The 48,645-nt window shown below is 67.5% G+C and carries 45 protein-coding genes, 1 tRNA gene and 1 pseudogene; 26 read left to right on the forward strand and 21 right to left on the reverse strand.

The genetic code is table 11. The features are described 5' to 3' along the window. Window positions 1-169: 169 nt before the first annotated feature. Entirely contained in the window at window positions 170-610 is a 441-nt protein-coding gene (locus P0D62_RS17625; RefSeq protein WP_275703850.1) for a hypothetical protein, read from the forward strand. A gap of 86 nt (window positions 611-696) precedes the next feature. Here P0D62_RS17625 and P0D62_RS17630 read toward each other — a convergent pair whose 3' ends face one another. Continuing rightward, entirely contained in the window at window positions 697-1,461 is a 765-nt protein-coding gene (locus P0D62_RS17630) for an isoprenyl transferase (RefSeq protein WP_275703851.1), read from the reverse strand. A gap of 47 nt (window positions 1,462-1,508) precedes the next feature. Here P0D62_RS17630 and recO point away from each other — a divergent pair, with 47 nt between their 5' ends. Beyond that, the gene (gene recO / locus P0D62_RS17635; protein ID WP_275703852.1) at window positions 1,509-2,231 is read left to right on the forward strand and encodes a DNA repair protein RecO; all 723 of its coding nucleotides are present in this window, start codon (window positions 1,509-1,511) and stop codon (window positions 2,229-2,231) included. 374 nt (window positions 2,232-2,605) lie between these two features. On the opposite strand, the gene P0D62_RS17640 is transcribed toward recO, so the two are convergent. From P0D62_RS17640 to P0D62_RS17655, 4 genes are read right to left on the reverse strand one after another with little or no spacing between them, the layout of a single operon-like run. Continuing rightward, a complete protein-coding gene (locus tag P0D62_RS17640) occupies window positions 2,606-3,028 on the reverse strand; it encodes a Fur family transcriptional regulator (protein ID WP_275703853.1) in 423 nt (140 codons plus the stop codon). Then, window positions 3,015-4,001, reverse strand: a complete 987-nt coding sequence (locus P0D62_RS17645) for a metal ABC transporter permease (RefSeq protein WP_319947020.1) — start codon at window positions 3,999-4,001, stop codon at window positions 3,015-3,017. Before P0D62_RS17645 ends, P0D62_RS17640 begins: the two co-directional genes overlap by 14 nt. Further along, entirely contained in the window at window positions 3,998-4,768 is a 771-nt protein-coding gene (locus tag P0D62_RS17650; RefSeq protein WP_275703854.1) for a metal ABC transporter ATP-binding protein, read from the reverse strand. Before P0D62_RS17650 ends, P0D62_RS17645 begins: the two co-directional genes overlap by 4 nt. After that, the gene (locus tag P0D62_RS17655; protein WP_275703855.1) at window positions 4,755-5,684 is read right to left on the reverse strand and encodes a metal ABC transporter substrate-binding protein; all 930 of its coding nucleotides are present in this window, start codon (window positions 5,682-5,684) and stop codon (window positions 4,755-4,757) included. The genes P0D62_RS17650 and P0D62_RS17655 overlap by 14 nt, the downstream gene beginning before the upstream one ends. A 65-nt stretch (window positions 5,685-5,749) precedes the next feature. On the opposite strand from P0D62_RS17655, the gene P0D62_RS17660 reads away from it, so the two are divergent. After that, window positions 5,750-6,028, forward strand: coding sequence for an antibiotic biosynthesis monooxygenase (locus P0D62_RS17660; protein ID WP_275703856.1), 279 nt, complete (start codon window positions 5,750-5,752; stop codon window positions 6,026-6,028). Window positions 6,029-6,113: 85 nt separating this feature from the next. After that, window positions 6,114-8,261 carry an alpha-galactosidase gene (locus P0D62_RS17665; RefSeq protein ID WP_275703857.1) on the forward strand — a complete coding sequence of 716 codons (2,148 nt, stop codon included), beginning with the start codon at window positions 6,114-6,116 and terminating at the stop codon, window positions 8,259-8,261. Between the two features lie 12 nt (window positions 8,262-8,273). Here P0D62_RS17665 and P0D62_RS17670 read toward each other — a convergent pair whose 3' ends face one another. Continuing rightward, complete coding sequence (locus P0D62_RS17670) at window positions 8,274-9,287, reverse strand: LacI family DNA-binding transcriptional regulator (protein WP_275703858.1); 1,014 nt, start codon at window positions 9,285-9,287, stop codon at window positions 8,274-8,276. A 28-nt stretch (window positions 9,288-9,315) separates the two neighbouring features. After that, on the reverse strand, window positions 9,316-10,527 hold the full coding sequence (locus P0D62_RS17675) for a Gfo/Idh/MocA family protein (protein ID WP_275703859.1): 1,212 nt from the start codon (window positions 10,525-10,527) through the stop codon (window positions 9,316-9,318). A gap of 253 nt (window positions 10,528-10,780) precedes the next feature. On the opposite strand from P0D62_RS17675, the gene P0D62_RS17680 reads away from it, so the two are divergent. Genes P0D62_RS17680 through P0D62_RS17690 form a run of 3 tightly spaced genes read left to right on the forward strand, consistent with a single transcriptional unit; the run spans window position 10,781 to window position 14,023 of the window. Continuing rightward, entirely contained in the window at window positions 10,781-11,710 is a 930-nt protein-coding gene (locus P0D62_RS17680) for a carbohydrate ABC transporter permease (protein WP_275703860.1), read from the forward strand. Window positions 11,711-11,723: 13 nt separating this feature from the next. Further along, window positions 11,724-12,650, forward strand: a complete 927-nt coding sequence (locus P0D62_RS17685; RefSeq protein WP_275703861.1) for a carbohydrate ABC transporter permease — start codon at window positions 11,724-11,726, stop codon at window positions 12,648-12,650. 50 nt (window positions 12,651-12,700) lie between these two features. Further along, entirely contained in the window at window positions 12,701-14,023 is a 1,323-nt protein-coding gene (locus tag P0D62_RS17690) for an ABC transporter substrate-binding protein (protein ID WP_275703862.1), read from the forward strand. 83 nt (window positions 14,024-14,106) lie between these two features. On the opposite strand, the gene P0D62_RS17695 is transcribed toward P0D62_RS17690, so the two are convergent. From P0D62_RS17695 to P0D62_RS17705, 3 genes are read right to left on the reverse strand one after another with little or no spacing between them, the layout of a single operon-like run. After that, window positions 14,107-15,708, reverse strand: coding sequence for an alpha-amylase family protein (locus P0D62_RS17695; protein WP_275703863.1), 1,602 nt, complete (start codon window positions 15,706-15,708; stop codon window positions 14,107-14,109). Between the two features lie 16 nt (window positions 15,709-15,724). Continuing rightward, window positions 15,725-16,741 carry a LacI family DNA-binding transcriptional regulator gene (locus P0D62_RS17700; RefSeq protein WP_275703864.1) on the reverse strand — a complete coding sequence of 339 codons (1,017 nt, stop codon included), beginning with the start codon at window positions 16,739-16,741 and terminating at the stop codon, window positions 15,725-15,727. Between the two features lie 4 nt (window positions 16,742-16,745). Then, the gene (locus P0D62_RS17705) at window positions 16,746-18,827 is read right to left on the reverse strand and encodes a glycoside hydrolase family 36 protein (RefSeq protein WP_275703865.1); all 2,082 of its coding nucleotides are present in this window, start codon (window positions 18,825-18,827) and stop codon (window positions 16,746-16,748) included. A 199-nt stretch (window positions 18,828-19,026) separates the two neighbouring features. On the opposite strand from P0D62_RS17705, the gene dusB reads away from it, so the two are divergent. From dusB to dnaG, 5 genes and pseudogenes are all read left to right on the forward strand, one after another. Continuing rightward, window positions 19,027-20,172, forward strand: coding sequence for a tRNA dihydrouridine synthase DusB (dusB, locus tag P0D62_RS17710; RefSeq protein WP_275703866.1), 1,146 nt, complete (start codon window positions 19,027-19,029; stop codon window positions 20,170-20,172). Between the two features lies 1 nt (window position 20,173). Further along, window positions 20,174-20,422, forward strand: a complete 249-nt coding sequence (locus tag P0D62_RS17715) for a hypothetical protein (protein WP_275703867.1) — start codon at window positions 20,174-20,176, stop codon at window positions 20,420-20,422. Between the two features lie 103 nt (window positions 20,423-20,525). After that, a pseudogene (locus P0D62_RS17720) lies at window positions 20,526-21,809 on the forward strand (citrate synthase); the annotation flags it as partial. 97 nt (window positions 21,810-21,906) lie between these two features. Next, window positions 21,907-22,971 carry an HD domain-containing protein gene (locus P0D62_RS17725; protein WP_406708280.1) on the forward strand — a complete coding sequence of 355 codons (1,065 nt, stop codon included), beginning with the start codon at window positions 21,907-21,909 and terminating at the stop codon, window positions 22,969-22,971. Between the two features lie 250 nt (window positions 22,972-23,221). Further along, window positions 23,222-25,063 carry a DNA primase gene (gene dnaG / locus P0D62_RS17730; RefSeq protein ID WP_275703869.1) on the forward strand — a complete coding sequence of 614 codons (1,842 nt, stop codon included), beginning with the start codon at window positions 23,222-23,224 and terminating at the stop codon, window positions 25,061-25,063. Here the strand turns inward: dnaG and P0D62_RS17735 are convergent. Further along, window positions 25,014-25,652, reverse strand: a complete 639-nt coding sequence (locus tag P0D62_RS17735) for a sigma-70 family RNA polymerase sigma factor (protein WP_275703870.1) — start codon at window positions 25,650-25,652, stop codon at window positions 25,014-25,016. The two genes, dnaG and P0D62_RS17735, sit on opposite strands and share 50 nt — an antisense overlap. 123 nt (window positions 25,653-25,775) lie before the next feature. Here P0D62_RS17735 and P0D62_RS17740 point away from each other — a divergent pair, with 123 nt between their 5' ends. The 5 genes from P0D62_RS17740 (at window position 25,776) to P0D62_RS17760 (ending at window position 29,759) form a co-directional block, all read left to right on the forward strand. Next, window positions 25,776-26,270: a hypothetical protein gene (locus tag P0D62_RS17740; RefSeq protein WP_275703871.1), complete on the forward strand. Its 495-nt coding sequence runs from the start codon at window positions 25,776-25,778 to the stop codon at window positions 26,268-26,270. 58 nt (window positions 26,271-26,328) lie between these two features. After that, window positions 26,329-26,401, forward strand: a tRNA-Asn gene (locus P0D62_RS17745). A 246-nt stretch (window positions 26,402-26,647) separates the two neighbouring features. Beyond that, on the forward strand, window positions 26,648-27,952 hold the full coding sequence (locus tag P0D62_RS17750) for an ABC transporter substrate-binding protein (RefSeq protein WP_275703872.1): 1,305 nt from the start codon (window positions 26,648-26,650) through the stop codon (window positions 27,950-27,952). Window positions 27,953-27,966: 14 nt separating this feature from the next. Then, the gene (locus P0D62_RS17755; protein ID WP_275703873.1) at window positions 27,967-28,860 is read left to right on the forward strand and encodes a carbohydrate ABC transporter permease; all 894 of its coding nucleotides are present in this window, start codon (window positions 27,967-27,969) and stop codon (window positions 28,858-28,860) included. Next, window positions 28,860-29,759 carry a carbohydrate ABC transporter permease gene (locus tag P0D62_RS17760; protein WP_275703874.1) on the forward strand — a complete coding sequence of 300 codons (900 nt, stop codon included), beginning with the start codon at window positions 28,860-28,862 and terminating at the stop codon, window positions 29,757-29,759. The genes P0D62_RS17755 and P0D62_RS17760 overlap by 1 nt, the downstream gene beginning before the upstream one ends. A 77-nt stretch (window positions 29,760-29,836) precedes the next feature. Here P0D62_RS17760 and P0D62_RS17765 read toward each other — a convergent pair whose 3' ends face one another. Continuing rightward, window positions 29,837-30,916: an ROK family transcriptional regulator gene (locus tag P0D62_RS17765; protein WP_275703875.1), complete on the reverse strand. Its 1,080-nt coding sequence runs from the start codon at window positions 30,914-30,916 to the stop codon at window positions 29,837-29,839. 152 nt (window positions 30,917-31,068) lie between these two features. Between P0D62_RS17765 and P0D62_RS17770 the strand changes: the two genes are divergently transcribed. Together P0D62_RS17770 and P0D62_RS17775 are read left to right on the forward strand one after the other, a co-directional pair. Beyond that, window positions 31,069-33,270 carry an alpha-galactosidase gene (locus P0D62_RS17770; protein ID WP_275703876.1) on the forward strand — a complete coding sequence of 734 codons (2,202 nt, stop codon included), beginning with the start codon at window positions 31,069-31,071 and terminating at the stop codon, window positions 33,268-33,270. Between the two features lie 68 nt (window positions 33,271-33,338). Next, on the forward strand, window positions 33,339-34,277 hold the full coding sequence (locus P0D62_RS17775; protein WP_275703877.1) for an ROK family protein: 939 nt from the start codon (window positions 33,339-33,341) through the stop codon (window positions 34,275-34,277). Window positions 34,278-34,288: 11 nt separating this feature from the next. On the opposite strand, the gene P0D62_RS17780 is transcribed toward P0D62_RS17775, so the two are convergent. Then, window positions 34,289-35,548, reverse strand: coding sequence for a Gfo/Idh/MocA family protein (locus tag P0D62_RS17780; RefSeq protein WP_275703878.1), 1,260 nt, complete (start codon window positions 35,546-35,548; stop codon window positions 34,289-34,291). Window positions 35,549-35,611: 63 nt separating this feature from the next. Continuing rightward, on the reverse strand, window positions 35,612-37,036 hold the full coding sequence (locus tag P0D62_RS17785; protein ID WP_275703879.1) for an alpha,alpha-trehalose-phosphate synthase (UDP-forming): 1,425 nt from the start codon (window positions 37,034-37,036) through the stop codon (window positions 35,612-35,614). Between the two features lie 75 nt (window positions 37,037-37,111). On the opposite strand from P0D62_RS17785, the gene otsB reads away from it, so the two are divergent. Further along, window positions 37,112-37,948, forward strand: a complete 837-nt coding sequence (gene otsB, locus P0D62_RS17790; RefSeq protein WP_275703880.1) for a trehalose-phosphatase — start codon at window positions 37,112-37,114, stop codon at window positions 37,946-37,948. 33 nt (window positions 37,949-37,981) lie between these two features. On the opposite strand, the gene P0D62_RS17795 is transcribed toward otsB, so the two are convergent. The 3 genes from P0D62_RS17795 to P0D62_RS17805 are packed head-to-tail and all read right to left on the reverse strand — an operon-like array spanning window position 37,982 to window position 39,069. Next, window positions 37,982-38,503, reverse strand: coding sequence for an AAA family ATPase (locus P0D62_RS17795; protein ID WP_275703881.1), 522 nt, complete (start codon window positions 38,501-38,503; stop codon window positions 37,982-37,984). Between the two features lie 45 nt (window positions 38,504-38,548). Then, on the reverse strand, window positions 38,549-38,809 hold the full coding sequence (locus P0D62_RS17800) for a type II toxin-antitoxin system RelE family toxin (RefSeq protein WP_275703882.1): 261 nt from the start codon (window positions 38,807-38,809) through the stop codon (window positions 38,549-38,551). Then, entirely contained in the window at window positions 38,806-39,069 is a 264-nt protein-coding gene (locus P0D62_RS17805) for a type II toxin-antitoxin system Phd/YefM family antitoxin (RefSeq protein WP_275703883.1), read from the reverse strand. Before P0D62_RS17805 ends, P0D62_RS17800 begins: the two co-directional genes overlap by 4 nt. A 106-nt stretch (window positions 39,070-39,175) precedes the next feature. Between P0D62_RS17805 and P0D62_RS17810 the strand changes: the two genes are divergently transcribed. After that, window positions 39,176-39,547: a VOC family protein gene (locus tag P0D62_RS17810; protein WP_275703884.1), complete on the forward strand. Its 372-nt coding sequence runs from the start codon at window positions 39,176-39,178 to the stop codon at window positions 39,545-39,547. Between the two features lie 31 nt (window positions 39,548-39,578). Here the strand turns inward: P0D62_RS17810 and coaBC are convergent, their stop codons facing one another. Beyond that, a complete protein-coding gene (gene coaBC, locus P0D62_RS17815; protein ID WP_275703885.1) occupies window positions 39,579-40,796 on the reverse strand; it encodes a bifunctional phosphopantothenoylcysteine decarboxylase/phosphopantothenate--cysteine ligase CoaBC in 1,218 nt (405 codons plus the stop codon). Window positions 40,797-40,865: 69 nt separating this feature from the next. Between coaBC and P0D62_RS17820 the strand changes: the two genes are divergently transcribed. Next, complete coding sequence (locus P0D62_RS17820; RefSeq protein ID WP_275703886.1) at window positions 40,866-41,567, forward strand: NRDE family protein; 702 nt, start codon at window positions 40,866-40,868, stop codon at window positions 41,565-41,567. A gap of 73 nt (window positions 41,568-41,640) precedes the next feature. Here the strand turns inward: P0D62_RS17820 and P0D62_RS17825 are convergent, their stop codons facing one another. Genes P0D62_RS17825 through P0D62_RS17835 form a run of 3 tightly spaced genes read right to left on the reverse strand, consistent with a single transcriptional unit; the run spans window position 41,641 to window position 44,272 of the window. After that, window positions 41,641-42,555, reverse strand: a complete 915-nt coding sequence (locus P0D62_RS17825; RefSeq protein WP_275703887.1) for a polysaccharide deacetylase family protein — start codon at window positions 42,553-42,555, stop codon at window positions 41,641-41,643. 10 nt (window positions 42,556-42,565) lie between these two features. Beyond that, complete coding sequence (locus tag P0D62_RS17830; RefSeq protein WP_275703888.1) at window positions 42,566-43,288, reverse strand: sulfite exporter TauE/SafE family protein; 723 nt, start codon at window positions 43,286-43,288, stop codon at window positions 42,566-42,568. A gap of 21 nt (window positions 43,289-43,309) precedes the next feature. Continuing rightward, window positions 43,310-44,272 (reverse strand): hypothetical protein, encoded by a 963-nt coding sequence (locus tag P0D62_RS17835; protein WP_275703889.1) that lies wholly within the window; start codon window positions 44,270-44,272, stop codon window positions 43,310-43,312. A gap of 18 nt (window positions 44,273-44,290) precedes the next feature. On the opposite strand from P0D62_RS17835, the gene P0D62_RS17840 reads away from it, so the two are divergent. The 4 genes from P0D62_RS17840 (at window position 44,291) to P0D62_RS17855 (ending at window position 48,439) form a co-directional block, all read left to right on the forward strand. Next, on the forward strand, window positions 44,291-45,442 hold the full coding sequence (locus tag P0D62_RS17840; protein ID WP_275703890.1) for an AAA family ATPase: 1,152 nt from the start codon (window positions 44,291-44,293) through the stop codon (window positions 45,440-45,442). A 74-nt stretch (window positions 45,443-45,516) separates the two neighbouring features. Continuing rightward, a complete protein-coding gene (locus tag P0D62_RS17845) occupies window positions 45,517-46,515 on the forward strand; it encodes a DUF58 domain-containing protein (RefSeq protein WP_275703894.1) in 999 nt (332 codons plus the stop codon). Continuing rightward, window positions 46,512-47,477 (forward strand): VWA domain-containing protein, encoded by a 966-nt coding sequence (locus tag P0D62_RS17850; RefSeq protein ID WP_275703891.1) that lies wholly within the window; start codon window positions 46,512-46,514, stop codon window positions 47,475-47,477. The genes P0D62_RS17845 and P0D62_RS17850 overlap by 4 nt, the downstream gene beginning before the upstream one ends. Further along, window positions 47,474-48,439 carry a VWA domain-containing protein gene (locus P0D62_RS17855; RefSeq protein WP_275703892.1) on the forward strand — a complete coding sequence of 322 codons (966 nt, stop codon included), beginning with the start codon at window positions 47,474-47,476 and terminating at the stop codon, window positions 48,437-48,439. Before P0D62_RS17850 ends, P0D62_RS17855 begins: the two co-directional genes overlap by 4 nt. Window positions 48,440-48,645 lie beyond the last annotated feature (206 nt).

Below are 48,645 nucleotides of genomic sequence, written 5' to 3' on the forward strand. Positions count from 1 at the left end.
CATCAACGGCTTGATCGAGCTCCACCGCCGCATCGCCCGCGGCTTCCGCAACCGCGAGAACTACCGACTACGCATGCTCCTCATCGGCGGAGGACTCACCCTCGACCCACCGCAGGTATGAAGAGCCAGTTTGTCTCCCCCCGATGCTGAATAGAGGAGACCCCCAGACATGGCTACGGAGCAGAATTTCAATGTGCCGGCGTCCGGTATTGGTCGTCGTAGCGTCATCAAGGCGGCCACCTGGTCGGCGCCGGTAATAGTGATCGCGGCTGCAGCGCCGTTGGCTGCTGCGAGCACCTCCTCGGGCCTTTTGACCGGCGTTCAGGCAGTGGTCCAATACTTCGACTCGAAAGCGGCTTCGTTCGACGTCTCATGGGATTGGGATGGGGACTTTGGGTCACTGCCGAACGATATTACCGACGACATGATCACGTTCCATTTCGATGACCTCGAGGTGAAGATGGACGGCTACGAGATGTACTTCCTGGAGCCCGATGCCTTTCACGTCATTTTGACGCTGCGCGTTGATTTGACCGGCTTCACGGGCACCGGCACTGTGCAGGTCGCCTTCTCAGGAAGGGCGGGAGTAGGGCCGATCATCTTCGCGTAGCGGAGTGCGGGCAAGCACAAAAGGCAGCAGAGTACGCCGTTGACGGCGGTGTAGGCCAGGGTCGTATCACCCTGCTCGTCGCGTGGTCAGGCGGTGCCGAAGCGGCGTTCGCGCGTCGCGTATTGTTCGACGGCGGCCCAGAGATCGCGACGGTCGAAATCGGGCCAGAGCCGGTCCAGGAAGATGAACTCGGCGTAGGCCGACTGCCACAGCAGGAAGTTGGACGTGCGCTGCTCGCCGGAACTGCGCAGGAACAGGTCGACGTCGGGGATGTCTGGCTCGTCGAGGAAGCGTGCGAAGCGAGCCTCGGTGAGGCGTTCGGGGTCGAGCTTGCCCTGCTGTGCCAGGCGCGCGATCTCGCGGGCCGCGTCGACGATCTCCGCCCGCCCGCCGTAGTTCACGCAGAACTGGAGGGTGAGCGTGTCGTTGTGCTTGCTCATCTCCTCGGCCACCTCGAGCTCCTTGATCACGGAACCCCAGAGACGTGGGCGCCGGCCGGCCCAGCGGATCCGCACGCCCAGATCGTTGAGCTCGTCGCGGCGACGGTGGATCACGTCGCGATTGAAGCCCATCAGCCAGCGCACCTCGTCGGGGGAGCGCTTCCAGTTCTCGGTGGAGAACGCATAGGCCGACAGATACGGGATGCCCAGCTCGACCGCGCCGTGGATGACATCCAGCAGCGACGCCTCGCCCCGGGCGTGTCCCTCGGTGCGTTTGAGCCCGCGCTGCTTGGCCCAGCGACCGTTGCCATCCATCACGATGGCGACGTGCCGAGGCAGCGCTTTGGCCGGGATCTTCGGCGGCGTGGCGCCGCTGGGATGCGGGGTGGGTCGACGTCGTGGTTGAGGCACGGCCTCAGGCTACCCTGCGCGTGGGCGGGGGAGCTTAGACTGTTCGCGTGCCCACCTATCGCGATCACGCCGTCGTGCTGCGCACCCATCAGCTTGGCGAGGCGGACCGGATCATCACCCTGCTCACCAGGGAGAACGGTAAGATCCGCGCCGTCGCCAAGGGCGTGCGCCGGGCCACCAGCAAGTTCGGCAGCCGGGTGGAGCCGTTCAACCACATCGACGTGCAGCTGGCCACCGGGCGCGGCTCGCTCGAGGTGATCGCCCAGGTAGAGAGCCTGCACTCCAGTCGGCTGGGGGAGGACTACCGGGCCTTCACCGCCGCGGAGGTTCTCGTCGAGACGGCGGACCGGCTGGTGGTGGAGGAGCATACGCCCGCGCTGCAGCAGTATCGGTTGCTGCTGGGAGCATTGCTGGCGCTGCAGTCGCGTCGTCTGGAAGCGTCGCTGGTGGTGAACTCGTATCTGGTGCGGGCCTTGGCGATCGCCGGCTATGCGGTGTCCACGGGCGAGTGTGCGGGCTGTGGGAGCTATGACGTGCGCTGGTTCTCGCCGCAGGGGGGCGGCGGGGTGTGCCCGAACTGCCGAACCGCCGGCAGCGCGCAGCTGGGCTCGTCGGAGCGCGAACATCTCGGGGCGTTGCTGGCGGGGGACTGGCCGGTTGCGGTACAGGCCGAGCCAGGCGTGGCCGCCCGCGTCGACGGCATGGTGGTGGCTTACGCCACCTGGCACCTCGACCGAGCCCTGCGCTCGCTGCCGTACTTCGAGCGTTAAGCCATCGCGCTCTTCGAGGTGGGGAGCGCAGCGGAGCCTCGAGGAGAGTGCGACCGTGCGTCGGGATTGGTGGCCGGGTTCCTGCGGATTCTTACGTGGGGTCTTTTCGAGGCTCGGCCGCGAACGGCCTCGCACCTCAAAGAGCGTGGGGTGGGGTTCCGCCTCGGGGAGCGTGGGGTGGGGTTCCGCCTCGGGGAGCGGGGGTTGGGGTGGCCTCGCACCCCATTCACAACACGACGGACGTGACCGCCGGAACCTGACCACGAGTCCTCAGACACAGTCGCGCTCTTTTCGAGGCTCGGCCGCGGGCGGCCTCGCACCTCAAAGAGCGTGGTTGGGTTGGTCGTCCTTGCGGCTCGGAGAGCGTCGGAGGGTCAGGCGCAGTTGGCGCAGAGGCCGTATAGCTCCACCTCGTGGCCGACCTTTGTGAAGCCGTGTTGGCTTCCGACCTCGGAGGCCCAGCTCTCGACGACGGTGGCGGCGATCTCGACGGCGTAGCCGCACTCGGAGCACACCAGGTGGTGATGGTGGCCGGTGGAACAGGCGCGGTAGACCATCTCGCCGTCGTGGTTGCGCAGCGTGTCCACCTCGCCGGACTCGGCCATGGTCTGCAGCGCGCGATAGACGGTGGCCAGGCCGACGCGGGCGCCGTCCTTCGCCAGGGCCTCGTGCACCTGCTGGGCGGTGCGGAACTCCTGGGTGCTGTCCAGCTGCTCGCGAATGGCGGCCCGCTGCCAGGTCTTCCTGGTGGCAGGCCGCGGAGAGCGCGGCTCGGCGCTGGTGTCAGTGCTCGTCATAGTGGTCCCCGTGCTTGGCGTGGCGATGCCCGTGATGCACGTAGTCTAGGTGGTCGCCGTGCTGGATGACGCGCTGATGCTGGTGCTCATCGTCCTGGAGCGCGGGATGCGCCTCGACGTGGGCGTCGGCGTGACCGTGATCCGGCACGTACGGGATGAAACGATCCACCCGTCGAAGCTGCCTGCCGAAGGCCCAGGCCAACCCGAGCAGCAGGATCGAGACGACCACGATCGTCGCTCCGGTGGCGGTGTCCAGGTAGAAGGATCCGACGGTGCCGGTCAGCGCGGCGACGGCGCCGATCCCCATGGCGCCGAAGAAAGTGGCGCGGAATCCGACGAAGGCCTGCTGAGCCGTTGCCACAGGGATGACCATCAAGGCGCTGATCAGCAGCAACCCGACGGTGCGCATGGACACCGTCACGGTCACCGCCGCCAGCACCACCACCAGGATGTTCAGCGCGCGGACCCGGATTCCCTGCACCCGGGCGTGGTCCTCGTCGGCGGAGATCGCGAACAGCCGGGGCGCCAGGCCGATGGTGAGGGCGAGCACGACGATCGCCAGCCCCGCGATCAGCCAGAGATCCGACGTGCTGATCGACGTCAGCGAGCCGAACAGGAAGGCCGACAGTCCGGCCGCGCCCTGACCCGCGATGCCGGCCATCATGACGCCGGCCGCCAGGCCGCCGTAGAACAGGATCGCCAGGGCGAGGTCGCCGGAGGCCTTGCCGGTCTGGCGCAACAGCTCGACGCCCACCGCACCCACCACGCAGACCAGCACGGCCATCGGTAGGGGAGCGGTGTTGGTGAGCATCGCCAGGCCGACGCCCATGATGGCGACGTGACCCAGCCCGTCGCCGAGCAGGCTCATCCGGCGGTTGACGATGTGGACGCCGATGGCCGGCGCGATCAGCCCGCTGAGCAGCGCGGCGATCAGGGCGCGCTGCATGAACGGCAACGAGAGCACGTCGATCATCGGATCGCCTCCGCGATCGGATCCTCGAGCCCGATCTGGTGCGGTCGGGGAGGCGCGGGGTCGCAATCGGCGGTGCCGTGCTCTTCGTCGACCACCACTCGGCCGTCGCAGAGCGTGATGGAGCGGTCGAGCACGTCGCGCATGGGGCCCAGCTCGTGCAGTACGGCCAGCACGCCCAGGCCGTCGTCGACGAGGCCCTGCAGCAACGCGGCGAGCCCGGTCTGCGAATGCAGGTCGACGCCGGCCAGCGGCTCGTCCATCACCAGCAGCTCCGGTCCCGTGGCCAGGGCTCGTGCGATCAGCACGCGCTGCTTCTGGCCACCCGAGAGGGTTCCGAAGGGCCAGCCGGCCCGGTCGGAGAGGCCCACCAGCTCCAGCGCGTCGGCGACCTTCGCCCGATCGGCCTTGGTGGGCCACAGAAAGGGCTTGGTGTGTGCGAGGCGGCCGGCCGTCACGATCTCGCGTACTGTGGCGGACGGCACGCCGATCGCGGAGTACTGCGGCACATAGCCGATGCGCCAGTGGTCGCGGAACTGCGACTGCTCGGTGCCGAACAGCCGGATCGAACCGGCGGTGTGCGGCACCAGGCCGAGCAGCGAGCGGATGAGCGTCGTCTTCCCGGAACCGTTGCCCCCGAGAATGGCCACGGCCTCCCCGCGATACACGGAGAGGCTGATCCCGCGGAGCACGGGCATGCCGTCGAGCGAGACGTAGACGTCGTCGGCCTCGACGGCCGGCACCGTCGAGCCGAGGTCACTGACACCCATTGGCTGCCTTCAACGCGGCGAGGTTTGCTTCCATGATCGAAGGGTAGTCCTTCCCCGGTGACTGGTCGGAGAGGCCCTCGATGGGATCGAGCACGCCGGTCTTCAGGCCGAGGTCGCCGGCGATGGATTCGGCCAGCGCAGGGGAGGCGAGAACCTCGAAGAAGATCGTGGTGACGTCGTGTTCCGCGGCCAGGCGGTGCACGTCGGCGATCCGCGCGGGAGAGGCCTCGGCCTCGGGATTGATGCCGTTGATGCCGATCTCCTCGAGCCCATAGCGATCGGCGAGATAGCCGAAGGCCTTGTGCGACGTGATGAAGGCGGTGCGCTCGCAGTGGGCTAGGCCGTTCTCGTAGTCGCCGTCGATCTGGTCCATCTGGGTGGCGAGGTTCGCCGCATTGGCGTGGAAGTCGGCCTTCTCGGCCTCGGACCCCGGCAGATTGTCGGCGATCGCCTGGCCGACGGCGGCCACCCGGGTGGGGTCGAGCCAGAAATGCGGATCCAGCTCGCCGTGATCGTGGTCGTGATCGTCGCCGTCTTCGCCCTCTTCGTGAGCGTGGTCGCCATGCTCCTCGGCCGGGACGAGATGGGCGAACTCGGTGACATCCAGCACGTTGGTGGCGCCGGACTGGGTGATCGCCTCGTCGACCGCGGGCTGGAAGCCCTTCAGATAGATCACCAGATCGGCGTCGGCCAGCGACGCGATCTGCTGCGGGCTGAGCTCCAGGTCATGGGCATCCACGCCTGGAATGGTCAGCGACTCGACGGCGAGGTGGTCCCCGGCCACCTGGGTAGCGGCGTACTCCAGGGCATAGAACGCGGCGACCACGCGAGGACCGTCGTCGGCCTGCTCGGAGCAGGCCGTCGTCGCGAGTAGGGTGGGCAGGAGCAAGGTCGCCAGGGCACGCCGCAAAGTCATGAGAACCATTGTCAATAGTGCGGCGACGGGAGTCAAACCGACAATCGGGATATTCAGGAGGACGCGTGCTGGCCATCACGAGATTTCGGGATCCGGGGGCTGACTTCGAGCAACGTGCGGGCCGCGTCGTCGACTTCTGGAGGACCTGTTCGGGCAACCTCAGGGCGAATCTGGTGCAGAACCTCGATGATCCCGACCTCTGGGCGATCATCTCCGAATGGGACTGCGTTGGTTCCTATCGCCGTTCGTTTCAGGGCTACGAGGCCAAGATGATCCTGACCGAAGTGCTGCTGCTCGCCGTCGATGAGCCGAGTGCCTATCTCGCGCCCGACGATCTCCGCTAGGCTCGTAGTTACACGTGTAACCGCGGCCGCGGAAGGGCCCTTCTGCCCCCTGCGATAGCCGCCACGAGGGAGGAACGAAGAGCCGATGGATACCCGCATTTGTCTGCGTGCCGATGACGTTGCGCTGGTGCTGGTCACGGAGGACGGCGGTCTGCCGTGGGTGCTCCATTGGGGTGCCGATCTCGGAGCGCTGAGCGACGACGAGGCCACCGCCCTGATCGAGGGGGATCGCTGGGTGCAGGCGCCGAACGGCCCCGACCACGGACTGATCCTCGGCGTCGTTCCGGAGGCTCGATTCGGATGGTCCGGCACGCCGGGCCTGATCGGTTCGCGCGATGGGGCGGACTGGAGTCCCGATTGGCGTCTGAGCGGCGTGACGATCGACGGCGTGGCCGTCACCGACGGACTCACGCAGTCCGGGCCGGCCGTCGTCGAGTACCGGGCAGAAGCGCCCGCGTCCGCACTTGCCCTGAGCCTCGTCGTCGAGCTGTTGCCCACCGGCCTCGTCCGCGCGAAGGCCCAGGTGACCAACCTGGGCGAGAGCACCTATCGGGTCACCGAGCTGACGGTGAGCCTGCCGGTGCCCAGCGAGGCCCGCGAGATCCTGGACTTCGGGGGACGCTGGGGCAACGAGCGCGCCGCTCAGCGTGGCGTCCTCAACCAAGGGGCCCATCGCCGCGAGTCGCGCTTCGGGCGCACCGGCGCCAACTCGGCCTATGTGCTGAGCCTCGGCACCGCCGGCTTCGGCTACCGCGACGGCGAGGTGTGGGGCGTCCACACCGCGCACAGCGGGCATCACATCCATCAGGCTCAGCGCGACTACATCGGCGCCAACGTCATCGGCGGCGGCGAGCTGCTGCTGCCCGGCGAGGGCGACCTGGCGACGGGGCAGTCCTACGCCACGCCCTGGGTCTACTTCAACTACGCCGTCGGCCTCGATCAGCAGGCGTCGCGCTTCCATCGCCATCTGCGTGCGCTGCCGGTGCACCCCGAGACCGCGCGTCCAGTGACGTTGAACGTCTGGGAGGCCGTCTACTTCGATCACCGGCTCGATCGGCTCACGGACCTGGCCGACCGCGCCGCGGCGCTGGGCGTCGAGCGGTTCGTCCTCGACGACGGCTGGTTCGGGGCCCGTCGCAGTGACGACGCGGGCCTGGGCGACTGGGTGGTCAGCGACGAGATGTGGCCGAACGGCCTGACTCCGCTGATCGAGCACGTGCGCGGGCTCGGCATGCAGTTTGGACTGTGGATTGAGCCCGAGATGGTCAATCTCGACTCCGACGTCGCCCGCGCCCACCCGGAGTGGGTCATGCAGCCCGGCGGCGGGCGGATGCCCATCTCGCAGCGCCGGCAGCAGGTGCTCAACCTCACGATTCCGGGTGCCTACCAGCATGTGCTGGACCAGCTGAGCGCCGTGTTCGCCGACAACCGCATCGACTACATCAAGTGGGACCACAACCGCGATCTGATCGACTCCGGCACCGCACCGACGGGCAGGCCGGCGGTCTCCGAGCAGACCAAGGCGTTCTACCGGCTGCTCGACGAACTGCGCGCACGCTTCCCCCACATGGAATGGGAGTCGTGCGCCTCCGGTGGCGGTCGCATCGATCTCGAGGTGATGGAGCGCGCCGAGCGCGTGTGGGTCTCGGACAACATCGACTCCGAGGAACGCCAGCGGATGCTGTGGTGGACCGGGCAGCTGCTCCCCATGGAGTTGATGGGCAGCCACGTGGCTTCGGGGCGTTCGCATACCACCGCGCGCTGGCACGACCTCAACTTCCGTGCCGCGACCGCCGTCTTCGGGCACTTCGGCATCGAGTGGGATCTGACCAAGGCCACCGACGAGGAGTTCGAGCAGCTGGGCTGGTGGATCCGCTGGTACAAGCAGAACCGGGAGACCATCTGCACCGGAGCCCTGGTTCGCGTCGATCTCGCCGACCCAGAGGTCTACTTCAAGGGCGTCGTCGCAGCGGATAAGGCCATCTTCTCGCTGTCGATGCTCAAGGTGACCAACTGCGTGAGCCTCGGGCGTCTTCGGTTCCCGGGCCTCGATCCCGATGCGCGTTACCGCGTGACGGTGATCGACCGCCAGCACCTGCCGGCGAAGCACCACTCGCAGTGGACCAAGCAGCCGCTGGTGGCCACCGGAGCGCAACTCGCCACCGTCGGGCTGCGCGCGCCCTACACCCAGCCGTCGACGGCGGTGCTGTTCGAGCTCGAGAAGATCGGCTAGCCGTAGCGAATGCTAGGCCAGGTGCGGTGAGCAGCCGCAGGAGCGACGGATGACCAGCTTCGCTTCGAGGAGCTGGTGCATCGCGCCCGGCGTGCCGTCCAGGAGCTTGGCGACGGCGGCCTTCGCCATCTCTGAGATGGGCTGGGCCACCGTCGTCAACGGCGGCCAGGTGTAGGCGCACTCGTTGCTGCCGTCGAATCCGATGACGGCGACGTCTTCCGGCATCGCGACGCCGGCCTCGTGGAAGGCGTGCACGAGCCCGATGGCCTGTCGGTCCGAACTGGCGAAGATGGCGGACGGCAGCTCCGACGAAGCGAGGAGCTTGCCCGCCTCGTAGCCGCCCTCGGTGTTGAAGGGCATCGTCAGGCAGGGTCCATGTTCCAATCCGAGGGCTCGGACCGCGTCGAACCACCCGTCCTTGCGCGCGTCCTGCCGTCCGTCGGAGGTGACGCCGGCCACCATCCCGATCCGTCGATGGCCATGCGAGGCCAGGTGCTCCACCGCCAGCTGGGCACCGTGGTACAGATTCACTCCGACGGACGGAACCCCGGTGCCGGTGCCGAAGTGGTTGAGCAGCACCAAGGGGATGTCCACCAGATCGAGCGCGCGGGCGTCGGGCTCCGACGTGGTGCTGCACAGGAGGACGCCGTCCACGCGACGCATCGAGTAGCGCTCGACGTGGTGGCGCTCCATCGCGGTGGAGCCTCCGGTGTTGGACACGAGCAGGTCGTAGCCGCGTTCCCTGGCCACCAACTCGACCTCGTGGGCCAGTGCCGCGAAGTAGGGGTTTGTGGTGTCCGGCACCACCATGCCGAGGGTCTCGGTGGACCCGAGGCGCAGGGATCGTGCGGTGGAGTTGGGCCGGTAGCCCAGCATCTCGATGGCCTTGCGCACCCGTTCCTCCGTCTCGGGGGAGACGGACTTGGAACGGTTCACCACATAGCTGACGACCGCCGGGCTGACTTTGGCGAGCCGGGCGACGTCGTTGCGCGTGGCGACGGGTTTGGCTGGCGCTCGCTTGGACACGCGCGCCAGCCTATCCCGAACCGATGAATTAGTTGCTGGGGGCGTCGCCGAAATCGGGCACCGGGAGCCGTTCGCCGCCTCGCAGCGCCGACTGGTGAGCGACGATGCCCGGCACGGTGTAGCGCGCGGCCTGCCAGGCGCTGACCGGCGGAATCGTTCCGCTGTTGACGGCCACCACGAAGTCGTCCACCAGGAACTGGTGGCTGCCCTCGTGGCCGCTCGGCAGCTTGCGCAACGCTTCGGGGAGGCGGCTGGGATCGTGGACGGGGGCCAGCCCGGAGACGAAGGCGTCGCGCAGAGCGGGGTCGATGCCCTCCAGCGACGGATCGTCGAGGCTCATGGTGGGCTTGGTCTCGATCTGCTCGGTCACGTGGGTGACGGTGTCCTTGGTCTGCCAGACCGCGTAGTCGACGGTCTCCTCGAAGCTGGCCTCGGTGCCGAAGTAGCGGAACCGGCTCTCGCGGATGTGCGACGGGTAGCCGACGCGGCGGAACTCGTTGATCCGGAAGGAGCCGCCGCCGGCCAGCTCGAACAGCGCCGTCGCGTTCGAGAAGTCGTTGTCGAACATGCTGACCTCGCGGTCGAACACGCCGTCGCCGCGCTCGTCGCGGACGCCGATGCAGCTGACGCTGACAGCGTGGCCGCCGATGGCGCCCAGCACGCCGCCGACGGAGTGCGTCGGGTACAGCATGGGCGGGTAGCTGGCGGTGGACTTCCAGTTCTCGCCGCCCGAGAACTGGTACGCCGCGTAGAAGCCCAGGTCCATGTCGTGGACGTAGTCGCCCTCGGCGTAGAAGATGCGACCGAAGGCGCCCTCGGCAACCTTGTTGCGAGCGAAGATCGTGGCCGGGTTGTAGTGGCTGGTCTCGCCCATCATGTAGGTGAGCCCGGTCTCGCGCACCTTGGCGATGATGGCCTCGATCTCCTCGATGGAGATGGCCATCGGCACGGCGGAGTAGACGTGCTTGCCGGCGTCGAGGGCCTGCAGGACGAGGGGGCCGTGGGTCCAACGCTGGGTGAAGATGGCCACCGCGTCGAGGTCGCTCGCGAGCATGGCTTCGAAGCTGGGGTAGGTGCCGTCCAGGTGGTACTGCTCACACGTCGCTTCGGCGCGCTCGGGCAGCAGGTCGGTGATGTGAACCGACGAGACGCCCGGGTGAGCCTTGAAGAGCTTGGCGAACTGGCCGGAGAACTGTCCGGCACCGACGATGCCGAGGGAGAACTGTGCGTTGGAGGACATGGTCACGAGTTTGACATCTTGTAGTGACACGAGTCAACAGGTGTTGAAAGACTCTCGCGGTGCCCTCCGGGAGATAACGATTCGGTCACGGTTTCGCCGGTCCGCGCGACCAATACCCATCTGTCTAGGCATAATGCAGAGCCTCCGTGCGGTCACCCGGGTTTGTCGACGGTTTCGCGTGAGAACCTTGTTCTGTGCGCAGTGACTCGTGTAACCTGCCGCACAGAAACAAGCACAACAAAGGAGTGTGTCTGTGAGTGTGAATCCCGCCGCCGCAGGTGCGGCGACTCAATCCGAGGAACCGGTGTTCCGGAAGGGCAGGTCGGACGTCAAGGTCGCCTTGATGTTCATCCTTCCAGCCACCATCGGTCTCATCGCGTTCTACATCGTGCCCACCGCGAGAGGTTTCTACCTCAGCTTCACGGAGTACAGCATCCTCGGCTCGCCCACCTGGGTGGGTACGGAGAACTACCAGGCTCTGATCAAGGATCCGCTGTTCCACAACGCGATCTGGGTGACGCTGCAATACGTGCTCATCAACATCATCCTCCAGACCGCGGTCGCGCTGGGTCTGGCCCTGTTGATGAACAGCATCGCCAAGTCCACCTTCATCCGCGGCACGCTGCTGATGCCCTACCTGATGGCGAATGTGATCGCCGCGTTGCTGTGGTTCTGGCTGCTCGACTACCAGATCGGCATCGTGAACTACTTCATCGAGTCGATCGGCCTCCCGCGCGTGGCCTTCTTCGGTTCGGAGACCTGGGCCATCCCCACGCAGGCTCTCATCAACACCTGGCGGCACATGGGATACACCGCGCTGCTGATCTTCGCGGGCCTGCAGGGCATTCCGGCGACGGTCTACGAGGCTGCGGCCATCGACGGCGCCAAGCCGTTCCAGACCTTCACCCGCGTCACCGTGCCGCTGCTGCGTCCGGTGCTCGCCCTGGTGCTGGTGCTCACCGTCACCGGTTCGTTCCAGGTGTTCGACACCGTTGCCGTGACCACCCAGGGTGGCCCCGTCAACGCCAGCCGCGTGATGCAGTACTACATCTATCAGAAGGCATTCAACGAGCAGGAGTTCGGCTACGGTTCAGCGCTGGCCATGGTCTTGTTCATCATCCTCGGCATCGTCGCCTTCCTGCAGATGAAGTTCCTGCGTGGCAACGAGTCGGACCTGGCGTGAGGAGGCAGGAACTATGAGCGCAACAGCAACCGCACCCACTCAGTCCGCCGTGGACGACAAGCCCCGCAAGAAATGGACTCCCGGACGCATCGTCGCGTGGGCCATCCTGATCCTGTTCATCTTCATCAGCCTCGCCCCGTTCTACTGGGTTCTGCGCACCTCGTTGTCCACCAACGGTGCGCTGGCCTCGAACTCGGCCAACCTGCTGCCGGCCGACTTCAACCTCGGCGCCTACAAGCGCGTCTTCGGCCTGCAAACAGCAGCCGAGGCGATCGCCGAAGGCGGTTCGGGCGCGTCGATCAACTTCTGGTCGTTCATGCTCAACTCGATCATCTTCGCCACGGTCACCACCGCAGGGGCTGTGTTCTTCAGCTCGATGGCGGCGTACGCGTTCTCCCGCCTGCAGTGGAAGCATCGCGACAAGGTGTTCGGGCTGTTCCTCGCCACCGTGCTGGTGCCGCCGATCTTCACCGCGCTGCCCAACTTCCTGTTGGTCCGCAGCCTGGGCCTGCTCGGCACCCATCTCGGCATGATGCTGCCGTACATCTTCATGACCCCCTTCGCCATCTTCTTCATGCGCCAGTTCTTCCTGAGCATGTCGCGAGAGGTGGAAGAGGCTGCCATGCTCGACGGTGCCCGCCAGTGGCGCATCTTCTTCCAGATCGTGCTTCCCCAGGCATCCGCGCCCTTGGCGACCCTGGCGCTGCTGACCTTCATGCAGCAGTGGAACGAGTACTTCTGGCCCCTGCTGGTGTCCAACGAGAACACCCGCGTGCTCACCGTCGGCCTGGGCGTCTTCAAGGCCTCCTCGCCTCAGGGCGCACCTGACTGGTCGGGCCTGATGGCCGCGACCCTGGTGTCGGCCACCCCGGTGTTGATCCTGTTCTTCTTCTTCGGCAAGCGGATCGTCAACTCCATCGGCTTCAACGGCACCAAGTAATCCCTCCCTCAACCCGTCTACGACAACACACTTCCACGAAAGGAAACCCGATGAGAAAGACCCTGCGGATCACCGCCGCATTGGGCGCAGCAGCGCTGGCCCTCACCGCCTGCGGTGGCGGCGAAGGCAGCAACGGAGCAGCCAGCGGCGAGATCAGCTACTGGCTCTGGGACGCCAACCAGCTGCCCGCCTACCAGCAGTGCGCCGACGACTTCGCCAAGGCCAACGAGGGCTTGAGCGTCAAGATCACCCAGACCGGCTGGGACGACTACTGGAGCAAGGTGACCAACGGCATGGCCTCGGGCGAGATGGCCGATGTCTTCACGGATCACCTGGCCAAGTACCCCGACTTCGTCAAGACCGAGCAGCTGCTGGAGATCAGCGAGGCCAACGTCGACATGGCCTCCTTCCAGGAGGGCCTCGCCGACCTGTGGGTCGGGCCGGATGGCAAGCGTTACGGCCTGCCCAAGGACTGGGACACCATCGCGCTGTTCTACAACAAGGCGATGGCGGCTGAGGCCGGCGTCACCGAAGAGCAGATGGCGAGCCTCACCTGGAATCCCCAGGACGGCGGCACCTTCGAGCAGGTCATCGCCAAGCTCACCGTCGACAAGAACGGCAAGCGCGGCGACGAGCCCGGCTTCGACAAGAACAACGTCGAGACCTTCGGCCTGGGCCTGAACAACTCCGGTGCCGGCACCGGCCAGATCGAGTGGAGCTGGTTCGTCGCCACCACCGGCTGGCGTCACACCGACACCAACCCCTGGGGCACCAAGTACAACTTCGACGATCCGCGTTTCCAGGAGTCCATCGCATGGTGGGCGGGTCTGATCGACAAGGGCTACATGCCCAAGCTCGAGACCACCGTCGGCGCGTCGATGAACGACAGCTTCGGCGCCGGAAAGGCCGCCATCAACGCCAGCGGCTCGTGGATGCTGAACACCTACTTCGGCTACGACGGCGTCGAGGTCGGCCTGGCGCCGACCCCGGAGGGTCCGGAAGGACGCGCCTCCATGTTCAACGGTCTCGCCGACTCCATCTGGGTGGGCACCAAGAACGCGGAGAACGCGGCCAAGTGGGTCGACTACCTCGCGTCGCCGGCCTGCCAGGACGTCGTGGGCTCGATGGGCGTGGTCTTCCCGGCCATTCAGAGCGGCACCGACAAGGCGTCCGAGGCGTTCTCCGCCAAGGGCATCGACACCACGCCGTTCACGCAGCACGTCGAGCAGGGCACCACGTTCCTGTTCCCGATCGGCGACAACGCGGCCAAGATCGAGGGCATCATGAAGCCGGCCATGGACGCCGTCCTCAGCGGCACCCCGGCCGATTCGCTCACCGCGGCCAACGAGCAGGTCAACGCGCTCTTCAAGTGAGTTCGTAGCCTGTAGGCAGAACAAGAGGCCCGGGGCCGGTAAGGGAACTTACCGGCCCCGTGCCTTTTGTGTTGCGGGTCGGGTTACTCGCCCAGGCCGTCGCGAAGCGGCTCGAGGGGATCTGCCCCGTCGGGGCTGTCCCAGTCGTACTCCAGCTGCGTGTCGCCGGCCGCCCACAGCCTGGGGGTGGGGGAGTCGAGCCAGTCGAGGGGCTCGACGCCGCCGGGCGTGCCTCCGTCCAGGGCGAGTCGCAGCGCCGCCGAGAGGTCGGCGTCGACGGCGTCCGTGCGAGTCTTGGGGTCCACCGAGACGAACAAGACGGTGCCGGAGCGCGCGATGAGGTCGAGGAACTGCCGGTTCTTCGACCAGTCGGTGGCCGTGGTGCTGGGCACGCAGTCCGCGTCCACGGCGAAGAAGCGACGATACTGGGCCAAGCGGAAGGCCAGGGTGTTGACGCCCACTCGTCGGGTACGGTCCCACTCAAGCCCGGAGGTGTCGTCGCCGGTGCGATTGGCATGAACCAGGCCCGCGGCCAAGTGGCCCACGACGTTGCAGCCAAGGATGAGTGCGCCGTCGGCTCGGTCGGCGAGGCGCTGGTAGAAGCCGACGAGGGCCTCCGCCGTGGTCATCGACGGATCGTAGAGCGCCGGCCCGCGCAGCGGGCGGGGGCCCATGGTCGGCCCCCACTGACCGAGCAGCTCGAAGGTGGAGAAATCGTGCTTGACCAGGTCGAAGCCCCAGGATCGGATCCTGGCGATGTCGTCGCCTACGAGGTCGAGCACGGCGGGGCAGCTGGGATCGAGCGCCGTGAGCCCATAGCTCGCGCCGCGGGCGCCGTCGGCCCAGTCGTCGCGACGCAACAGCGGGCGGTACCAGATCCCCGGGCGGACGCCCTCGGTCCGGATGGCCGCCGCAGCGTCGGGCATGGCGGGGAACTCCGGGGTGCGGCCGGTGTCCCATGGACCGCCCGAGGCCATCCGGCCGTCGGCGGTTCCGTCGGGCGACCAGCCGTCGTCGATGACGCCGAAGGGGCGCACGGGGTGATCGCCGACGAGCTCGGCGATCGTGCGGGCGTCCTGCACGACGGCGCTCTGATCGAAGTCCTTGCCATAGGCGTAGTACCAGTTGTTCGCTCCCGCCAGAGGTCCGACGGGTAGCGGGTCGGCGCAAAGGGCTCCGTACAGCTCCTGCTGGGCGGCGAACGGGGTCCGGTCCGACTGGGTCCACACGACGGTGGCCGCATGAATCGACCGCTCGCCGGGACGGACGGCCGCGCCACCGCTGCGCAGATCCAGGACCAGCGAGATGCCCGCCGCGTCGACCTGCCAGAACGCGAATGCACCGCCGCGCACTTCGACGCCGTAGCCGGTCGTCGACCCACCCCGCCGGTCGTGCACGAGGGCCGTCCAGGGCAGCACCCGCTCGGCCCGGAGTCCCAGCCATTCCAGCTCGCCATAGGAACGCTCCCACGCGTCGCCCAGCATGGCGGCATGGTGCGGTGCAGGACGGCGCCAACGCAATCTGACCCCGGCGACGCTCACGCGCGCCGAGACGTCCACCCGGAGCCGCTCGCCGACGGGGGTCGTCGACACCGACACGTCAGACCGCGATGCCACGGTCCAGGCGTCGGTGGTGTCCCGCTGGATGTAGACCGCGTCGGGCATGGGGACGGTGAGCAAGGGCATGGATTCTCCTGATCCTTCAGTGTGCGGGAGCGCAGCCGCACGAGCGGCGGATGACGAGCTGGGCCTGGTAGCTCAGATGGGTTCCGGGTGCGGCGTCCGGGTCAAGGACCACGGACACGGCGTCGGAGGCGATGCGAGCGATGGGATGGGTCATGGTGGTGAGGCCGGGCCCGATGAAGGGCGCCAAGGTGGTGCCGTCGAAGGACACGATCGCGACGTCGTCGGGCACCCGGAGGCCCGCCTCCTGCAGTCCGGCGATGCAGCCGAGCGCGATCGCGTCGCTGGCGATGAACAGCGCGTCGGGAGCCTGTGGGGTGAGTCTGGGGTCGGAGAGACGACGGCCCGCCTCGTAGCCGGCCTCGGGGGTCCATTCGCAGTCCACGGAGGGTCCGGTCGGCAGGCCGGCCGCGTCCAGCGCGTCGAGCCAGGCCGGATAGCGCGGGTCTCGGGGATCGAAGTTGCCCACGAAGCCGATGCGCCGATAGCCGTGCTCGACGAGGTGCTGGACCGCCGTGATGGTGGCTCCGCGGTGGTCGAGCAGCGTGGCGGTGAGGTCGGCCGGCGGTGAGATCTCGTTCAAGGCGATGATCGGCAGGTTGTGGATCCGGGCGAAGGCGAGGTCGGACGGCTCCACCTGCGTCGCGAGGATGACCGCGGTGACATTGTGCTCTGCGAGCGACTCGAGCGGGGTGCGGTGCGCGTCGCTGGGGCGGTGAACCGAACTCGCCGTGACCAGCGTCATGTTCCGGCGGAACAGCTCTTGGTCGATCGCGGCGGCCAGCTCCGCGTAGAAGGGGTTGGTGGTGTCGGTGACGACCAACCCCACTTGATGCGATCGGCCCCGCACCAGAGCCCGGGCCGTCTCGTTGGGGCGGTAGTCGAGAGCGGCGATCGCCCGCTCGACTCGGGCCTTCGTCTTCGCGGACACCGGCCGAGGCCCGCCGTTGATCACATAGCTGACCACGGCGGGGCTCACCGAGGCCAGCCGAGCAACGTCGGCGCGTGTGCTCCGAGCTTTCACGGAACCCGTCATGGTGCTATCCCGTCCTCTCCCACTCAGACACCGGGTCGATGCGATAGAACCTGGCGGAAGGCCCCGGTGCGGTTTCCACGGTGATCTTGCGACCGTCCTGGCTCACGTGGGCGGTCCATCCCGGCAGGTTCGCGGGATAGATCTGCTGCACGTCGCCTGCTACGAGGTCGGCCGGCAGCTCCAGCTCCAGCGTTCCCGACGACTCGGCCCGGTTCCACACCGAGACGTAGGCGCCGCCGTCGGGGCAGCGCAGCCCGAGCGCCAGACGATCGGCGCTCCAGGCTGGAAGTCCGGAGGGCCAGAACGGGACGCTCTCCACGCTCTGTTCCCGGATCCCCTTCCAGACCTCGGCGGCCTCGCGCACGAGCCCGAGCTGGGCGTCGGTCATGTGGTCGAGGTGGCCGGAATAGTACGGCCGACCGGACAGGCCGGTGACGTGGACGAAGGCGATCACCTCGTCGGACATCTCGGGTTGGGCATAGGCCCAGTTGCCGGACTGCTCGGGCAGTAGCATCATCGGTGCGCCCGTGGCGATCGGCGGATAGAGCAGATAGTCCTGCTGGTCGGAGGTCGACTGCAGATCGAAGCGAGACACCTGCGCCCAGTCCTGGCGCATGGCGCCGGAGGCGCAGTTCTCGAACACGACCAGCGGGTAGCGCTGGCGCAGCGCGTCGAACCACTCGAAGTACGCCGCGATGTGGTCGCGAAGGCCGTCGCCGGGTTCCTGCCCCTGGGAGTCGTCGCCGGAGCCGGGGGTCACGTTGTAGTCGAGCTTGAAATAGCCGGTACCCATCCCGATCAGCCGTTCGAAGGTGGCGTCCAGGTGCGCCCGGGCGGCGGGGGAAGTGAGATTGAGGAAGTAGCGTCCGTGCTCGACGATCAGCTCGCCTCGTCGCCGGAGGAAGGCGGACTCCGGCAGCTGATCCACCAGCGCGGACCGCACGCCGACGACTTCGGGCTCCAGCCAGAGGCCTGGCGTCATGCCCTGCTCATGGATCGCGTCCAGCACCCCCTGGAGGCCGATGCGTCCGAAGCGACGGGTGGACGGCAGCCACTCGCCGACGGTGGGCCACCAGTCGCCGGAGTCGTCGTACCAACCGGCGTCGATGCAATAGATCTCGGCGCCTGCGCGGGCCGCGGACGCGATCAGCGGGAGGAGCTTCTCGTCGGTGGGATCGGCTTTGATGGTGTTCATGTAGTCGTTGAACACCAGCGCGGTTCGGCCGACTCGTGAGGTGCGGCGTGCGGCATCGGCTCGGCGATGGCGGGTCAGCTCTTGAATCGCGCCTTGCCAGCCCTCGTTCGAGGCCGCGATGACGAGTTCGGGCGTCGTCATCGATGCGCCGGGGGCGAGCGTGGTGCTCCATGCGTGGTCGAGGTTGGTCGCCCCGCTCGCGGCCAGGAGGAAGTGGCCGGGTTCGGTTCCGAAGGAGTCCAGTTCCCAGCGCCACGGGCCGCCTCCGGAGATCTGCCAGGCGACGGCCTGGCCGGTCGACGCGTCCTCCAGGGCGCCGACGGGGAGCGGCCCGTCCGTCGTCCAGGTGGAGGTGCCCACCCGCGCGATGCTGGCGCTGCCCGGCAGAGGCATGCGCTCCGACGAGCAGTCGATGAGCCCGGCCTCTTCGAGGGACTCGAGACGCCATCGGTTCTCGGCGCACCAGGACGAGCATCCGGTGGCGATCATGGTCTCGCGCATCGAGAAGGGGATGGGCAACGCCGCGGCGGTGGCCGATTCCACCACGATCTCGGTGTCGCCGCTGTTGGTCACGGTGGTGCGGAAGGCGAGTGAGCGGTCGCTGGTCCTGATCCGAGTTCTGACCTCGAGCGCGCCGTCGGTGGAGAACTGCTCCACCACGTCGGACCCGTCCTTCGCGACGTGGTGCCCGGCGTAGCGCAGCAGCTGTCCGCGGGAGGTGCTGATCAGCGTGCGGGTCTGGTTGGTGGAGCGACCTTCTCCGAGTACCAGGATCTCGATGAGGGAGACGAGCGGCACCGGAACGGAACCGACGGCCTCCACCCGGACCGGGTGCTCGTCGGACGTGGTCAGCTGGATGGATAGCGCATCGCCGCCGAGTTTCAGAGACATCGTTCCTCCGGAGTAGTTGCTCTGCCCCAGTGTCAACACGTGTAGATGTCTCTGTCAAGCGAGACGCCTGCGCGCGAGAATATCCAGCTTGTAAAGAATCAACACGGGTTGATTGATGGGGGTGTGACGGGTCGTCGGAATGCGGCCGGGCCCGCTCGGATCTGTACACTGACGGTCTTGTCTGCACCCAGGAGGACTCTTGCCCGAAGCCTTGCGTCTGCACGCGCCCAGCCGGCGCGATGCGGTGGTCGTCGACCTTCCGGTCGTGCTTGCTCCGATGGCGGGGGTCACCAATGCGGCCTATCGCCAGCTGTGTCGGGAGCAGGGGGCTGGACTGTATGTCTGTGAGATGATCACGTCGCGCGGACTGGTCGTCGGTGATCCCAAGACGCGCGCCATGCTGCAGTTCGATCCCGGCGAGACGACGCGCTCCGTCCAGCTGTACGGCGTCGATCCGGAGCCGATGGCCGGTGCCGCCCGCATTCTCATTCGCGAGCACCAGGTGCAGCACATCGACCTGAACTTCGGCTGTCCCGTGCCCAAGGTCACCCGCAAGGGAGGCGGCGGGGTGCTGCCCTACAAACGTGATCGGCTGCGCGCGATCGTCCGGGCGACCGTCCAGGCGGCCGACGAGTTCGGGATTCCGGTCACCATCAAGACCCGAGTCGGCATCGACGGGGATCATGAGACCTTCCTCGACGCCGGGCGCATCGCCCAGGAAGAAGGAGCGGCCGCCATCGCCCTGCACGCACGCACCGTGCAGCAGGCCTACTCGGGTGAGGCCGACTGGGCCCGGATCGCCGAGCTGGTGCAGGCCGTCGACATCCCGGTGCTGGGCAACGGCGACATCTGGGAGGCCGAGGACGCCCTCGTCATGATGGAACAGACGGGGTGCGCGGGCGTCGTCATCGGGCGCGGATGCCTGGGCCGTCCATGGCTCTTCGGCGATCTGGCCGCCGCCTTCCGGGGAGAAGGTCAGCGCCTGCGCCCCAAGCTGGGCGAGGTGGGGCAGATGCTGATCCGCCACGCGGAGCTGTTGAGCGGCGTGATGGGGGAGCGCCACGGCCTCACCGACCTGCGCAAGCACATGGCGTGGTACTTCAAGGGCTACCCCGTGGGCGATCTGCGACGTTCGTTCGCCATGGTGAGCTCGCTCGACGAGCTGCGTGACCTGGTCGCGCAGCTCGACGCCGACGCCGAGTTCCCGGTCTCCGAGCTGGGCACCCCGCGTGGACGGCAGGGGTCGCCGCGCGGCAAGGTGGTGGTGCCGTACGGTTGGTACGACGATACGTCCGGCAAGGAGCTGGACCTGGCCGACGCAGAAGTCGGCGTGAGTGGAGGATGAGATGAGCGAGACCGGGGACGCGGCGGAGCAGACCGGCAAGAAGGTCGCCAAGCCGCTGCCGATCTGGGCGCAGATCGGCAGGATCGTGGCGGTTGTCGGCGCCCTGGCGCTCTTCGTCGTCGCCTTCCTCACCTGGCGCGCGGCTCCGGAGGATCAGGCCTTTTGGGAGCGCATCGGCGAGTACTGCTTCAACGCCATGGTGATCGGTGTCGTCGCCTTGTTCGTCGGGCGGTTCCAGAGCCGCCGGTAGCGGATCGCCGGGTCGCCGTCTGGACCCCGCCGGTAGGCGCCACTAGGCCGTTCACTAGACTCTCGGCCACGGGCCCGCCCGGGCCCAGGATACGGAGATCCGCATGGACGAGCACGCAACTCTCACGATCGACGGGGTGGACTACCGCCTTCCGATCATCGTCGGATCCGAGGGCGAACGGGCCCTCGACATCTCGAAGCTCAGGTCCGCGACCGGACACATCACCCTCGACGACGGCTACGCGAACACGGGCTCGTGCGCGTCGGCGATCACCTTCATCGACGGCGAGCAGGGCATTCTGCGCTACCGCGGCATCCCGATCGAGGTGCTCGCCGAGAAGTCGTCGTTCATCGAGACCGCCGAGCTGCTCATCTTCGGTGAGCTCCCCGACGTCAACGAGCGCGACGCGTTCCGCGACCTCTTGACCGAGAACTCGACGCTGCACCGCGACATGCGCAAGCACTTCGACGGCTTCCCGCCCAACGCGCACCCCATGTCGATCCTCTCGTCGATGATCACGGCGCTGCAGGCCTACGAGGTGCCCGACGTGGACATCGAGGACGAGGAGGGATTCAAACGAGCCGCGGCCGCCCTGATCTCCAAGACCCGTACCATCGCCGCCGCGGCCTACAAGTCGCACATCGGGCAGCCGCTGGCATACCCACGCTATGACCTGGCCTACGCCGAGAACTTCCTGCACATGATGTTCTCCGTGCCCTACCGGGACTACGAGCCAACGCCGGAGGTGGCGCACGCGCTGAACATGTTCCTGGTGCTGCATGCGGACCACGAGCAGAACTGCTCCACCTCGACCGTGCGGATGGTCGCCTCGTCGGGAGCCAACATGTTCGCATCCGTGTCGGCGGGCGTGAATGCGCTGTGGGGCCGGCTCCATGGCGGTGCGAACATGGGCGTCATCGAGATGCTGGAGGAGATCCAGGAATCCGGCATGGATCCCAAGGACTACGTCAACCGGGTGAAGGACAAGCGCTCGGGCGCGAGGCTGATGGGCTTCGGTCACCGCGTGTACCGCAACTTCGATCCGCGGGCCACCATCCTGAAGAAGGCGGCCCACGACCTGCTGGAGTCGATGCACATCGACGATCCGCTGCTCGATATCGCGCGCGAGGTCGAGCAGACCGCGCTGGCAGATGACTACTTCGCGTCGCGCCGGCTCTACCCCAACGTCGACTTCTACTCGGGCATCATCCTGCGCGCCATCGGCATCCCGCTGGACATGTTCACGGTGATGTTCGCCATCGGGCGCACCCCCGGATGGATCGCGCACTGGAAGGAGGTCAGCGACAACCCGGCGCAGCGCATCTACCGGCCGCGACAGGTCTACGTCGGCGACACCCTTCAGGAGTGGCTGCCGCGCGAGGAACGGCAGCCCGTGCAACACGGGCGTTCCCGGTTGCGCGGCGGTTGGCTACGGTGGGGGCGTGAACGAGATTCTTCCGCGGGCGAGACTCTGGGCTGAGACCATGCGTGGGCACGGCGACGCCGTGATCCGTGCCCACGCGGCCACCGGACCGGCGGTGTCGGCCCGTGGCCCCCGGCTGCGTGAGCAGCGCGAGGCCCTGGAGCGTGCGCTACTGGTGCCCGAGGCGACGTTCGCCGACGGCGCCGGCCATCGTGCTCGCGCCGAGGAGCCCGACGAGTTCCGCACCTGCTTCGAGCGCGATCGCGATCGGATCGTGCACTCCGCCGCGTTTCGTCGGCTGGCGGGTAAGACGCAGGTCGTCGTCTATCCCACGGATCACCAGCGCACTCGTCTCACCCACGCCATCGAGGTGGCCCAGGTGGCGGTGGCCATGGCGCGCGGACTCGGCGTCAACGTGACGCTGGCGGACGCCATCGCGCTCGGCCATGACTGCGGCCACGGCCCCGGCGGTCACGCGTCGGAGGATGCCTTCGATGAGTTCATCGAGGGTGGCTACGACCACGGCCCCTGGGGCTCCGACGTGGTGCTTCAGCCGCTGAACCTCTGCGAGGAGACCCTGGACGGCATCCGCAACCACTCCTGGTCGCGGCCGGTGCCGTCGACGGTGGAGGGCGAGCTGGTGTCGTGGGCCGATCGCATCGCCTACTGCGCCCACGACCTGGAGGACGCCATCCACGCCGGCATCGTCACCCTCGACGATGTGCCCGAGATCGTGCGCGACGTGGCGGGCACGCGTCGCAGCCAGCAGCTGGCCACCTTCATCACCGCCGTGATCGACACCACCTGCACCAGCGGCGCCGTCGGGATGGACGCCCTCACCGCAGAGGCGCTCGCCGAGTTGCGTCGCTTCAACTACGAACGCATCTACACGCGTCCGGAGTCGGTCGCGCAGTCGGTGACCGTCGTCGCGGTGCTCCGCGACCTGGTGAACCTCTACATCGAGCGGCCCGACCTGATGCCGGAGGAGTATCGCTCGGACGATCTGGTGCGAGCCGCCGTCACCTACGTCGGCGGCATGACCGACCGGTTCGCCTTCGACCAGGCCAAGAACCTGCTGGGCTGGAACCCGAAGAAGCTCCCCAAGGGCATCGGCAGGGGAATGTGACGCTCTTTGAGGTGCGAGGTACGAGCCTCGACAATCCAGGCGAGCGCGAAGCACTGATGACGCTCTTTGAGGTGCGAAGGCTCAGGGCGAGGAACGAGCCCCAAGCCTGAGCCTCGAAAAGACCCAGCCGGCAGCCGACCAGCAGTCTCTACGTCGTCTCGCGCCGGCTCTTTTCGAGGCTCCGCTGCGCTCCGCACCTCAAAGAGCGTGATTGAAAAGAGCCGACTCGCCTATCCAGTAGACTCCCAGCGTGGCAGGGCGGATCAACGATGAGGACATCGCGGCCGTCAGAGAACGGGCTCGCATCGATGAGGTGATCGGTGAGTACGTCGCGCTGCGAAACGCGGGCGGCGGATCGCTGAAGGGGCTGTGCCCATTCCACGACGAGAAGACGCCCAGCTTCCAGGTCACCCCGGCTCGGGGGTTCTTCTACTGCTTCGGCTGCGAGGCCGGCGGCGACGTGATCACTTTCCTGCAGCGGCAGCAGAATCTCTCCTTCGTCGAGGCGGTGCAGACTCTGGGCGACCGCTTCGGCGTGACGCTGCGCGTCGAGGACGACGGCAACTCCGGACCGCAGCACGCGCCAGGCATGCGCAAGCGGATTCTCGAAGCCAACCAGGCCGCTCAAGACTTCTTCGCCGCTCAGCTGAACTCGCCCGAGGCGCTGCCGGGCCGCCAGTTCCTGGACTCCCGCGGGTTCGACCGCGCCGCAGCGCTGCGCTTCACCGTCGGCTACGCCCCTCGCGGCGGGTTCGCCCTGGCTCAGGCGCTGCGGGGCCAGGGCTTCCCGCTGGACGTGCTCAAGGCCGCCGGCCTGGTCCGCGACAACGGGCGCGACTTCTTCGTCGGGCGTGTGCTCTGGCCCATCCGCGACTCCGCGCAGAGCGTGCTGGGCTTCGGCGCGCGCCGGATCTACGACGACGACCGGATGCCCGCGAAGTACCTGAACACGCCGGAGACGCCGGTCTACAAGAAGTCGCAGGTGCTCTATGGGCTAGACCTGGCGCGCAAGCAGATCGGCAAGCGCTCTCAGGCCGTGGTCGTCGAGGGATATACCGACGTGATGGCCGCGCATCTGGCGGGGGTCGACACGGCCGTCGCGTCCTGCGGCACGGCGTTCGGAGCGGAGCATGCCCGTCTTCTGCAGCGCCTGATGGGCACCCACGACTCCCTGCACGGCGAGGTGATCTTCACCTTCGACGGCGACAAGGCCGGCCAGGCAGCGGCGCTGAAGGTCTTCAAGGGCGATCAGAACTTCATCGCCCAGACCTACGTCGCCGTCGAGCCCAACGGTCTGGATCCCTGCGACCTGCGCCTCCAGGCCGACGACGCGGCCGTGCGCGAGCTCGTCGCCAGGCGCGTCCCGCTGTACCGGTTCGTGATGGAGAACATCGCCAAGTCCTACGACCTCGACCGCGCCGACGGCCGGCTCGGCGCCGCGAGGGAGGCCGCGGCGCTGCTGGGGTCGATCCGCGACCAGTCGTTGGTGAGCCAGTACCTGCGTGAGCTCGCAGGCCTGCTGGGCATGGACATCGAGGACGTCCGACGCGAGGCCTCGCGCGCAGCGCACCGTCAACAGCCTGCCGCGCCGGAGCCGGAGTACGAGCGGGAGCCGGCGATCGCGCCGACCACGATGGAGTGGCCTAACCCCAATGATCCTGCGCTGCGGCTGGAGCGCGACACGCTCAAGCTGATGCTGCAATACCCACTCACCCTGGACGCCGCGTGGAACGCCGTGACGGCGGAGGACTTCACCCACCCCGGCTACCGGGCCATCTTCCAGGTGATCGAGTCCGTCGAGTTCGGCGACGGCTGGATCGACCGGGTCCGGTTGGCCGCGCCGACGGAGAACGTCGCGCAACTCGTCGTCGCGCTCGCCGTCGAACCGCTGCTGCGCGAACCGGACGAGGCCTACACGCTCGCACACACGTCGCGGCTGCAGTTGTCGCGGGTGGTGCGGGCCATCTCCGACTGCAAGTCGCGGCTGCAGCGCACCGACCCGGTGAAAGACCCGACGGGTCACCGCCGGCAGTTCGCGCACCTCACCGAGCTGGAGATGGAACGTAAGCGGCTTCAGCAATTGAGCCTCTAGACAAGCGCTCCAAGGATCGACGGGCGGCGGTCAACGCCTCCTTCTCCCAGCGAGCCGCCGTCGACGCCGAGCAGCCCAACTGGTCGGCGCATTCCGACAGGGTGCGCGGCCGACCGTCCAAGCCGTATCGCAGCACCAGGATCGTGCGCGAGCGCTCGGGCAAGAGTTCGAGGATGCTGACCAACGAGAAGTCGACCTCGTCGAAGGCGCGAGACGCGGACTCGTCCGCCAGGTGGTAGTCGTCGGGAAGCGGAGACTCCCGGTCGCGCGGACGCATTCTCGCGTTGTAGGCCACCCGTCGCGCGATGGCCACGAACGCGTAGGTGGAGAACCGATTGCCGTGGGAGGCGTCGAACTTGTTGATGGCCTCGCCCAGGGCGAGACAGCCCTCCTGGAAGAGATCGTCGCGGCTGGCCTGGGTCAGGTCGGCGACGCGTTGAGCGTGCATCTGGACCATGCGGAGATGTCCGAGGAAGAGCCGCTCCCGCGCGTATCCGGACGACGGGGACTGCCTCTGTTGCGCCAGGGAGACCAAGGAGATCGCCTCGTCGGCGGAGAGGACCACATGGGGGAACTTCAGGTCTGTCATGGGCACACGCTGCCATCCGAGGGCGCCGACCGGAGGCCTCCGGCGCCCGGGTGTGGAAAGCTGCGACGGGCACCACTTCTTTGTACACAGGGCCTTGTTGCGCGCCCGTGGAAGGATGTAAGCATGAGCCTCTTCGCCCGCAAGGACCGCGCCGTCGCCGCCCAGCTTTCCGCTTTGCTCGGGCGCAACATCCGGGTGTTGGCATACGGCGAGGGGGCGGATCAGCTGCTTCTGGCGGGCACCCGGGAGCATCTGGCGTTGCGCACCGACGACGGGTGGCAGGCCTGGCCCTGGGAGCAGGTGAAGGGCGGTTCCTGGCGTTCGGAGGAACAGGAGTTCCAGTGGTCGACGATGGAGGGCGACGAGTTCAGCGCCCAGTTGGAGGAGCCTGGTCGCCTGCCCGAGTTGTTCCGTGAGCGGGTGCAGGCCAGCACCATCGCCACGGAGTCGTTCGACCTGCCCGGCGGATCGGTCCAGATCGTCGCTCGCAGGGCTCCTGGGGGACAGGGGGAATGCCGGTTCTACGCCGTTCCGCGCGGGCGTATCTCCCTCGACGACCCCGCCGTTCGCGACCTCGTCGTGGCCCAGACCGACCGCCTGCGCGCCGAGCTGCCGTGATTTGCGTCAGTCAGAACTGATGGGGTAGCGTTCCTTCTCGCGTGGTTAACCCCACCGATCCCCTGTAGCTCAATTGGCAGAGCATTCGACTGTTAATCGAAGGGTTGCTGGTTCGAGTCCAGCCGGGGGAGCGGACAGGCCCGGATCTTCCAAGATCCGGGCCTTTTTGCGTCTTGGTGCAGGGTCGTTCGCTGCCAGCTGTCTTGTAGAGCTGTGCCTTCAGGCCCTAGACACCACGTGTTAGCCCCCTCGTTGCCCTTTCGAAGCCGTCTGTGACCCTCTGGAAGCCATTGACATCGACTTAACTCTGTTATAGAACTATCTCGACTCGCGAACCTTCGCGAGGGGTGACCCAGCATGCAAGGAGGCGCATGGGAATGACCAGACCAGCTACAGATCCACGAGGGCGACCAAAGCGACGGCGGGCGACCGTCGCCGTCGTGGCAGCGCTGGCGCTCGGGGCCACCGCGTTGAGCGCTTGCTCGCCGGGTGAGACCGACGCCAACGTCACGACGCTCAACTTCTTCCAGTTCAAGGGAGAGGCTCTCGCCGACTTCGAACTGATCATCGACGAGTTCGAGGACGAGAACCCGAACATCAAGGTGATCCAGAACCAGCAGCCCGACGCCGACACCTCCATCCGCACTCTGCTGGTGAAGCGCCGCACCCCCGACGTGATCACCTTGAATGCCGGCGGCAAGCTGCCGGAACTGCTGCAAGCGGGCGTCTTCTACGACTTCTCGAAGGATCCGATCCTCGACACGATCAACCCGGCCGTGCAGGAGATCATCGCCGACCTGGGCAATCGTGAGGGCGAGGTGAATGCGCTCGGCTACATCAACAACGCCAACGGCATCATCTACAACCGGCAGATCTTCAAGGAGCAGGGGCTCGAGGTTCCCGAAACCTGGGATGAGCTGATCGAGGTCTGCGAGAAGCTCAAGGCCGCCGGCATCACGCCGTTCTACGGCACCCTGGGCGATTCCTGGACGGTGCTGCCATCCTTCAACGGCATGGGGGCCTATGCCGCTCAGGACGGGTTCTTCGATCAGATGCGGGAGATCGGCGCCGACGTCGGTCCGGACTCGGCGGTGTCCTTCTCGAAGAACTTCGCGACGGTCGCCGAGCAGCAGGCGAAACTGTATTCCTACGCCCAGGATGGCTATCGCGGGCGCACCTATGACGACGGCAATGGCGCGTTCGCCCGTGGCGAGGTCGCCATGTACATGCAGGGCGTGTGGGCGATGAACCCGATCAAGCAGGCCAACCCTGACATCGACGCGGGCATCTTCCCTTACCCGGTCACCGACAACCCCGACGATCGCGTGCTGGTGACCGGCGTCGACGTCGCCGTCATGATCGGGCGCGACACGCCCCACATGGAGGAGGCGCAGAAGTTCGTCGAGTTCATGTTCCGTCCCGAGATCATCGAGCGCCTGGCGCAGTCGCAGAACATGATCCCCTCGGTCGAAGGCGCGGCATGGAGCGACGATCCCGCCCTCCAGTCGGTCAAGCCCTACTTCGACGCCGGTCGTATCGCCGGCTTCATCGACCACCAGGTTCCAGGGAGCATCCCGCTCGACGCGCTCGTCTCTCGCGGACTGATGGAAAACGATCCCCAAGCCACGCTCCAGCGGCTTGACAGCGAGTGGGCGAAGGTCTCCGCCCGGACGATCAAGTAGAAAGGCGGGCTCGAATGTCTTCAACAGTGACACCTGCGACGGGCAAACCGCGCTCCGGCATGAGGCTCGGCACCTACTACTGGGTGGTCGCGCCGATGGTGATTCTCTTCGCCTTCTTCCACACCTTCCCGGTGTTGACCGGCATGTTCTACAGCTTCACCAACTACGCGGGATTCGGCGACTGGAAATTCGTCGGCTTCTCGAACTACCTCAACCTCTTCCGCGACGATCGTGTGCTGGGTGCCTATGGGTTCTCGTTCCTGTTCGCGATCGCGGCGACGATTCTGACCAACGCGCTTTCGCTGGTCATCGCGCTGGCGCTGAACGGCAAGATCTGGTTCCGCAACTTCTTCCGCGGCGTGTTCTTCATTCCCTATGTGCTGGCCATGCTGGTCATCGGCTACGTGTTCAAGTTCATCTTCAGCACGTCGTTGCCCAACCTGCTCTCCGGCATTCCCTTGTTCGCCGACAACATCCTCACCAACCCGACGTGGGCGTGGACGGCGATCGTGGTGCTGAACGTCTGGCAGTCCTGCGCCTTCGCGATCATCCTCTACCTGGCCGGCCTTCAGACCATCCCCGAGGAGCTCTACGAAGCCGCCTCGCTCGACGGTGCGTCGCCGTGGCAGCAGTTCCGCTCGATCACCTTCCCGATGATCTGGGCCTACTTCACGATCAACATGGTGCTGAGCGTCAAGGGCTTCCTGCAGGTGTTCGATCCGATCGTGGCGTTGACCAACGGCGGCCCAGGTACGGCCACGGAGTCGGTGACCATGCTCATCCAGCGCGGCGGTCTGACCGGCGGCGAGTTCGCGTACCAGACGGCCAATGCCGTCGTCTTCTTCATCATCATCACCATCGTGTCCCTGATCCAGTTCAAGGGTCTGGGTACGGGGGAGGCCGACTAATGAGTACAGCAGCACACATCACCCCGGCGGCTGCCGGTGCCCTTCCGGACGGCGGCGAGAAGCGCCGTCGGCGCCTCGGCCAGGAGCGCATCAACTGGTGGGCCACCGCCTTCATCGCCGTGGCCTCGCTCACGGTGCTCGTCCCGCTCTACCTGGGGGTGGTCGTCGCTCTCAAGACGCCCGAGCAGCTGCTCAACTCCAGTGGCTTCGAGTGGCCGACGGAGGTGCGCCTGGAGAACTTCTCCGACGCGTGGACCGCAGCCCAGTTCCCAACGGCCGTGGCGAACACCGGTCTCATCACGGTGCTGACCCTGCTGTTCACGATCTTCACGAGCTCGATCGTGTCGTGGGCCATCGCGCGCAACATGGACAAGCTGTTCTTCAAGGCGGCGTTCTTCTACTTCCTGTCGGCGATGTTCATTCCCTTCCCGATCATCATGCTGCCGCTCGTGCAGCAGACGGCTCTGCTGGGGCTGGACAACAAATGGGGAATGATCATCCTCTACACGGTGTTCGGCATTTCGACCAACGTGTTCATCTACACCGCCTATGTGCGCTCGATCCCGATCGAGCTGGAAGAAGCGGCGCGAATGGACGGCGCATCCACCTGGGGCGTGTTCTGGAAGGTCATCTTCCCGTTGCTGTCGCCGATGAATGCCACGGTGGGAATCCTGACCTGCGTGTGGGCCTGGAACGACTACATCATGCCCTTGGTGGTGCTCACCAACCCGGCCGACCGGACGCTGGTGTTGTCCCAGTCCATCTTCCAGGGACAGTTCAACATCGATCACACGGTGTCGTTCGCGTCCTATCTGATGGCGATGGCGCCGCTGCTGCTGGTCTACATCTTCGCTCAGCGCTGGGTGATCTCCGGCGTCACTCGAGGCTCGATCAAGTGATTCGTCGGTAGCTCCGCGAAAGGGGAGGGGCGCGACCGTTTCGGCGGTCGCGCCCCTCTTTCTGCAACGAAAATCTGCTAGCGCAGCACGTGCCGGATCGCGAGCGCTGCGCCGCCTCGCGCCCAGTCCAGGAAGTCCAGGCCGGCGCCGAGCACCAACTCGGGAAGCTGGTCGCCTTCGTAGGTGTGACGACGGATGCCACGCCGGATCGCCGCCTCGCGGGCGAGGAACGGGGGGACGCCCTCGCCCGCGATCAATACCCGCTCCGGGCCGTAGGCGATCATCGCGAGTGCGACCAGCTCGCCCAGTCCGTCGGCGGCCGCGTCGAGGACGTCTGCGATCGCCGGATCGTCGCTCAACAGGTCGTCGACGTCCAGTGGCCGGCCCGCGGCGGCCGATGCCTGTGCGAGCAGCGGCGTGGTGGACAGCAGCTCGCCGACGTTGCGGCCGTCGCTCAGCCAGGCGCGACCCAGCAAAGCGGCGAACCCCAGGTGTCCGCTGAGGGTGGTGTCGTCGACGACCGCGCCCGAGCCCACGCCCGAGCCGACGGTCAGGACGACGAAGTTGTGGGTGCCTCGCCCTTGGCCGAACCAGTGCTCGGCCAAGGTCAGGGCGTAGACGTCGTTGGCCGCCGTGCATGGCAGCCCAGTGGCATCCTGTAGCGCAGAGACGACGTTGCCGCCGTCCCAGCCGAGGTATCCCGCGGCGCGCGTGTTGCCCACCTGGTCCACGGTGGCGGGGAGGGAGACGCCGATCGCCTCGGGGCCGTCCGTGGAGAAGCGCTCCGCCAGAAGGCGCGCGATCGCGTCGGCCGAGGTCTCTGCCGAACTTGTGTCTGCCGCGATCTCCGCCGTGTCGTGCACGATGCCGCCGAGCCCGATGAGGCTGGCGTAGATCCGCCCGGAGACGACCTTGATTCCCAGCACACGAGCGGCGTCGTCGACGACCTCGAGGGGGAGCGTCGGGCGTCCGATGCGTGCAGGCTGGGCGGGCCCCTCCGCGAGGATTCCGGAGGCGACGAGCGGCCCGGTGATCCGGGTCAATGAGCCGGAGCTCAAGCCGGTGCGCTGGACCAACTCCGCACGCGAGATCGGGCCGTATCGCAGCACCAACTCGATCACGCGGCGCGACGTCGGGTCCAATCGGGAGAGATTCACCCCCTGATTATGTCAGCCGGGGCTCAGTTCTGAGCGACGGGCGGTTCTGGGTAAATTCGACTCGATATTTAACTTTGCAACAAAGAAAAGTGCGTTAGGCTGTCTTTCACATCCTCTTCATCCACACTCCGACAAGACCCAAGGAGTATCCGTTGTCGTCTTCGCATATTGATTCCGGCGCCCGCGCGGCGGAGGCCTTCTCGACACGAATGCTCTGGCTTCGTGCCGGGGGTACCGCTGTCCTGCTGCGATGCGATGCCAGATCGCTGCCGGAGGTGCTCTATTGGGGTGCCGATCTGGGCCCGCTCACAGCGGATGTGCTCGACGCATGGTCGGCGGCGGGCGTCGGCGTCGTGTCCGGGTGTGCTGACATCGCACCCAGGCTCTCGCTGGTGCCGTCGCAGGCTGAGGGATGGCTCGGCACGCCCGGATTGGTGGGTTCGCGCGGGGGCTTCGGTCAGTTCTCCGCGTTTCGCCCGGTCGAGGTGCGCGTGGTCGCCGAGGAGGGGACAGACGGCGCGCCGACGGAGGTGCGGATCCTCTCTCATGATGACGAGGCCGACCTCGACCTGGTGCTCGAGGTGCAGCTCGTCCCCTCCGGTTTGCTGCGCACCCGAGCCACCCTGATCAACCGCGGCGACGACGGATACGCCGTCGACTCGCTCCTGCTCGCGCTACCGGTGCCTGCGTCGGAGACCCAGGTGATCGACCAGTCGGGCCACCACCTGAGGGAGCGCGAGACCTCGTTCCACGAGTTCACCATCGGCACGCACGAGCGCAACAGCAGGGTGGCCCGCGCGCATGCCGGCTCGACGATCCACGGCACCTGCGCGCCTGGCGCCGGCTGGAACAGCGGACGCACGCACTACGTGCACGTCGCATGGTCGGGCAACACGCGCTCGATAGCCGAGCGCAACGTGCTCGGCCAGCAGGGCCTGCTCGGCGGCGAACTGCTGCTTCCCGGCGAGGTGGTGCTCGCCAGCGGCGAGTCCTACTCCTCGCCGTGGCTGGTGGCGACGTGGGGCGAGGGCTTCGACGAGGCCGCGGCCCGCATCCATGAGTTCCTGAGGGCCCGCCCCGGGCACCCTCGCTCGACGAGGCCCGTCACCTTCAACGCGTGGGAGGCCGTCTACTTCGATCACTCGCTGCCGACGCTGCTCGCCCTGGTAGACGTGGCGGCCGACGCCGGCGCCGAGCGCTTCGTTCTCGACGACGGCTGGTACGGATCGCGTCGCAACGATCACTCCGGCCTCGGCGACTGGGTGGTCTCCGCCGACGCCTGGCCAGACGGCCTAGGCCCCCTCGTCGAGGCGGTGCATGCGCGTGGCATGGAGTTCGGACTGTGGTTCGAGCCCGAGATGATCAGCCTCGACTCCGACGCGGCCCGGGCTCATCCGGAATGGGTGCTCTCGCCGCGCACGCACCTGCCGCAGAAGGCGCGAGGCCAGTACGTCCTCGACCTCACCAACCCCGAGGCGTTCGCGCACGTGCTCGGCCAGATCCGGGCGGTCCTCGCCGAGGTGCGCGTCGACTTCATCAAGTGGGACTTCAACCGGGACCTCTACGAGGCCGTCTCGCCCCTCACCGGTCGTCCGGCTTATCACACCCAGACGCTGGCCACCTACCGCCTGATGGACACGCTGATCCAGGAGCATCCAGGCCTCGAGATCGAGTCCTGCGCCGGCGGCGGCGGACGGATCGACCTCGGCGTGATGGAGCGGGCGGTCCGGGTATGGGCCTCCGACTGCATCGATCCTCTGGAACGCCAGCAGATCGAGGCGGGCACGTCCTTGCTGTTGCCTCCCGAGCTGGTCGGCTCACACGTCTCGTCGACCGTCTCGCACACCACCGGGCGGACGCTCAACCTGACCACCCGGGCGTCCACCGCGATGTTCTCCCACATGGGCGTCGAATGGAACCTGCTCGACGCCACCCCGGAGGAACGGCGCGACTTGGCCGCCTGGATCGCGCTGCACAAGCAGTTCCGGCCGCTGTTTCACACCGGCCGTGTGGTGCACGTCGACCATCCCGACAAGGCCTGGAGTGTGCACGGTGTGGTCTCCCAGAACAAGGACGAGGCCATCTTCAGCCTGATGCGCCTCACCACGTCGCCGGTGCGCCCCACCTACGAGATCAGGCTTCCCGGTCTCGCGGCCGACGCCACCTATCGGCTGTCGGAGCTGCTTCCCGACGGCGTCGCGACTCCGGTGCCGTACGAGCCGCACGCGCCCCAGTCGTGGGCCTGGTGGGCCGAGGGGGCCACCCTGCCGGGGCGGATCTTGAGCGACGTCGGCCTCCGTTTCCCCGATATCGAACCGGAACACGCCCTTCTCGTCCACCTCACTCGGGTCTGACCCGGCCTCGGTCTCGACGGACGATGCCATGGCGCGCTCGGTGCGAGTGGACATCGTTGCGTAGCCGCATGCTGCCTCGTCGAGCCAGCATCGAGGCGGTGCTGGGCTTCGCGTGGGACGCCGGTGAGTTCCGCGCCGACCACCTCATCGCCGCGCTGGGCTTCACTCGCGCTACGGTGCTCTCGGCCCTGGACGAGATGATCGACCTCGGTCTGATCCGGGAGCTCATCGACGTCACTCCGGAAGGAGGCCCGAGGCTGGGCCGGCGGCCTCGGCACTTCGAATTGCGCGGCGACGCGGGCGTGATCGTCGGGATGGACCTGGGTGCCGGGCACGTCGCTGCGGTTGCGGCCGATCTCACAGGAACTGTTGTGGTGAGGCGACGTGTCGTCGTCTCTCCATCGCCTGTCCCGGACCAGTTGAACCGGACCCTCGAACGCGTGATCCATGATCTGTGTGTCCAGATCGACAGATCGATCGACGACGTGCTCGCGGTGACGATCGCCGCACCCGGCCACCTCGATACGGACGCCGCGTGCAACCTTGCCTTCGGTCCCCGTTTCCCGGTGCTGCGCGTCGAGCGAGGTGCGACGCTGGCGGCCGTCGCCGAGTTCACTCTGGGGGCCGCGCGCAGATGCGAGAACTTCGCGGCGGTGCTCTGGGGTGAGGAACTCGGTTCAGCGGTCTTCTTCGACGGTCGTCCGGCCAGGGGTGCGCATGGCCCAGCCGGAGACGTGCGCGAGGCCGACTTCGCGGAGGTGTGCCGGCTTCTCGCGAGCTTCTACGATCCGGAGCTCATCGTCGTCTCCGGTGCGCCTGCCCGGGCGATCGACGTGGTGATCGAGAAGGCTCGCGACAGCCTCGCTGCGGCGGGTGAGTGGCCGCCTCCGCCGATCGTCCTCTCCGCCCTGGGAGAGGACGCCGTGCTGCTCGGCGCTGTCTGCGCTGCTCGCGAATCCCTCCGCGACGTGGTGCTGCCCCTGTTCGCCGAGCGTCACATGGCATGACGCTTCACGGATCAGCGCCTAGGAGCGCGGAAGTCGGGGATGGGGAGCCGCTGGCCGCCTGCCCGTGCTGAGTCCAGCGCGACGATACCGGGCGCGGTGAAGAGCGCCGCGCGGTGGGCGTCCACCGGAGGCTGCTCGCCGGTGACGGCGGCTCTGACGAAGTCATCGGCCAGGTAGTGGTGCGATCCCTCGTGCCCGTTGGGGGCGTCGTCGAAGCTCTTCGGAAGTCGGGTGCGGTCGTGCACCTTCGCCGTCCCGGAGACGAACGACTGGATCAAAGCCGGGTCGATGTCGCCGAGATCCTCGGGGATCTGCCCGCCGGTGGTGTAGAAGAGGTCGCTGATGTCGAGGGTCTCGCCCTTCGCGTAGTCTTCGCCGTCGGTTTTGATGCTCAACGACGCCCCGTTGCCGGTCTGCTCCATCACCGACTCCGTGCCGTAGTAGCGGAAGCGGGACTCGTGGCCGCGCCAGTAGCCCACCCGGCGGAACTCGTTGGTGCGCATCGCGCCGCCGTCGGCCAGCTCGAACAGCGCGCTCATGTTGGAGAAATTGTTGCGCCATAGCGAGACGTTCTCGTCGAAGACGCCGTCACCGCGATCGTCGACGATGCCAAGGCAGCTGACGGAGACCGCCCGCGTCGGCACGGCGCCGAGCACGCCGCCGATGGCGTGGGTGGGGTAGAGCATGGGGGGATAACTGGCGGTCGACTTCCAGTTCTCGCCGCCGGAGTACTGGTAGGCGGCGTAGAAGCCGTTGTCCATGTCGTGTACGTAGTCGCCCTCGGAGTAGAAGACGCGGCCGAGCTCGCCGGCAGCGATCTTCTGGCGAGCCCAGACGACGGCCGGGTTGTAGTAGCTGGTCTCGCCCATGGTGTAGGTGAGCCCGGTGCGCTCCACGGCGGCGATGATGTCCTCGATCTCGGTGATCGCGGTGGCCATCGGCACCGCCGAGTAGACATGCTTGCCGGCCTCCAGCGCAGCCAGTACGTAGGGAGCGTGCGTCCATCGCTGCGTCATGACGGCGATCGCGTCGACGTCGCTGGCGAGCAGGGCCTCGAAATCTGCCGCGGTGTCGGCATGCCCCAGTCTGGAGGCGAGGGCCTCGGCGCGCTCTGGGAGCAGGTCGGCGACGCGCACGTGACTCACGTTGGGATGGCGATCCCAGAGGGTCGCGAAACTACCGGAGAACTGCCCGGCCCCGAGAATCCCGATTCTGATCGTGCCGGCGTCGGGGGAAAGCGGCGCCGTCGGCTCCGGACGTAGCTCCGTCATGGTGGTCCTTTCAATGGTTGAGTTCTGTGATCTCCGCGGTGTAGCGGGGCATGCACAGGTGCGTCAGTCGTCCTCGTCGCCGAGGGCCTTGATGCCGGCCAAATCACCGAGGAAGGTGTTGGCCCATTTCTCGATGGGGTTGTTTCGGATCTGACGCTGCAGCGACCGCATCCGAGACGCCCGCTCGCGGTATGGAGCACCTACCGCGTGCATCACCATATCCTTCATGCCGTCGAGATCATAAGGGTTGACCAGATAGGCGCGGCGCAGCTCACGGGCGGCTCCCGCGAACTCGCTGAGCACCAGCGCGCCGTCGGTGCCGGGGTGGCAGGCGACGTACTCCTTGGCCACCAGGTTCATGCCGTCGGCCAGTGGTGTGACCACCATCACGTCGGCGATCCGATACATCGCGGCCATCGTCTGACGTGGGAAGCCGGCGTGCCGGTAGACGATGGCAGGGCGGCCCACGCCGCCGACGCTGGAGTTGATCCGGCCCACCAGCAGATCGATGTCGTCGCGCAGCCGGCGGTACTCGTCGACGTTCTCCCGCGACGGCGTGGCGATCTGCATGAACACCACCTCGGACGGATCCAGCTTGCCCTCCGTGAACAGCTCGCCGATGGCGCGGATGCGCTGACGCAGGCCCTTGGTGTAGTCGAGCCGGTCGACGCCCAGCAGCACCTTCTTGGGATGCCCCAGCTCCTCAAGCAGCGCCTCCGCCTCGCTGATGGCCTCCGGCGATGCGGCAAGCTCTTCGAACCCGGCGACGTCGATCGAGATGGGATAGGCCCGGGCGACGCAGCGGTGCTCGCCGACCAGAACCCGGTCGCGTTCCACCTTGTGTGCCGTGCGCTGGCGCACCAGACGAAGGAAGTTGGCCGCCTGGGTGGGCACCTGGAAGCCCACCAGGTCTGCCCCGAGCAGGCCCTCGATCAGTTGACGGCGCCAGGGGAGCTGCTGGAAAAGCTCGACGGGTGGGAACGGGATGTGCAGGAAGAACCCGATGCGAAGGTCTGGGCGCATCTCGCGCAGCAGGGTGGGCACCAACTGGAGCTGGTAGTCCTGAACCCACACCGTCGCGCCCGGCGCCGCGACGTCGGCGGTGGCTTGCGCGAAGCGACGGTTGACGTGCTGGTAGGCGTCCCACCATTCGCGGTGGAACTCCGGCTTCTCGACGGTGTCGTGGTAGAGCGGCCAGAGGGTTCCGTTGGAGAAACCCTCGTAGTACTCCTCCTGCTCTTGCGCGCTCAACGGGACGGGCACCACCTGGTAGCCGTCGTGATCGAAGGGCTTCAGCTTCTCGTCCGGCGCGCCGTGCCATCCCACCCACGCGCCGCCGAGCTTGCGCATGACTGGCTCGAGCGCCGTGACCAATCCGCCCGGCGACGTGCGCCAGGTCACCTCGCCGTCGGGGGTGACGTGACGGTCGACGGGCAGCCGGTTGGCGACCACGACAAAGCTGGCATCGGTGCTGGAGGGGTGATTCATCTGGCTTGCATCTCCTCGTCGGTTGACGCTTTCAGCCTATCGGCCGGGTCCGACAAGCCGTGGAAGACTGGGGGCATGAGCGATCAGCTGTGGCAGCGGCGTACCCCCGAAGGGCACGCCTTCATCGAGCGCGTGGCCGAGGATCCCGCCGGTACCCTGCTCGCCTTCGACTTCGACGGCACCCTGGCGCACATCGTCCCCGATCCCGAGGACTCCCGGTTGGCGCCCTCTGTTGCTGCCGCATTGGAGAGGCTGGATGGCGTCGTCGGCCGGATCGCGATCGTCACCGGACGACCGGTGGCCACCGTCGAGCGCCTCGTGCGTCCCGCCTCACAGCCCGGCCTGAGGCGCGCCATCGTGCTCGGCCAGTACGGGATCGAGCGATGGGATGTGGCCACCGACGAACGGCGCGACCCGCCGGTGCCGGAGCAGGTGGTAGTGGCCCGGGCGGAGCTGGAGCGAGCGCTGGCAGCCTGGCCGGGAGCGACGCTGGAGGACAAGGGACGCGCCGTCGCGGCGCACACCAGACGTGCCGACGACCCCGTCGGTGCCTTTGAGGGGCTGCGTGAACCTGTCGCGGAGATCGCTCGCAGGCATGGGCTGGTGGTCGAGCCCGGCAAGCTGGTGTGGGAGCTGCGCTCCACCACCGTCGACAAGGGCGACGCCCTTCGGGAACTGGTGGCCGAACTCCGGCCGACGCGGGTGCTGATGGCGGGCGACGACCTGGGCGACCTCCCGGCCTTCGAGGCCCTCGACGAGCTGCGCCGCGACGGCATCACCACCTGCGCCCTGGTCAGCGGCTCTGTGGAACAGACGGAGGTCGCCGAACGAGCGGACGTTCTCTGCGACGGCCCCGACGGCGTAGCCGCTTGGCTGGAAATGCTCGCGGCTCGGCTTCGCGCAGCCCCTTAGCCGAGAACTCGACGCCCGAAGTGAGGGGGTTGTCTAGGATCTCGCGGCGGTCGCGATCTGTTGCGCGGCTTCGGCAGGGGTGAGACGGGTGGTGTCGATCACCTCGGCCGCGTCCCGTAGCCAGCCGTCGTATGCCTCCGCGTAGGGCTCCAGGTATTTCATGCGGAACATGGAGTAGCCCATCACCTGGTCGTTCTCGATGCGGCCGCGCAAGGTGTCTTGATCGGCGTGCAGGAGGAAGTGTCGAACCGGGATGGAGTGAGCTGCGAGTCCGTCGCTGATCTCGCGCCAGTATGGTTCCACGAGTACGGTCATCGGGATCACGAGCGTGCCTCCGATGTAATCGAGAATGCGGCGAGCGGTGTCGACGACGAGCGGGCGCCACGGCGGCCAATGCTGGAAGTTGTCCGTCTTGGGGAGCCCCGGTCTGATGTCCATCAGCGTCTCGCCCACCTTCTCGGCGTCTAAGATCTGGGACTGCGGGATGAGTTCCTGGACGAGTGCGCTGGTCGTGGTCTTGCCGGCGCCGTGAGTGCCGTTGAGCCAGACGATCATGACGCGAGGATACCCGGCACACCCCGATCGGCTCGGAAATGGTCGTTACCGCTCATATACCTCTCGGCGATGGCCGGCTCTTACGACGGTGACGACCAGCTCGCCGTCGAACACGTCGTATATCACCCTGTAGTCACCAACTCGGATACGCCAGGCGCTCTGCTCCCCGACGAGCTTCTTCGCCCCAGGCGGTCGAGGGTCGTTTTGCAGGTCGTCGATCGCGTCGAGGACGCGATCGCGCGCCGGCAGTGGCAGCTTCTTCACTTGGCGGGCAGCCGCCGTGGTGAACTCGACGCGATAGTTCACGAGGTGAGGTCGGCGCGCAGCTCATCGAGTGTCACGCGAGTGCCGTCATCGTCGACCTTCGCCTGCCGGTAGGCAGCGATGTCCTGGGCCATCTCGAACTCTTCGAGTGCTTCCAGGTCGGCCACGCTCACAACCACGGCTGCGAGCTTCCCGTTGCGGGTTACGCCGATGCGCTCACCCGCATACATGGCGCGGCCGAGAACATCTGAGAGATGACTGCGCAGTTCGCGCGTCGAGACCTTGGTCGTCACAGTGTCCATGTGGCAATAGTAGCGAATAGCGTCATTGTGTACACCGCTCGCGGGTCCGGACAGCGGGTCGACGTTCAGCCCAGAAGCGATCGTTTCTGGGGTCTACCATCGGGCCATGATCACTTCAATCGCCTCAGCCGTGCTGTATGTCAGTGACCAAGACGAAGCGCTCACCTTCTACCGCGACACACTCGGCTTCGAAGTGGTGATGGATGCGGACATGGGCGAAGGTTCACGTTGGCTTGAAGTGAAGCCTACGGGGGCACAAACCTCGCTCGTGCTGGCTTCGGCTCAGGGATTCGGAAAGCAGGTGGGTGAAGGTGCCTACCTGACCTTTATGGCAGATGACGTTGACGCGACCGTCGCGGAGCTTCGCGCCCGTGGAGCAATCACCTCAGACGTGAACCGAGAGCCGTGGGGCGTCTACGCCACAGTCGATGCTCCCGACGGCCATAAGCTTCAGTTCAACGAGCGACCGCAGAACTAGGAGGCCGACAGAACGGCGTCGTCACCAGTGTCTAGCCGATGCCGTTGCGCAGGGTGAGCACGGCGTCCCACAGGCCGTCGGCTGCCTGGCGTTTGCTGCCTTCGGCGCGGCCGATCACCTCGTCCGCAGCGTCGATCAGGTACAAGGTGTTGGTGGCGGTCTCGAAGCCGGCGTTCCAGCCGACGCGGTTCACGGCCAGCAGGTCGACGCCCTTGCGGCGGCGTTTGCGGCGGCCGTAGTCCAGCAACTCGTCCTCGGTATCCGCCGTTTCTGCAGCGAAACCCACCACGATCTGGCCGGCGGGACGACGCGTGACGAGGCCGGCCAGGATGTCTGGATTCTCCACCAAGTGCAGCACCGGAGGGCCGTCGGAGGCCTCCTTGCGCAGCTTTCCGTCGGCCACCTCCGCCACGCGGTAGTCGGCCACCGCTGCGGTCATCACCACGACATCGGCACCGCCGGCCTCGGCCTCGACGATGCGCTGAAGCTCTGCCGCGCTGCCCGCCCGCTCGATGTGAACAGTGGCGCGACCGGTGACGTCGCTCAGCACCGAGGCATCGATGTTCGCTGCCACGAGAACCACGTCGGCTCCGCGATCCGCTGCGGCGGCCGCCACCGCGACGCCCTGCCGCCCGCTGGAGCGGTTGCCGAGGAAGCGCACCGGATCGATCGGCTCCCGCGTGCCGCCCGCCGAGACCACCACCTTCAGCCCCGCCAGATCGCCGGAGGAGAGTAGCCGACGTGCTTCGGCAGCGATGGCCTCGGGCTCGCTCATCCGGCCGCGCCCGCTGTCCGCTCCGGTCAGCCGACCTGTGTCCGGCCCGATGACGTGCACCCCGCGAGCGATCAGCGTCGTCATGTTGGCTTGGGTGGCTGGGTGCTGCCACATCTCGGTGTGCATCGCCGGCGCCACCAGAACCGGAGCCTTGGTGGCGAGCAGGGTGGTGCCCAGCAGATTGTCGGCCAGGCCCGTCGCCATTTTGGCCAGGGTATTGGCCGTGGCGGGGGCGACGATCACCAAGTCGGCCCGCTGGCCGAGCGCGACGTGGCGCACCTCTGCCACGTCGTCGTGCACCGACGCAGTCACTTTGTTCCGGCTGATCGCCTCCCAAGTGGGCAGCCCCACGAAGCGCAGCGCGTCGTCGGTGGGCACGACGTGCACGTCATGGCCGTCTTCCACCAGCAGCCTGGCCAGCGCCACCGCCTTGTACGCGGCGATGCCGCCGCTCACTCCGAGCACGATCATCATTCGTCCATCCTTGCATCCGGGTGGCGCCCCTGCCAGACTCGCGGAAGTTGTCAGCGAAGGGCGGGAAGTATGTGCACGGTGGTGGTCGAGGTGCCTGATCGCCCGGACGATCCGACGCGGGTGCTGGCCGTGCGCGACGAAGATCCGCTGCGCGCCTGGGATCCCCCGGGCGAGTGGTGGGAGGCCCACCCCGGAGTGATCGGCGTCCGAGACCGGCGCGCCGGCGGTGCGTGGCTGGCCGCCGATGGATCGCGCGGGGCGCTTGCGGTGCTGGTCAATCGCGCGACGCCACCCCTTGATCCGGCTGATGCGCCGGAGTCACGAGGCACCCTGCCGCTGGCCGTGATCGCCGGGGAACCCGTGCCGGAGCGACCGCGTACCGAGGGCTTCAATCTGATCGAAGTCGACGGCGGACGCTGCCGAGTGACGAGCTGGGACGGAAGCGAGCTGAGCACGCAGCAGCTTCGGCCCGGAGTGCACATGATCGCTCATGACGATGTCGATGATCCCCGCACCGCGCGTATCCGTCGCTGGCTGCCCGAGTTCGCCGCCCTCGCTGGCCTGCCGAACGATGATTGGCGGGAGGCATGGCTCGGTCTGCTGCGCTCCACAACAGCCGTCGGTCCGTTGGATGACCAAGCCATCATCCGAGACAACCACCCCTACGGCATCCCCACCATGTCGCTGCTGATCTGCACCGCCGAGGTGCGGGAGGGCGCTGTGGATCTCGACTCCATCGTGCTGCCGACTCCAGGGGTCTGGGCCGGCTGACTCTCCCCGCTTTACGCTCTTCGAGGTGCGAGGCCGCTCGCGGCCGAGCCTCGAGGAGAGCGTGGGGCAGGCCCTAGATGTGTACGAACTCGACGCCGTCGGCCAGCAGGTCGTCGATGGCAGTCCGGAAGCCTTCGGCGGTGTCGCCGTCGGGGCGGTTGAAGTGGGCGATCACGATGCCGCCGGGCTCGACGGCGGCCACCTCTGAGCGCACCGTCGCGGCGGGGTAGGTGGCGCCGGCGTCTCCATTGGTGCTGAAACCGACGGGCACCTCGCCGAGCGCGAGGGCGATCGCGACGCCCACGTCGTCGTAGTGCGCCGTGCCGGAACGGAAGAACCGCGGAGGGATGCCGGTCAAGGAGGTCAGCCGCTCGTGACAGCCCCACACCTCGTCGACGGCCTCCTGGGCATTGGCCGAGCCGGCTATGCCGTAGGCCTCGCGTCCGGTCACCGAGAGCGGCACGTGCCGGGTGCCATGGTTGCCCAGCTCGAACAGCGGCTCGGCGATCAGCTTCTCTATGAACCTGGGGTTGGCGTCGATCCAGCGCAGGTTCACGAACAGCGTGGTTGGCACTCTCGCGTCGATCAAGTAGTCGAGGAGTTCGTCGTCGACGCCGGAACCATGCTTCCCACCGCACGCGTCGAAGGTCAGCGCCACCCGGGGGCGGCCGTCGGAGGTCAGCGGCTCGTCGAGGCGCGAGACGATGCCGGGCAGGTCCATGCCCCAGTCGGTGGGCGTCGCGTCGGCGAACCGGGCCGCGACCTCGGCCGGATCAGGCCCTGCCGGCGTCGGGGTGGCAGAGGGCGAGGCGACGGCCGTGGCGCTCGGCGAGGCAGAGGGGGAAGGGGTAGGAGAGGGTGAGGGGGTGGCCGTCGGGCTGGGCTCCCCGTCCGGTCCGGGGGCGCAAGCCAACACCGTGAGACCCGCGCCACCGGCGGATGCCAGCAGCAGCCGCCGGCTCAGTGGCGTCGATGTCGGACTCGTCATGGGGCTCCTCTCAGAACAGCGCGTCGATCAGCAGGATCGACGCGGAGACCGTCGACAGCGTGAGCATTCCGATCCGGAAGCCCTTCGGCGTCAGGTGGTTGCGCGCTCTCCGCGACGCGGCCATCCCGAGCAGGGTGGCCGGCATCATCAGTACGCCGATGACCAACGCGTAGCCCTGCACGACGCCACCCATCGCGAGCCCTCCGAGCGAGACGGCCGTGCCCACAAGGAAGGTGGCAGCGAGGGTGGCGCGCACGGCGGCGGGCGTCATGTCGGCCATCACGATCGCGATCGGCGGCCCTCCGATGCCGGCGGCGGTTCCCGAGACGCCGGAGATGGCTCCGGCTCCGGTCAGGGTGACGGGAGTGAGCGGCACCCGGATGCGCACGACGCTGAGGAACACCATCATCAGCACCAAGGCGGCGATGACGGCCTTCAGGCCGTTCAGCGGCAGCACGGCGACGAGCCAGACGCCCAGGGCCGTGGTCGGCGTCTGTCCGAGCAGAACCCAGCCGAGCGCCTTCTTGTCCAGGTGCTGGCGCTCCTGCAGCAGGGTCATCACGGGAAGACCGGCGCCGGCCAGCAGGGTGGCGACGGGCACCAGCGACGGGTCGACCAGCGCCAGGATGGGGACGGCCAACACACCCATTCCGAACCCGATTACGCCTTGCACGAAGCCTCCGGCGAATCCCAGGACGATCGCCAGCGCCACGAGCCACACATTGATGCCCACGGTCGTCTCGACTGCCCTTCGCTAGAGACGCCGGTTCGGCGTCGGGTCGCCGGGGCCCGAGGCGTCGCCGGACGGGTCGGTCATGGTCGGCGTGCCGAGCCGGGTGGGCGGCTCGTCGCCGGGTGACGGCGATCCACCGGACTCGGAGGGCTCGCCCGAATCCGGATCAGCAGACGTCGGCTCTCCGGAGGAAGGCTGACCGGATGTCGGCTCGCCCGACTGCGGCGGTCCGGACGTCGGCTCACCCGACCCCTCGCCGCTGGCCTGCGTCGGCACGGGCGGGGGAGGGCTGACCAATGGGGCGTTCTGGAAGACGAGGATCGCCAGGAGCAGCCCCAACGCGGCGAGCAGGATCATCAGCAGCCACGACACCAGGATGCTCACCCAGCCGGCGCGGTCCCGCCGTCCGGGCCACGCGAGGGCCCAGGTACGCGAGACCCCCGGGGCGGCGTCGTTGATCCAGTGCAGGCGGTAGTCGGGGCCTGCGGGCTCGCTCAGGGGCGGCGTCACCAGGAGATCGACGGCGCGGAGCACGCGGACGGCCTCGAAGACCGCCTTGACGGTGCCGTCGAAGGCCAAAGCAGCCCACGGCGCCAGGGGAGCGAGGGTCGACAGGTGCGGGTCGTCGGACTCGCTGCGGAACCGCACTCCCATCCGCCCGTCGTCCTGGCCATGACCGCCACGAGCCACCACGGTGTCGATGTGCATCGCGTTGACCTCGCCGGCGAAGCGCTCCCTCGCCGCGTGATCGGCGGCGGCGCCCTCGGAGAGCAGAACCAGCATCACCGGTTCGCCACCGTCTTCGTTAGCCCCGTAGACGACGCCCGCCGGGGTCTCCGCGAGACGCGAGGTCAGCCAGAACGCGCCTACCTTCGCCGGGTCTCCGGGATCGAGCGGGTGATGCTGGGCGAGCGGAAGAGACGACGCCTCGTCGCCCGGCACGGGCTGGCCGGCCGGGGAGGCGTCAGGAGTCTCGTCGGTCATCGCGTCCCATCACACCACATGCCCGAAGCTTCAGCACAGCGGATCGCGGCGGCACTACTGCAGCAACCCGGTATCGTGGACGCCGTTCGTCGTGATCACACCCAAGGAGCGGCCCAGGTGACCGAGCAGATCGATCGGCCTCAGAGCGTGGCAGAGGCAGCCACCCTGCTCGGCCAGGCAATCAGCCAGGTGCAGCGCGTCATCGTGGGCCAGGAGCACATGGTGCAACAACTCATGGTGGCGCTTCTCGCGAAGGGGCACTGCCTCCTCGAGGGCGTGCCCGGCGTGGCCAAGACGTTGGCCGTGCGCTCCTTCGCCACCGTCGTCGGCGGCGACTTCGCGCGCGTCCAGTTCACCCCAGACCTGGTGCCCTCCGACATCGTCGGCACCCGCATCTACTCCGCCAAGACGGAGAGCTTCGCCATCGAGCTGGGGCCGGTGTTCGCCAACTTCGTGCTGGCCGATGAGATCAACCGCGCGCCCGCCAAGGTGCAGTCGGCGATGCTCGAGCTGATGGCGGAGAAGCAGGTCTCCATCGGCGGGCGCACCTACCCGGTGCCCGATCCGTTCATCGTGATCGCGACGCAGAACCCCGTCGAGTCGGAAGGCGTCTACCCGCTGCCCGAGGCCCAGCGCGACCGCTTCCTGGTGAAGGTCGACGTGCCGTACCCGCGCGGCAACGAGGAGCTCGACATCCTGCGCCGGATGAGCGTCACGCCGCCCACCGCCGAGCAGGTGCTCAACCCCGATCTGGTGCGCCACCTCCAGCAGCTCGCCTCTGGCGTCTTCGTGCACAACCTGGTGGCCGAGTACATCGTGCGCCTGGTGCTGGCCTCCCGGACGCCGTCGGAGTTCGACATGCCCGATCTGGAGCCCGTGATCCAGATCGGCTGCTCGCCGCGCGCCACGCTCGGCCTGGTGGCCGCCTCGCGCGCGCTCGCGCTGATCAACGGCCGCGACTACGTGCTGCCCACCGACGTCCAGGCCGTGGCCAAGGACGTGATGGCGCACCGCATCGTGCTCGGCTTCGACGCGGTGGCCGACAACATCGACCCCATCGACGTGGTGGAGCGCATCGTCGCCATGGTGCCGGCGCCCACCCCCGTGTGGAACGACCAGCAGCGTCAACAGCGCCACGCCCAGCACTCGCATCAGCCCGGTCGGCTCTGATCAGGCACGTGGACGTCTCCTTCCAGCCACCCACCGGAGCGCCGATCCCGCCGGCGCCGCAGGCCGACGCGGCCATGTCGGTGCTCAAGGCGCCCTCCGGCCCGACGGTGCCGCTCAACCGGCTCGCACCGGAGGCGGCGCTGCGTCGGCTGGAGCTCACCGTGGTGCGACGGTTGGAGGGCTTCCTGCAGGGCGACCACCTGGGGCTGCTCCCCGGACCGGGCAGCGAGTCCAACGACGCGCGGGTCTATCACCCGGGGCAGGACGACGTGCGCAAGATCGACTGGGCGGTGACGGCCCGCACCGGCGAGACCCACGTGCGCGACACCGTCGCCGATCGTGAACTCGAGGTGTGGGGCCTGCTCGACGTCACCCCGTCGATGAACTGGGGCACCGAGGGCATCACCAAGCGCGATCTCGGCATCGCCGCCATCGCCACCATCGGCTTCCTCAGCCAGCGCATGGGCGACCGGTTCGGCGGCATGATGATGCGCCCCGACTCCATCCGACGCATCCCCGCCCGTTCCGGCCGCACGGCGCTGTACGGCCTGCTGCGCACCATGCTGACGGACCCGATCGTCCCCGACAACGCCACCGGCCGCTATGAGCTCGCCGACGGCATCGAGCAACTCGCCCGCTCGCAGCGCCGCCGCGGCATGCGCGTGGTCGTCTCCGACTTCCTGACCGCCGGCGACGCCGAGCTCGATCCGGAGGTTCCCCCGCCGTGGGAGCGGTCGCTCCGCCGGCTGGGGGTGCGCAACCAGGTGCTGTGCGTCGAGGTGGTCGATCGGCACGAGATGGAGCTGCCTGACGTCGGGGAGATGCTCATCCGCGACCCTGAAACCAGCTTCGCCCGCTACATCAATACCAGCGACCCCGCCGCCCGTCGACGCATGGATCAGGCGACGCAAGCTCAGCGCGACCGCATCCGCACCGCCCTGCGACGTGCCGGCGCCGGACACATCCAGCTGCGCACCGACCGCGACTGGGTGGCCGATATCGCCCGCTTCGTGCTCAACTACCGACGCACCGCCGGTATCCTGCATCAGCCGCCCCGGGGGGTGAGCAAGTGAGCTGGATACCTGAGTTCCTGAGCCCCGACCGACTCTGGTCGCTGCTGGTGCTGCCGCTGCTGATCATCGCCTATCTGATCGTGCTGCGCCTCAAGGGACGCGTCTCGATGCGCTACACCAATACCGGCGTGCTGGGCCGCGTCGTCGGATCTCAGCGTCAGTGGACGCGGCACCTGGCCGTGGCCATGTCGCTGTGCTCGCTCTTCGCGCTGGGCATGGCGTGGGCGCAGCCGCTCGGCGTCAGCAAGGAGCCGCGTGAGCGGGCCACCGTCGTGATGGTCGTCGACACCTCGCGCTCGATGGCCGCCGCCGACGTCGAGCCGGATCGGCTGACCGCAGCCAAGGCCAAGGCCAAGGAGTACATCGAATCGCTGCCACCCGGGTTCAACGTGGCACTGGTCAACCTCTCTGCCACGCCGTCGATCAAGATGCCGCCGTCCACCGACCGCGGGGCGATCGGTCGTGCGCTGGACGCGCTGGACTTCGAGGACGGCACTGCGCTCGGCAGCGCCATCGACGTGGCGCTCAAGGCCATCGCTCAGGCTCCGGTCGGGGATGACGCGGCAGAACCTGCTCCGGCGATGATCGTGATCCTCTCGGATGGCACCAATACCGACGGCCCCGATCCCTCGGACGCCGTTGACCAGGCGGTGGACGCCGAGGTGCCGATCTACACCATCGCCTACGGCACGGAGAATGGCTTCGTCGACCTGGACGGCAAACGCGAGAACGTCGCGCCCGATCCCGAGACGATGGCCGAGATCGCCGAGGCGACGGGCGGGCGGTCGGTCGAAGCCTCGTCGGCCGAGGCGCTGGACAAGGCCTACCAGGAGATCGGCTCGTCGGTGGGCTACGAGGAGGTCAAGAAGCCGGTGACGGCGCGCTACGCCTTCTTCGCCCTGGGCTTCGCGATCGTAGCTGCTCTCGGCGCGGTGATGATGGCGGCGAGGTGGCCCCGATGATGACGCAGCTCGCGCTCGAGTTCCTCCGACCGGAGCGGCTCTGGGCACTGGGGCTGGTGCCGCTGATCGGGCTGGCCTACGTGCTGGCCTCCGGTCGCGTCGCCAAACAGGCCAAGACGCTGTCCAACCGGCTGCGCGCCGTGGTGCCCAGGGATGCGGCCTGGAAGCGACACAGCGCGGTGCTGTTGGCCCTGCTTTCGCTGGCGTCGCTGGTGGTGGCCTGGGCGACGCCCAAGGCCTACGTGCTGGAGCCCCGAGATCGCGCCACCATCGTGATCGCGATGGACGTCTCGTGGTCGATGGAGGCCGACGACGTGGCCCCCACCAGGATCGCGGCGGCCAAGGACTCGGCCAAGGGCTTCCTTGCCTCGCTCCCTCCTCGGTTCAACGTCGCGCTGGTCACTTTCGCGGGCACGCCGGCGATCGCGGTTCCGCCCACGGTGGACCGAGGAGCGGTCTCCCGCGCCATCGACGCGCTCGAGCTGGCGCCGTCGACGGCGGTGGGCGAGGGCATCTATTCGTCGCTCGATGCCTTGGCCCTGGTGCCGGAGGATCCCGACGATCCCGAAGCCGTCGCCCCCGCCGCGGTGGTGCTGCTTTCCGACGGCGCCACCAACATGGGGCGCTCATCGGTGGGGGCTGCGGAAACCGCCGGTGAGTGGGGCGTGCCCGTTTATACGATCGCTTACGGCACCCAGGACGGCTACGTCGAGCAGGACGGCGTCTACCAGCGCGTGCCTGTCGACCACTACGAGATGACCGAGGTTGCCAAGGCCTCCGGTGGCAAGAAGTTCTCGGCCGAGACGGCCTCTCAGCTCGACGAGGTGTACGACGCGATCCGCCAGTCCGTCGGCTACGAGGCGGTCCCGGCCGAGATCACCGACCGCTACGCCGGCCTCGCCCTCATCTTCGCCGCCCTTGCCGCCCTCGGCGTCATCTCCCTCGCCGCCCGCTGGCCCTGACCGCGCTCCGAGGCGCGAACCCGCATCCCGGGCTCCGAGGCGCGGACCCACATCACGCTCTTTGAGGTGCGAGCGCCAGCGAGCCTGTTACGAAGATGGTCTGTTGGTGTGGGGGTTAGGCGGCTTCTTTGAGGGTGAGGGTGACGTCGTATCCGAGGGTGTTGAGGGCTTTGATCAGTCGTTGGCGTGTGCGGTTGGGGTTTTGC

This window comes from Tessaracoccus caeni, from assembly GCF_029211185.1.
GTDB lineage: Bacteria > Actinomycetota > Actinomycetes > Propionibacteriales > Propionibacteriaceae > Arachnia > Arachnia caeni.

Coding starts and splice junctions, on each gene's coding strand:
- P0D62_RS17625 (WP_275703850.1), top strand. CDS start 170: ATGGCTACGGAGCAGAATTTCAATGTGCCGGCGTCCGGTATTGGTCGT.
- P0D62_RS17640 (WP_275703853.1), bottom strand. CDS start 3,028: ATGACGAGCACTGACACCAGCGCCGAGCCGCGCTCTCCGCGGCCTGCC.
- P0D62_RS17645 (WP_319947020.1), bottom strand. CDS start 4,001: ATGATCGACGTGCTCTCGTTGCCGTTCATGCAGCGCGCCCTGATCGCC.
- P0D62_RS17650 (WP_275703854.1), bottom strand. CDS start 4,768: ATGGGTGTCAGTGACCTCGGCTCGACGGTGCCGGCCGTCGAGGCCGAC.
- P0D62_RS17655 (WP_275703855.1), bottom strand. CDS start 5,684: ATGACTTTGCGGCGTGCCCTGGCGACCTTGCTCCTGCCCACCCTACTC.
- P0D62_RS17665 (WP_275703857.1), top strand. CDS start 6,114: ATGGATACCCGCATTTGTCTGCGTGCCGATGACGTTGCGCTGGTGCTG.
- P0D62_RS17675 (WP_275703859.1), bottom strand. CDS start 10,527: ATGTCCTCCAACGCACAGTTCTCCCTCGGCATCGTCGGTGCCGGACAG.
- P0D62_RS17685 (WP_275703861.1), top strand. CDS start 11,724: ATGAGCGCAACAGCAACCGCACCCACTCAGTCCGCCGTGGACGACAAG.
- P0D62_RS17690 (WP_275703862.1), top strand. CDS start 12,701: ATGAGAAAGACCCTGCGGATCACCGCCGCATTGGGCGCAGCAGCGCTG.
- P0D62_RS17695 (WP_275703863.1), bottom strand. CDS start 15,708: ATGCCCTTGCTCACCGTCCCCATGCCCGACGCGGTCTACATCCAGCGG.
- P0D62_RS17700 (WP_275703864.1), bottom strand. CDS start 16,741: ATGACGGGTTCCGTGAAAGCTCGGAGCACACGCGCCGACGTTGCTCGG.
- P0D62_RS17705 (WP_275703865.1), bottom strand. CDS start 18,827: ATGTCTCTGAAACTCGGCGGCGATGCGCTATCCATCCAGCTGACCACG.
- P0D62_RS17715 (WP_275703867.1), top strand. CDS start 20,174: ATGAGCGAGACCGGGGACGCGGCGGAGCAGACCGGCAAGAAGGTCGCC.
- P0D62_RS17725 (WP_406708280.1), top strand. CDS start 21,907: ATGCGTGGGCACGGCGACGCCGTGATCCGTGCCCACGCGGCCACCGGA.
- P0D62_RS17735 (WP_275703870.1), bottom strand. CDS start 25,652: ATGACAGACCTGAAGTTCCCCCATGTGGTCCTCTCCGCCGACGAGGCG.
- P0D62_RS17740 (WP_275703871.1), top strand. CDS start 25,776: ATGAGCCTCTTCGCCCGCAAGGACCGCGCCGTCGCCGCCCAGCTTTCC.
- P0D62_RS17750 (WP_275703872.1), top strand. CDS start 26,648: ATGACCAGACCAGCTACAGATCCACGAGGGCGACCAAAGCGACGGCGG.
- P0D62_RS17755 (WP_275703873.1), top strand. CDS start 27,967: ATGTCTTCAACAGTGACACCTGCGACGGGCAAACCGCGCTCCGGCATG.
- P0D62_RS17760 (WP_275703874.1), top strand. CDS start 28,860: ATGAGTACAGCAGCACACATCACCCCGGCGGCTGCCGGTGCCCTTCCG.
- P0D62_RS17775 (WP_275703877.1), top strand. CDS start 33,339: ATGCTGCCTCGTCGAGCCAGCATCGAGGCGGTGCTGGGCTTCGCGTGG.
- P0D62_RS17780 (WP_275703878.1), bottom strand. CDS start 35,548: ATGACGGAGCTACGTCCGGAGCCGACGGCGCCGCTTTCCCCCGACGCC.
- P0D62_RS17785 (WP_275703879.1), bottom strand. CDS start 37,036: ATGAATCACCCCTCCAGCACCGATGCCAGCTTTGTCGTGGTCGCCAAC.
- otsB (WP_275703880.1), top strand. CDS start 37,112: ATGAGCGATCAGCTGTGGCAGCGGCGTACCCCCGAAGGGCACGCCTTC.
- P0D62_RS17795 (WP_275703881.1), bottom strand. CDS start 38,503: ATGATCGTCTGGCTCAACGGCACTCACGGCGCCGGCAAGACCACGACC.
- P0D62_RS17805 (WP_275703883.1), bottom strand. CDS start 39,069: ATGGACACTGTGACGACCAAGGTCTCGACGCGCGAACTGCGCAGTCAT.
- P0D62_RS17810 (WP_275703884.1), top strand. CDS start 39,176: ATGATCACTTCAATCGCCTCAGCCGTGCTGTATGTCAGTGACCAAGAC.
- coaBC (WP_275703885.1), bottom strand. CDS start 40,796: ATGATGATCGTGCTCGGAGTGAGCGGCGGCATCGCCGCGTACAAGGCG.
- P0D62_RS17820 (WP_275703886.1), top strand. CDS start 40,866: ATGTGCACGGTGGTGGTCGAGGTGCCTGATCGCCCGGACGATCCGACG.
- P0D62_RS17825 (WP_275703887.1), bottom strand. CDS start 42,555: ATGACGAGTCCGACATCGACGCCACTGAGCCGGCGGCTGCTGCTGGCA.
- P0D62_RS17835 (WP_275703889.1), bottom strand. CDS start 44,272: ATGACCGACGAGACTCCTGACGCCTCCCCGGCCGGCCAGCCCGTGCCG.
- P0D62_RS17840 (WP_275703890.1), top strand. CDS start 44,291: ATGCCCGAAGCTTCAGCACAGCGGATCGCGGCGGCACTACTGCAGCAA.
- P0D62_RS17845 (WP_275703894.1), top strand. CDS start 45,517: ATGTCGGTGCTCAAGGCGCCCTCCGGCCCGACGGTGCCGCTCAACCGG.
- P0D62_RS17855 (WP_275703892.1), top strand. CDS start 47,474: ATGATGACGCAGCTCGCGCTCGAGTTCCTCCGACCGGAGCGGCTCTGG.